General features: G+C 63.4%; 59 protein-coding genes (2 of these 59 only partly in view). 24 read left to right on the top strand and 35 right to left on the bottom strand.

What is annotated here, in order from left to right; all coding sequences use genetic code 11:
• Positions 1 to 910 carry the 5' portion of an NADH:flavin oxidoreductase gene (locus LDB29_RS06330; protein ID WP_076605696.1) on the bottom strand. 239 nt of this gene lie to the left of the window's left edge, so 910 of the gene's 1,149 nt are visible here — the first part of the coding sequence; its start codon is at positions 908 to 910; its stop codon lies beyond the left edge, outside the window.
• Positions 911 to 1,023: 113 nt separating this feature from the next.
• Entirely contained in the window at positions 1,024 to 1,230 is a 207-nt protein-coding gene (locus LDB29_RS06325) for a ferredoxin (RefSeq protein ID WP_044662237.1), read from the bottom strand.
• A gap of 98 nt (positions 1,231 to 1,328) precedes the next feature.
• Between LDB29_RS06325 and LDB29_RS06320 the strand changes: the two genes are divergently transcribed.
• The 9 genes from LDB29_RS06320 to LDB29_RS06280 all read left to right on the top strand — a co-directional run bounded on the left by LDB29_RS06320 (position 1,329) and on the right by LDB29_RS06280 (position 9,376).
• Entirely contained in the window at positions 1,329 to 2,714 is a 1,386-nt protein-coding gene (locus tag LDB29_RS06320) for an aromatic ring-hydroxylating dioxygenase subunit alpha (RefSeq protein ID WP_044662236.1), read from the top strand.
• A 28-nt stretch (positions 2,715 to 2,742) separates the two neighbouring features.
• Positions 2,743 to 3,318 (top strand): 3-phenylpropionate/cinnamic acid dioxygenase subunit beta, encoded by a 576-nt coding sequence (locus LDB29_RS06315; RefSeq protein WP_044662235.1) that lies wholly within the window; start codon positions 2,743 to 2,745, stop codon positions 3,316 to 3,318.
• A 14-nt stretch (positions 3,319 to 3,332) separates the two neighbouring features.
• Positions 3,333 to 4,502: an NAD(P)/FAD-dependent oxidoreductase gene (locus tag LDB29_RS06310; RefSeq protein ID WP_044662234.1), complete on the top strand. Its 1,170-nt coding sequence runs from the start codon at positions 3,333 to 3,335 to the stop codon at positions 4,500 to 4,502.
• On the top strand, positions 4,499 to 5,311 hold the full coding sequence (locus LDB29_RS06305; protein ID WP_044662233.1) for an SDR family NAD(P)-dependent oxidoreductase: 813 nt from the start codon (positions 4,499 to 4,501) through the stop codon (positions 5,309 to 5,311). The genes LDB29_RS06310 and LDB29_RS06305 overlap by 4 nt, the downstream gene beginning before the upstream one ends.
• On the top strand, positions 5,308 to 5,940 hold the full coding sequence (locus LDB29_RS06300) for a TetR/AcrR family transcriptional regulator (RefSeq protein ID WP_044662232.1): 633 nt from the start codon (positions 5,308 to 5,310) through the stop codon (positions 5,938 to 5,940). Before LDB29_RS06305 ends, LDB29_RS06300 begins: the two co-directional genes overlap by 4 nt.
• Before the next feature lie 4 nt (positions 5,941 to 5,944).
• Positions 5,945 to 7,171 carry an acyl-CoA dehydrogenase family protein gene (locus LDB29_RS06295; protein ID WP_235600739.1) on the top strand — a complete coding sequence of 409 codons (1,227 nt, stop codon included), beginning with the start codon at positions 5,945 to 5,947 and terminating at the stop codon, positions 7,169 to 7,171.
• Between the two features lie 88 nt (positions 7,172 to 7,259).
• Entirely contained in the window at positions 7,260 to 8,180 is a 921-nt protein-coding gene (locus LDB29_RS06290) for a zinc-binding alcohol dehydrogenase family protein (RefSeq protein WP_044662230.1), read from the top strand.
• A gap of 4 nt (positions 8,181 to 8,184) precedes the next feature.
• Complete coding sequence (locus LDB29_RS06285) at positions 8,185 to 8,766, top strand: gamma carbonic anhydrase family protein (RefSeq protein WP_044662229.1); 582 nt, start codon at positions 8,185 to 8,187, stop codon at positions 8,764 to 8,766.
• 10 nt (positions 8,767 to 8,776) lie between these two features.
• Positions 8,777 to 9,376: a malonic semialdehyde reductase gene (locus LDB29_RS06280; protein ID WP_044662228.1), complete on the top strand. Its 600-nt coding sequence runs from the start codon at positions 8,777 to 8,779 to the stop codon at positions 9,374 to 9,376.
• A gap of 43 nt (positions 9,377 to 9,419) precedes the next feature.
• Here the strand turns inward: LDB29_RS06280 and LDB29_RS06275 are convergent, their stop codons facing one another.
• The 3 genes from LDB29_RS06275 to LDB29_RS06265 form a co-directional block, all read right to left on the bottom strand.
• A complete protein-coding gene (locus LDB29_RS06275; protein WP_044662227.1) occupies positions 9,420 to 10,643 on the bottom strand; it encodes a cytochrome P450 in 1,224 nt (407 codons plus the stop codon).
• Positions 10,644 to 10,723: 80 nt separating this feature from the next.
• Positions 10,724 to 11,887: an acyl-CoA dehydrogenase family protein gene (locus LDB29_RS06270; RefSeq protein ID WP_044662226.1), complete on the bottom strand. Its 1,164-nt coding sequence runs from the start codon at positions 11,885 to 11,887 to the stop codon at positions 10,724 to 10,726.
• Between the two features lie 2 nt (positions 11,888 to 11,889).
• Positions 11,890 to 12,609: a GntR family transcriptional regulator gene (locus LDB29_RS06265; protein ID WP_235600738.1), complete on the bottom strand. Its 720-nt coding sequence runs from the start codon at positions 12,607 to 12,609 to the stop codon at positions 11,890 to 11,892.
• Between the two features lie 106 nt (positions 12,610 to 12,715).
• On the opposite strand from LDB29_RS06265, the gene LDB29_RS06260 reads away from it, so the two are divergent.
• The gene (locus tag LDB29_RS06260; protein WP_235600737.1) at positions 12,716 to 13,162 is read left to right on the top strand and encodes a hypothetical protein; all 447 of its coding nucleotides are present in this window, start codon (positions 12,716 to 12,718) and stop codon (positions 13,160 to 13,162) included.
• A gap of 54 nt (positions 13,163 to 13,216) precedes the next feature.
• Here LDB29_RS06260 and LDB29_RS06255 read toward each other — a convergent pair whose 3' ends face one another.
• From LDB29_RS06255 to LDB29_RS06245, 3 genes are read right to left on the bottom strand one after another with little or no spacing between them, the layout of a single operon-like run.
• Positions 13,217 to 13,924: a TetR/AcrR family transcriptional regulator gene (locus tag LDB29_RS06255; protein ID WP_044662224.1), complete on the bottom strand. Its 708-nt coding sequence runs from the start codon at positions 13,922 to 13,924 to the stop codon at positions 13,217 to 13,219.
• Between the two features lie 7 nt (positions 13,925 to 13,931).
• Complete coding sequence (locus LDB29_RS06250; RefSeq protein WP_009823784.1) at positions 13,932 to 14,297, bottom strand: hypothetical protein; 366 nt, start codon at positions 14,295 to 14,297, stop codon at positions 13,932 to 13,934.
• Between the two features lie 17 nt (positions 14,298 to 14,314).
• Positions 14,315 to 15,565 (bottom strand): acyl-CoA dehydrogenase family protein, encoded by a 1,251-nt coding sequence (locus LDB29_RS06245; protein ID WP_235600736.1) that lies wholly within the window; start codon positions 15,563 to 15,565, stop codon positions 14,315 to 14,317.
• Between the two features lie 223 nt (positions 15,566 to 15,788).
• Between LDB29_RS06245 and LDB29_RS06240 the strand changes: the two genes are divergently transcribed.
• The 5 genes from LDB29_RS06240 to LDB29_RS06220 all read left to right on the top strand — a co-directional run bounded on the left by LDB29_RS06240 (position 15,789) and on the right by LDB29_RS06220 (position 21,773).
• Positions 15,789 to 16,625 (top strand): SDR family oxidoreductase, encoded by an 837-nt coding sequence (locus LDB29_RS06240; protein WP_044662222.1) that lies wholly within the window; start codon positions 15,789 to 15,791, stop codon positions 16,623 to 16,625.
• Between the two features lie 26 nt (positions 16,626 to 16,651).
• On the top strand, positions 16,652 to 18,229 hold the full coding sequence (locus LDB29_RS06235) for an NAD(P)/FAD-dependent oxidoreductase (RefSeq protein ID WP_044662221.1): 1,578 nt from the start codon (positions 16,652 to 16,654) through the stop codon (positions 18,227 to 18,229).
• A gap of 3 nt (positions 18,230 to 18,232) precedes the next feature.
• On the top strand, positions 18,233 to 19,327 hold the full coding sequence (locus LDB29_RS06230) for a phosphotransferase (protein WP_044662220.1): 1,095 nt from the start codon (positions 18,233 to 18,235) through the stop codon (positions 19,325 to 19,327).
• Between the two features lie 15 nt (positions 19,328 to 19,342).
• Positions 19,343 to 20,485, top strand: a complete 1,143-nt coding sequence (locus tag LDB29_RS06225; protein WP_044662219.1) for an epoxide hydrolase family protein — start codon at positions 19,343 to 19,345, stop codon at positions 20,483 to 20,485.
• A 139-nt stretch (positions 20,486 to 20,624) separates the two neighbouring features.
• Positions 20,625 to 21,773 carry a phosphotransferase gene (locus tag LDB29_RS06220; RefSeq protein ID WP_044662218.1) on the top strand — a complete coding sequence of 383 codons (1,149 nt, stop codon included), beginning with the start codon at positions 20,625 to 20,627 and terminating at the stop codon, positions 21,771 to 21,773.
• Between the two features lie 67 nt (positions 21,774 to 21,840).
• Here LDB29_RS06220 and LDB29_RS06215 read toward each other — a convergent pair whose 3' ends face one another.
• Positions 21,841 to 23,055 carry an aromatic ring-hydroxylating dioxygenase subunit alpha gene (locus LDB29_RS06215; RefSeq protein WP_044662217.1) on the bottom strand — a complete coding sequence of 405 codons (1,215 nt, stop codon included), beginning with the start codon at positions 23,053 to 23,055 and terminating at the stop codon, positions 21,841 to 21,843.
• A 139-nt stretch (positions 23,056 to 23,194) separates the two neighbouring features.
• On the opposite strand from LDB29_RS06215, the gene LDB29_RS06210 reads away from it, so the two are divergent.
• Positions 23,195 to 24,289, top strand: coding sequence for a phosphotransferase (locus LDB29_RS06210; protein WP_044662216.1), 1,095 nt, complete (start codon positions 23,195 to 23,197; stop codon positions 24,287 to 24,289).
• 15 nt (positions 24,290 to 24,304) lie between these two features.
• Here LDB29_RS06210 and LDB29_RS06205 read toward each other — a convergent pair whose 3' ends face one another.
• The 3 genes from LDB29_RS06205 to LDB29_RS06195 are packed head-to-tail and all read right to left on the bottom strand — an operon-like array spanning position 24,305 to position 26,400.
• A complete protein-coding gene (locus LDB29_RS06205; RefSeq protein WP_044662215.1) occupies positions 24,305 to 25,132 on the bottom strand; it encodes an SDR family NAD(P)-dependent oxidoreductase in 828 nt (275 codons plus the stop codon).
• A gap of 58 nt (positions 25,133 to 25,190) precedes the next feature.
• Positions 25,191 to 25,571, bottom strand: a complete 381-nt coding sequence (locus LDB29_RS06200; protein WP_044662214.1) for a VOC family protein — start codon at positions 25,569 to 25,571, stop codon at positions 25,191 to 25,193.
• Positions 25,572 to 25,587: 16 nt separating this feature from the next.
• On the bottom strand, positions 25,588 to 26,400 hold the full coding sequence (locus LDB29_RS06195; RefSeq protein ID WP_235600735.1) for an SDR family NAD(P)-dependent oxidoreductase: 813 nt from the start codon (positions 26,398 to 26,400) through the stop codon (positions 25,588 to 25,590).
• Positions 26,401 to 26,559: 159 nt separating this feature from the next.
• Between LDB29_RS06195 and LDB29_RS06190 the strand changes: the two genes are divergently transcribed.
• Positions 26,560 to 27,192, top strand: coding sequence for a glutathione S-transferase family protein (locus tag LDB29_RS06190; RefSeq protein WP_044662212.1), 633 nt, complete (start codon positions 26,560 to 26,562; stop codon positions 27,190 to 27,192).
• 4 nt (positions 27,193 to 27,196) lie between these two features.
• Here the strand turns inward: LDB29_RS06190 and LDB29_RS06185 are convergent, their stop codons facing one another.
• From LDB29_RS06185 to LDB29_RS06170, 4 genes are all read right to left on the bottom strand, one after another.
• Positions 27,197 to 27,979, bottom strand: coding sequence for a hypothetical protein (locus LDB29_RS06185; RefSeq protein WP_044662211.1), 783 nt, complete (start codon positions 27,977 to 27,979; stop codon positions 27,197 to 27,199).
• Between the two features lie 34 nt (positions 27,980 to 28,013).
• A complete protein-coding gene (locus LDB29_RS06180; RefSeq protein ID WP_044662210.1) occupies positions 28,014 to 28,856 on the bottom strand; it encodes a dehydrogenase/reductase SDR family member 1 in 843 nt (280 codons plus the stop codon).
• A gap of 80 nt (positions 28,857 to 28,936) precedes the next feature.
• Complete coding sequence (locus LDB29_RS06175) at positions 28,937 to 30,310, bottom strand: phosphotransferase (protein ID WP_044662209.1); 1,374 nt, start codon at positions 30,308 to 30,310, stop codon at positions 28,937 to 28,939.
• Entirely contained in the window at positions 30,307 to 30,699 is a 393-nt protein-coding gene (locus tag LDB29_RS06170) for a nuclear transport factor 2 family protein (protein ID WP_044662208.1), read from the bottom strand. The genes LDB29_RS06175 and LDB29_RS06170 overlap by 4 nt, the downstream gene beginning before the upstream one ends.
• Positions 30,700 to 30,864: 165 nt before the next feature.
• Between LDB29_RS06170 and LDB29_RS06165 the strand changes: the two genes are divergently transcribed.
• Genes LDB29_RS06165 through LDB29_RS06155 form a run of 3 tightly spaced genes read left to right on the top strand, consistent with a single transcriptional unit; the run spans position 30,865 to position 32,417 of the window.
• Positions 30,865 to 31,566, top strand: coding sequence for a hypothetical protein (locus tag LDB29_RS06165; protein ID WP_044662207.1), 702 nt, complete (start codon positions 30,865 to 30,867; stop codon positions 31,564 to 31,566).
• Positions 31,566 to 32,147 (top strand): cytochrome c oxidase subunit 3, encoded by a 582-nt coding sequence (locus LDB29_RS06160; RefSeq protein WP_044662206.1) that lies wholly within the window; start codon positions 31,566 to 31,568, stop codon positions 32,145 to 32,147. The genes LDB29_RS06165 and LDB29_RS06160 overlap by 1 nt, the downstream gene beginning before the upstream one ends.
• Before the next feature lie 12 nt (positions 32,148 to 32,159).
• On the top strand, positions 32,160 to 32,417 hold the full coding sequence (locus LDB29_RS06155; protein ID WP_017183047.1) for a cytochrome C oxidase subunit IV family protein: 258 nt from the start codon (positions 32,160 to 32,162) through the stop codon (positions 32,415 to 32,417).
• Between the two features lie 5 nt (positions 32,418 to 32,422).
• Here the strand turns inward: LDB29_RS06155 and LDB29_RS06150 are convergent, their stop codons facing one another.
• Genes LDB29_RS06150 through LDB29_RS06130 form a run of 5 tightly spaced genes read right to left on the bottom strand, consistent with a single transcriptional unit; the run spans position 32,423 to position 36,223 of the window.
• Entirely contained in the window at positions 32,423 to 32,860 is a 438-nt protein-coding gene (locus tag LDB29_RS06150) for a nuclear transport factor 2 family protein (protein ID WP_044662205.1), read from the bottom strand.
• A gap of 43 nt (positions 32,861 to 32,903) precedes the next feature.
• Positions 32,904 to 33,710 (bottom strand): SDR family NAD(P)-dependent oxidoreductase, encoded by an 807-nt coding sequence (locus LDB29_RS06145; RefSeq protein ID WP_044662204.1) that lies wholly within the window; start codon positions 33,708 to 33,710, stop codon positions 32,904 to 32,906.
• Positions 33,711 to 33,762: 52 nt separating this feature from the next.
• Entirely contained in the window at positions 33,763 to 34,821 is a 1,059-nt protein-coding gene (locus tag LDB29_RS06140) for a hypothetical protein (RefSeq protein ID WP_044662203.1), read from the bottom strand.
• Entirely contained in the window at positions 34,814 to 35,836 is a 1,023-nt protein-coding gene (locus LDB29_RS06135; RefSeq protein ID WP_044662202.1) for an LLM class flavin-dependent oxidoreductase, read from the bottom strand. Before LDB29_RS06135 ends, LDB29_RS06140 begins: the two co-directional genes overlap by 8 nt.
• A 12-nt stretch (positions 35,837 to 35,848) precedes the next feature.
• Positions 35,849 to 36,223, bottom strand: coding sequence for a limonene-1,2-epoxide hydrolase family protein (locus LDB29_RS06130; RefSeq protein WP_044662201.1), 375 nt, complete (start codon positions 36,221 to 36,223; stop codon positions 35,849 to 35,851).
• Positions 36,224 to 36,442: 219 nt separating this feature from the next.
• On the opposite strand from LDB29_RS06130, the gene LDB29_RS06125 reads away from it, so the two are divergent.
• Genes LDB29_RS06125 through LDB29_RS06115 form a run of 3 tightly spaced genes read left to right on the top strand, consistent with a single transcriptional unit; the run spans position 36,443 to position 40,324 of the window.
• Positions 36,443 to 37,819 (top strand): hypothetical protein, encoded by a 1,377-nt coding sequence (locus LDB29_RS06125; protein ID WP_044662200.1) that lies wholly within the window; start codon positions 36,443 to 36,445, stop codon positions 37,817 to 37,819.
• A 16-nt stretch (positions 37,820 to 37,835) separates the two neighbouring features.
• Entirely contained in the window at positions 37,836 to 39,248 is a 1,413-nt protein-coding gene (locus LDB29_RS06120) for an acyl-CoA reductase (protein ID WP_044662199.1), read from the top strand.
• Positions 39,245 to 40,324, top strand: a complete 1,080-nt coding sequence (locus LDB29_RS06115) for an aldo/keto reductase (RefSeq protein WP_044662198.1) — start codon at positions 39,245 to 39,247, stop codon at positions 40,322 to 40,324. Before LDB29_RS06120 ends, LDB29_RS06115 begins: the two co-directional genes overlap by 4 nt.
• Here LDB29_RS06115 and LDB29_RS06110 read toward each other — a convergent pair whose 3' ends face one another.
• The 12 genes from LDB29_RS06110 to LDB29_RS06055 all read right to left on the bottom strand — a co-directional run bounded on the left by LDB29_RS06110 (position 40,325) and on the right by LDB29_RS06055 (position 54,200).
• Positions 40,325 to 42,037, bottom strand: coding sequence for an amidohydrolase family protein (locus LDB29_RS06110; protein ID WP_044663144.1), 1,713 nt, complete (start codon positions 42,035 to 42,037; stop codon positions 40,325 to 40,327). It lies immediately after the preceding gene.
• A 14-nt stretch (positions 42,038 to 42,051) separates the two neighbouring features.
• Entirely contained in the window at positions 42,052 to 43,509 is a 1,458-nt protein-coding gene (locus LDB29_RS06105) for an acyl-CoA reductase (RefSeq protein ID WP_044662197.1), read from the bottom strand.
• A gap of 8 nt (positions 43,510 to 43,517) precedes the next feature.
• A complete protein-coding gene (locus tag LDB29_RS06100) occupies positions 43,518 to 44,933 on the bottom strand; it encodes a hypothetical protein (RefSeq protein ID WP_044662196.1) in 1,416 nt (471 codons plus the stop codon).
• A gap of 321 nt (positions 44,934 to 45,254) precedes the next feature.
• Positions 45,255 to 46,022, bottom strand: a complete 768-nt coding sequence (gene istB / locus LDB29_RS06095; RefSeq protein ID WP_257556579.1) for an IS21-like element helper ATPase IstB — start codon at positions 46,020 to 46,022, stop codon at positions 45,255 to 45,257.
• Positions 46,019 to 47,515: an IS21 family transposase gene (gene istA / locus LDB29_RS06090; RefSeq protein ID WP_082430708.1), complete on the bottom strand. Its 1,497-nt coding sequence runs from the start codon at positions 47,513 to 47,515 to the stop codon at positions 46,019 to 46,021. Before istA ends, istB begins: the two co-directional genes overlap by 4 nt.
• 55 nt (positions 47,516 to 47,570) lie before the next feature.
• Positions 47,571 to 48,284, bottom strand: coding sequence for an SDR family NAD(P)-dependent oxidoreductase (locus tag LDB29_RS06085; RefSeq protein ID WP_257556577.1), 714 nt, complete (start codon positions 48,282 to 48,284; stop codon positions 47,571 to 47,573).
• A 112-nt stretch (positions 48,285 to 48,396) separates the two neighbouring features.
• Positions 48,397 to 49,575 carry a hypothetical protein gene (locus LDB29_RS06080; protein WP_235600732.1) on the bottom strand — a complete coding sequence of 393 codons (1,179 nt, stop codon included), beginning with the start codon at positions 49,573 to 49,575 and terminating at the stop codon, positions 48,397 to 48,399.
• Entirely contained in the window at positions 49,562 to 50,707 is a 1,146-nt protein-coding gene (locus LDB29_RS06075) for a sulfotransferase (protein ID WP_235600731.1), read from the bottom strand. Before LDB29_RS06075 ends, LDB29_RS06080 begins: the two co-directional genes overlap by 14 nt.
• A gap of 136 nt (positions 50,708 to 50,843) precedes the next feature.
• Complete coding sequence (locus LDB29_RS06070; RefSeq protein WP_235600730.1) at positions 50,844 to 51,737, bottom strand: AraC family transcriptional regulator; 894 nt, start codon at positions 51,735 to 51,737, stop codon at positions 50,844 to 50,846.
• Positions 51,738 to 51,858: 121 nt separating this feature from the next.
• Entirely contained in the window at positions 51,859 to 53,433 is a 1,575-nt protein-coding gene (locus LDB29_RS06065; protein WP_373886338.1) for an IS66 family transposase, read from the bottom strand.
• 39 nt (positions 53,434 to 53,472) lie between these two features.
• On the bottom strand, positions 53,473 to 53,820 hold the full coding sequence (tnpB, locus tag LDB29_RS06060; RefSeq protein WP_011950829.1) for an IS66 family insertion sequence element accessory protein TnpB: 348 nt from the start codon (positions 53,818 to 53,820) through the stop codon (positions 53,473 to 53,475).
• A complete protein-coding gene (locus tag LDB29_RS06055; RefSeq protein ID WP_041380262.1) occupies positions 53,817 to 54,200 on the bottom strand; it encodes a transposase in 384 nt (127 codons plus the stop codon). The genes tnpB and LDB29_RS06055 overlap by 4 nt, the downstream gene beginning before the upstream one ends.
• A gap of 756 nt (positions 54,201 to 54,956) precedes the next feature.
• Between LDB29_RS06055 and LDB29_RS06050 the strand changes: the two genes are divergently transcribed.
• Positions 54,957 to 55,130, top strand: coding sequence for a hypothetical protein (locus LDB29_RS06050; protein WP_171010022.1), 174 nt, complete (start codon positions 54,957 to 54,959; stop codon positions 55,128 to 55,130).
• A 130-nt stretch (positions 55,131 to 55,260) separates the two neighbouring features.
• Here the strand turns inward: LDB29_RS06050 and LDB29_RS06045 are convergent, their stop codons facing one another.
• Both LDB29_RS06045 and mobF read right to left on the bottom strand, forming a co-directional pair.
• Positions 55,261 to 55,797 (bottom strand): lytic transglycosylase domain-containing protein, encoded by a 537-nt coding sequence (locus tag LDB29_RS06045; RefSeq protein WP_373886320.1) that lies wholly within the window; start codon positions 55,795 to 55,797, stop codon positions 55,261 to 55,263.
• On the bottom strand, positions 55,781 to 55,804 hold the 3' end of the coding sequence (mobF, locus tag LDB29_RS06040; RefSeq protein ID WP_044662185.1) for a MobF family relaxase. 2,922 nt of this gene lie beyond the right edge of the window; the window shows 24 of its 2,946 coding nt (coding positions 2,923-2,946); its start codon lies beyond the right edge, outside the window — the gene reads right to left on this strand; it ends in the stop codon at positions 55,781 to 55,783. Before mobF ends, LDB29_RS06045 begins: the two co-directional genes overlap by 17 nt.

Here is a 55,804-nt window from a genome sequence, read left to right as displayed (position 1 = left end):
CAGTCAGCTTCCTGATCCAGCCCGCCAGCCCCATGTCGGAACCTTCGAAGGCCGGCGCCGTGAAAATGCGGGTGCTGGCGTCGAATATATCCACCCCCGCCTCAACGAGCGGAGCGAGCATCGCTTCCAGTTCCGCCGGCGTCTCCGCATTGCGCGCGTCATAATCCTGCAGCTTCCACTGGGAGAAGCGGAAGATGACCGGAAAGTCGGGGGCGGTCACGGCCCGGATCGCCCGCATCAGTTCGACCGCGAAGCGCGCGCGCTCAGCGATCCCGCCGCCCCAGCGGTCGTCCCGCACATTGGTATGGCGCCACAGGAAACTGTCGATCAGATAGCCATGCGCGCCATGCAGGGCCACGCCATCAAAGCCCACCGCCTTCGCATTGGCCGCGCTGCGGGCGAAGGCGGCAATCAGGTCGCCGATCTCGCTGTCGGTCAGCGGGGCGGTGGGCGTGCGCACCTGTTCCAGATAGTCGGGAGAGACCATCGCCTTGTCGGTCGGCCCCCAAATGCCCGAGGGTCGCGCCGAGGGCGCATCGGGATGATAGCCCGTGCCCGGCACGCGTATGACGCCCTGATGCCACAGCTGAGGGATGATGAGGCCGCCCGCCGCATGCACGCCGTCCACGATGGTGCGCCAGCGCGCGAGCGCTTCGTCGCCATGCAGGACGGGCGAAGCGCCACCCCCCATGGTTTCACGTCCCACGGCGGCGGGATGGTCCACGCCCACCCCTTCGGTAATGATCAGGCCCACATCGGCTTCGGCCCGTCGTCGATAATAGCCCGCCACACCGTCCGAGGGGATGCCGCCCGGCGAGAAATTGCGCGTCATCGGCGCCATCACGAACCGGTTGCGCAGGTGCAGCGAGCCCATTGTGAACGGTGTGTATAAAATCTCGGCCTGCCCCATCAAAGCGATCCTCTCCTCTGCCTGTCAAAAGACCGTGCATCAGGGGACGGGCGCCGAAAACCTATCCTGTGACAGGACATCCGCACCCAGGACCCGCGCATGCTCGGGTCGACTCAGGCGGCTCCGACGGCAAGGGCGGACTGCGGACAGGCCTCGGCGCCTTCCCGGGCCTGCTCCTCCAGTCCTTCGGGAACGATTTCGTCGTCGACATACACGATGCCATTGGCGTCAAGCTTGTACACTTGGGGGCAAATTTCGGCGCACACGCCATAACCGCAGCATGCCGCCTTATCGATCACCACTTTCAGTTTCTGGCTCATCCAGCCTCTCCTTCTTCTTGGCTCACATTACACCTTGAACAGATTTAGTTCAATATGTATAACACGACTCAATCAAGGAAATTCTCCAGGAGAGCAAGATGCTGCACAATGCCGGGCTGACGCTGAGCGACGGAACGACGCTTGACGATCTCATCAACCGCGACATGAACGAGGTGTCGCTGCGCGTGATGAATGACAAGGAGCTGTATGAGCTGGAGATGGAGCGGGTGTTCGCCCGCACCTGGCTGCTCCTTGGCCATGAATCGGAAATTCCCAAGGCCGGCGACTATGTCATGCGCGACATGGCCGAAGACAATGTGATCGTCTCGCGCGACCGCAGCGGCGAAATCCACGTCATGCTGAACGTCTGCCCCCATCGCGGCATGAAGGTCTGCACGGCCGAAGCGGGCAATGCCCACGCTCATCGCTGCATCTACCATGGCTGGGCCTTCCGCTCGGACGGCAGCTTCATCGGCGCCCCAATCGAAAAGGAGCAGATGCACGGCAACAAGCGCTCCAAGGATGAACTGGGACTCAAAAAGGCCCGGGTCCATCTCTATGGCGGCCTGATCTTCGCCACCTGGAACAAGGATCTGTCGTTCGAGGATTATCTGGGCGATGCCAAATTCTACCTCGATCAGCTTTTCTGCCGGACAGACAATGGTCTTGAGATGCTTGGCCCGCCGCAGCGTTTCGTGCTGCCGTGCAACTGGAAGATTCCCGGCGAACAGTCCGGATCGGACGGCTTCCATACCCTGACCCTGCATCGTTCGCTGATGGAAGGCGGCATCATGGGCGGCACGGCCGAGTCGATCTACGACACCGCGCCGGGCATGTATGGCGTCGACCTTTCGGTGCCGCAGGGTCACACGCTGCGTTGCCTGGAGGCGGCGCAGACCTTCAAGATGTTCGCCGACGTCAGCTTCGAAGGAAAAACGACGGAGGAACGGCTCCATCTGCTGCCGCCACCGGGCATCACCAAGGAATTGATCCCGCAGCTGTTCAAGAATCTGTCGGAGGACCAGGTCAAGCAGTTGGCCAACATCCCGCCCCAGGTCGGCGGCATGTTCCCGAACATTCTGATAGCCTTCATCTTCGCCCCCCGCACGGATGGCGGCGCGTCGGGCGCTCTGTCGTTGCACACCTATGTGCCCAAGGGGCCGGACAAGGTGGAGTTCGTGAACTTCATCTTCGCGGAAAAGGATGCGCCGGAAGATGTGAAGCGCGACATGCTCCAGAACGCCATCTGGTCGACCGGCACGTCGGGCACGATCGAGCAGGACGACGCCGACACCTGGCCGCAGATCATGCGCAACTCGCGTGGTCATATGAGCAAGACCGTCACGCTCAAATATCAGGCGCTGCACGGCCATGAGCGTCCCGAAGGATGGGTCGGCGGGGGCGATCTCTATCCCGGCTTCACCAAGGACGACACGCAATGGGCCTGGTGGATGGCCTATTACAATCTGATGGCCGAAGCCTGAGCCGTCGCGACGAGAGAGGACAGATATCATGGTGAACTACGCGACCGCCGCCATCGACAAGACCAGCGTGCTGCGCGGTCTTGTCTCCACCAAGCGGGTGCCGCTCGGGTCGGAAGTCTATAACCGCCTGCTCGAAACCCTCTATGACGAAGCCGCCGCGCTCGACGAACGCCGGTTCGACGACTGGGTGGCCTATCTGGAACAGGATCTGAGCTACACCGCTCCCCTTCGCCTCACCCGCAACGGCCCGAACAAGGACCGCGACGTGGTGCGCACGATGAAGCATTTCGACGAGAATTACGGTTCGATCCTGATGCGGACCGGTCGCCTGGCGAAGAGCGCCTGGGCCGAAGATCCACCATCCCGCACGCGCCGCTTCGTCACCAATGTCCGCATCGCCGAGAGCGAAACGGCTGGCGAATACGAGGTGGTGAGCTACCTCTATGTCGAGCGCAGCCGCCTGGACAATCCGGAGAACGAGACGATCAGCGCCGAACGCCGCGACATCTGGCGGCTGGTTGACGGCGCGTACAAGCTGGCCAGCCGTGAAATCATCGTCGACCAGTCGACGCTGGGCATGTCCAACTTCGCCATCTTCCTCTGACCGGAGCGGCTTAGGTGACGGGAACCCCGCATATCGTGGTCGTCGGCAGCGGCCTTGCCGGCTATGGCGTTCTGCGTGAGCTTCGCAAGCTTGCGCCGGACGCCCGGCTGACGCTGGTCACGCAGGATGACGGGCATTTCTACTCCAAGCCCGCTTTGTCGACCGCACTCGCCAAGGGCAAGGTGGCCGATACGCTGATCACCACGCCGGCGGAAAAGATGGTCGCGCAGTTGAAGCTCGACCTTCGGGCCGGCCGTATCGTCGAAGCGATCGACCGGCAGGACAAGGCCGTTCTGACGACCGGCGGGCCGATCTTCTACGATCGGCTGGTGCTGGCGTTGGGCGCCGATCCGGTTCGCCCGCCGATCGATGGGGACGCCGCGCACCGCGCGCTCGCGGTCAACAATCTCGACAATTATCGCGAGTTCCGGGAAAAATTGCCGGACGGCGCCCGCGTGCTGGTCATGGGCGGAGGCCTTGTCGGCACCGAATTCGCCAACGATCTGTCGGCCAGCGGATATCGGCCGGTGGTCGTCGACATGCTTGGCCACCCCCTCGCCCAACTCGTGCCGCCGGGCGTCGGCCAGATGATCCGGGACGCGCTGGCCGAAAAGGGCGTGGAATGGCATCTGGGCCGCAAGGTGTTGGCCATCCACAAGGGCGACAGCGGCATCCGGGCCGAACTGGACGACGGCCTGGTGATCGAGGCGGCGGCTGTTCTGTCCGCCGTCGGGTTGCGCCCGCATATCGCGCTTGCGCAGGAGGCCGGGCTGGAGGTCGCGCGCGGCATCAAGGTCGATCAGACCGGCCGCACCAGCGATCCCGCCATTTATGCCATCGGCGATTGCGCCGAATATCCGCAGGGATTGGCGGCCTATGTCACCCCGATCATGGCGGCGGCCCGCGCCATCGCGCCCGGTGCGTTGGGCACGCCGACGGACATCCGCTTCCCGCCGCTGTCGGTCCAGGTCAAGACGACCGCCTATCCTGTCGTCCTGCTGCCCGCGCCTGTCGGCGTGGACGGGCAATGGCAGGAAGTCGCCAATGACGAGCGCGGGCTGAAATATCATTATCACGACGCGGACGGAGCGATCCGCGGCTATGTTTTCACGAAAGACTATTGCCAGGACCGCATGGACATGGACCGTGCCCTGAGCGAGCAGATGACAGGAGTGGCAGCGTGACGGGACTGGTGAAGGACAAGGTCGCGATCGTCACCGGCGGCGCGAAGGGGCTGGGTTACGGGATTTCCCGCTGCCTTGCACAGGCGGGCGCGCATCTCCTGATCACCGGCCGGGATGGCGCCGCCGCTGAAACGGTCGCCGCGGACATCACGCAAAGCTTCGGCGTCCGCGCCGTCGGCATGTCCGCCGACATGGGCGTCAAGACCGAAGTAGAGGCGATGATCGAGCGCGCCGTCAGCGAATTTGGCGGGCTGGACATATTGGTCAACAACGCGTCGCAGCTTTCGCCCAACGTCCTCCTCGAACAGAAGACGGATGAGATGCTCCAGCGGACGCTGGAGATCGGCACCTGGGGCAGCTGGTGGGCCATGCGCGCCGCCTTCCCGCATATGAAGGCGCGCGGTGGAGGTTCAATCATCAACTTCTATTCGATCGACGCTCAGACCGGCGCCTGGCTCCACGCCGACTATAATATGAACAAGGGTGCGATCCTGGGGCTTACCCGGACCGCCGCGGTCGAATGGGGACGCTTCAACATCCGCACCAACGCCATCGCGCCGACCGGTATGGGGCAGGTGTTTGCAGACCTCGCGGAAAACGTCCCCGGCTTCCTTGAGATGGCGACAGCCAGCAACCCGCTCAAACGCGCGGGCGATCCCGAAAAGGACATCGGCCCGGTCGTCCTGTTCCTAGCGTCCGAGATGTCGCGCTTCGTCAATGGCGAGCTGATCAATGTGGATGGCGGTCAGCATCTACCAGGCTATGTCAGCGTTCCGCACAACCTCGCCGAGATGGAAGCCCAGACATGAAATTGATGCCGCACACCGACTGGAGTGAAATCGTCGCGACGGATCAGTCCGGCAGCGTCCAGAAGATCATGGACGGCACGTTGCGCGCGATCAACTCCATCGGCGCGCGGCGCCTGTCGATGAGCGACATCAGCGAAAGCAGCGGCGTTTCGCGCGGCACGCTCTACCGTTATTTCGCGTCCAAGGAAGAAGTGCTGGCGGCCTTCAGCGAATATGTTTGCAGCAGCTTCGAAAAAGGCATTGTCGAATCGGGCGAAGGCATTGCCGAACCAATCGAACGCTTCCGCGCGGTGATGCGCTTTTACAGCCGCTTCACGATCGAGCGTTCGCCCGAAGGCATTTTCGAGGTCGAACCGGCCTTCCATCTCAATTTCCTGCGCAATCATTTCGGCCGGCACAAGGCCGCCGTCCAGCGTGCGCTAGAGCCCGTCTTCGACCATTTCGAAAGCCTGATCGGCCAACGGATCAACCGGGACGCCTTCTGCGACACCATGGTCCGCCTGCAACTGAGCACGCTCATCATTCCCGCCACCCCGGATTGGCTGGCCATCTGGAACAGCGCCCCCGATCGATTGTGCGACTGGGCATTGCAGATCGCCGCACACCATAGCGAACATAAGAAAGGATGAACTGATGGCTACTGCCCCCAAGGTGGATAATGAAATCCAGTGCGGCTTCGCCGAAAAGGCCGTCGCCGACGCGATGGTGGAAAAGGCGCGCAGCTTTCGCGCCTTCCTGCAGGCCGAAGCGCCCGAGGGCGAAAAGCGGCGCAGCCCTACGCCCGCCGTCGACAAGATGCTGAAGGAAGAGGGATTCCTGCGCATGCTGCTGCCGCAACGGCTGGGCGGCATGGGCCTTTCCCCTACGGATTTCTGCCGGGTGCAGATGGAGGTCGCCAAGGGCGATCCCGCGATCAGCTGGGTGATCCAGATCATCAACGGCACAAGCTGGATCACCAGCCTTGCGCCCGATGGCGTGCAGGAGGCTGTGTTCGGCGACGGTCCCCAGGCGGTCTGTGGCGCCTACAACCCGCCCGGCAAGGCCCGCAAGGTCGACGGCGGCTGGATCATCAATGGCACATGGCCCTATATGTCAGGGTCGCGGCAGTCGAACTGGGCGCAGCAGGGCGTCGTGCTTGAGGGCTATGACGGCCCGGTCGTCCCTGGCATCAGCATGTGCTATCTGCCAATGGACAGCATGACCATCCAGGACACCTGGTTCGTTTCCGGCATGCAGGGCACCGGGTCCGACACGGCGGTCGCCAAGGATGTCTTCATTCCCGAAGCCCAGATGGTGCTGATGGATGAACGCGCCGGCCAGATCGACCGGACCAAGCGCCATTTCGGCGCGCCCTCCGATCTGCTGCCCGCCGTCCCGGTCGTCCGCACCACGGGCATCGCGCAACTGATCGGCGCGGTCGAAGCCATGTTGGAGATCGTCACCGCAGAGTCGCCCAAGAAGCCGGTGCTGACGACGATAATCGGCCCCCGCACCAAGTCAGGCGCCTATATGCGCGATCTGGGCGAAGCGGCGGCGATGATCGATACCGCCAAGCTGATCCTGTTCGACCTGACCGCCAAACTGGATCGCGTCGGTCTGGGCGAAGAATTCACCCTTGCGGAAAAGGCGAAGCAGCGCGCAGGCGGCGCGCAGATGATCGAACTGGTTCATGGCGCCAGCGAGTCGCTGATGTTCCAGGCCGGTTCTTCGGGCTTCGCACTGGATAAGCCGATCAACCGCTACTGGCGGGACATTTCGATGGCGCTGCGGCACATCCAGAATATCCCGACCATCGGCTATGAGATCTATGGCCGGAATCTGACCGGCGCCGATCCGATCTCGCCGCCCGGCGCCTATTGAGGTCGAAAGAAGGGTCGCCCCTTTCCCAGCGGGCGACCCTCTCTTTTCCGCCGCCCGGCCGCATTCATCACGACAATAGGGGAATGCCATGCGGGCCGCCCTGATCGACAGCGATGGCGGCTTCGCGCTGGCCGATCATCCCGAACCGACCGCGCAGCCCGGCTATCGCGTCATCGACGTTGCCGCCGCCGGAATTGGGCCCACCGACCTCATGCGCGCGAAGGGCTTTTTCGGTCCCGTCGACGCGCCCTATGTGCCTGGCGGCGAGGGTATCGGGCATCTGGATGATGGAAGCCGCGTCTACTTCGGCCATAGCAGGCCGCCCTTCGGCGCGATCGCGGAACGCACGCTGGTGGCCGAGGAGGAAATCTGGCCTGCTCCGGACGGCCTTTCCGACGACCAGCTGATCGCCCTCGCCATCTCCGGCACCGGCGCGCTGATCCCTCTGGAAGAGGCGCGGATCGCGAAGGGCGAGTCCGTCCTCATTCTCGGCGCGACCGGCCCGGTCGGGCAGATCGGCGCGCAGGTCGCCCGGCTGCTGGGCGCGGGCCGCGTCGTGGCGGCGGCGCGCAGCCGCGAACGGCTGGAGGCCATGCAGGCCGCCGGTCATGCCGATGCGATCGCCCTGTTGGGCGAGGGCGATGACGAGGCGGCGCTGAAAGCGGTCTCGGAACGCGGCTATGACGTCGTGCTCGACATCATCTATGGTCCACCCGCGCAAGCGGCGATGCGCGCCACGCGGCCCGGCGCGCGCATGATGAGCATCGGCGTGCAAGCCGGACCGACGGTCACGCTGTCCCTGCGCGATCTCGTCTTCCGCAGCCATATCGGCGTCGGCACCGGGCAACGCCCCGCCAGCGAGCGCCGCGCCGCCTATGACCGGCTGATCGCCATGGCGATGACGCGGGGCCTGACGGTCGACACAACACGCTATGCCTTTGCCGATGCCGCCGACGCCTGGGCGGCGCAGGCCGGCAGTCCCCATGGCAAGATCGTCATCACCCGCTGATCCCATGGACGCACCTGCCTTTATCGACCCTACCGTCCGCATTTTCGGCGATGTGCGGCTGAGCGACGATTGCAGCCTCTGGCCCTATGCCGTCGTCCGGTCCGAACGGGCGCATGTCTCGATCGGGCGCTGCGCCAGCATACAGGATCATGCGATGGTCCATATCGGCTGGGACGATCCCACGATCATCGGCGATTATTGCACCATCGGCCATCGCGCGGTGGTCCATGGCTGCACCATAGAGCCTGCCTGCCTGATCGGTATCGGCGCGACCATCATGGAGCGCTGCGTCATAGGGCGCGGCTCGATCGTCGCCGGACACAGTTTCCTGCCGCCCGACAGCGTGATTCCACCCCATTCGCTTGTTATCGGCACGCCCGGCCGTGTCGTCCGCCGCATCGACAAGCTGCGCGCGAACATCGTCGACGCGCTGCTCTATCGGGACAATGGACGCGCTTATGCCACAGGCGCCCATCGCATCTGGGAGCATGCCGACATGGCGAAGCTGGGTGACGAAGCCGATGCTATTCTTGCACGCGAAGCTGCAGGCTGGGATGACAGCGGCATAGGCGAGGCCACAGGATAAGAGAGCGACCATGCCGGACACGACCGATATTGCTAGAGACGCCATGCTGGACCTGCTGTTCCGCGACGCTCGCACCCATAATCAATGGAGCGCCCGGCCGCTTTCGGACGAGACCGTCCGACGCCTGTACGATCTCGCCAAATGGGGGCCTACGACGGCAAACAGCAATCCGGGCCGCTTCGTCTTCGTCCGCTCGGAGGCCGCGAAGGCGCGCCTCAAACCCCATCTGAGCGCGGGCAATGTGGACAAGGTGATGCAGGCGCCCTGCACCGTGATCATCGCGGGCGACACGCGGTTCTACGAATTTTACGGCAAGCTTTTCCCAACGCGCGACATGCGCAGCACGTTCGAGGGCAAGAACGCGCTGATCACGGACACTCTGGCGCGTTCTTCGACACTGCAAGGCGCCTATCTGATCATGGCGGCGCGGGTGCTGGGCCTGGATTGCGGCCCCATGTCGGGCTTCGATCAGGCCGGCACCGATGCGGAATTTTTCCCGGACGGCCGGTGGAAGAGCAATTTCCTGTGCAATATCGGCTATGGTGACCCGGCCGGGCTCTTTCCCCGCAACCCTCGGCTCGATTTCGAAGAGGCCTGTCTCGACCTCTGATGCCGAGGGAGGCGGCCGCCACAAAGCGATCGCCTCCCGCCGTTCAGCTTGCGGGCGTCCATACCAGCGGCAGCGCGACCGGCTGGATCATCCCCAGATGGCATTCCACCTGATGGCCGGGCGCGATGCGGAAGTCGGGAATGCGGGCGAGAAACTCCTCCATCGCGATCCGCAGCTCGCGCCGCGCCAGATGCATGCCGACGCAGGTATGGATGCCGAAGCCGAAACCGACATGCCGTGGCCGCCGGTCGAGCCGAACCTCGGCAGGCGCGTCGAACTCGGCCGGATCACGGCCGGCGAGCGTGGTCGACATCGCCACCTTGTCGCCGGGCATGAAGCGGATGCCGGCCACTTCGGTTTCCTTCTTGCAGGTTCTGAAGGTGGTCACCGCGCCATAAGCCCGCATCAGCTCATCTATGGCGTGCGGGATTTCCGACGGATTCGCGCGCAGAAAGGCCTGATCCTGCGGATGGCTGCCCAAATGCCGGAAATGCAGGCCCATATTGGTCGAAACCGTGTCCAGACCGCCGATGAACAGGTTGAACATGAAGCCCAACAGTTCGTCGTCGGTCAGCGCCCGGCCATTGATCTGTCCCTTTACGCCGAAACTGATGAGGTCATCGCGTGGATTGGCCCGCCTGTCCTCGATCTCTCCGCCCAGATAGGCAAGCACGCTACGCGTCGCCTCCGCGATCTTGGACAGATCATGATTGTGGAGCAGGTTCATTTCCCACTCCATGAACTCGCTCATCCGATCGTGCGGCAGGCCCATCAGTTCCATGAACACCTTGATGGGGAATTCAAAGGCAAAATCGCCCATGAACTCGCACTGGCCGCGCGGGGCGAAGGCGTCGATATATTCCACCGCATAGAGCCGGATCTTGTCTTCCAGCGCCGCCATCGCCTTGGGTGTGAAGGCCGGGTTGACCATCTGGCGAAAAGGCCCGTGGGCAGGCGGATCGAGTTCCGCTGGCGAGTTGATCCAGTTCCCCCCCACCAGCTTGGAGAAAGGCGAAAAGTCGGTCGAGGAGAAATGATCGGTGTCGAGATATATCTCGCGCAGATGCGCCATGCGGCGCGGCACCCAGGCGGGCGTGCCCCCCGGATAGGCGTGGGTGGCGTAGATGATGTCAGGCCCCTCATGCACCTGCATCGCCAGATCGTCGAACGGATCCTCTGTCGTCGTCATGCCGAAGATGAAGGGGAAATCCCGGCTCACCAGTTCGGGCGGCACATGATCGGGGATCGGTTGCTCGGGAAACATCATCGCACTGGCTCTCCTTGTCGTCTTTGCCGGAAATTTCGGGCGGACATTGGGCCGCCGCCCAGGCGCCAGGCACCTGTCCTTCAGAAGGATCGCGGCAGCCCCAGGCTTTCCGCGATGCCGTTGCGCACCATTTCGTTGGTGATGGGACCGATGCGCCACAGGCGGCTGTCACGCCAGTAACGCTGCATGTCGGTTTCCGCCGAATAGCCCATGCCCCCCAATATCTGGATGCCCATGTCCGCCGCGGCATTGGCGTTTTCGGACGCCATGAGCTTGAGCATATTGGCCTCGACGCCGACATTCTCGCCCCGGCTCTGCTTGTGCGCGCAATAATGCAGCATCAGTTCGGTCGTCTTCTGCATGGTCGCCATGTCGGCGACATAATGTTGCAGGCTCTGGAAGCGGCCGATGATCCCGCCAAAGGCCCTGCGTTGTTTCATATAGTCCAGCGCGTCTTCCAGCACGCCATCGATGACGCCCAGGCAGAAGGCGCCGACCATGATGCGCTCGTTGTTGAGCGTGGGCAGCAGCATGTACCAGGCCTTGTCGGGTTCACCCAGAACATGCTCGTCCGCGACGAGCGCATTCTCGAAATGAACGGAACAGCTGCCCATCGACCGCATACCCAGCTTGGCCAGTGGCGTGATCGTCACGCCCGGCGTCTTCGTCGGCACCCAGAAGAGGGTCAGGCCCTGATGCTTCTTCTCGACGCCCCTGTCGCTTCGCGCGATCACCAGCAGATAATTGGCGACATGGGCAGAGGAGGACCAGATCTTCTCGCCATTGAGCCTCCACCCGCCATCGACCCGGTCGGCCGTGGTGGCCATCGCGCCGAGCAGGTCCGTGCCGCCGCCCGGCTCGGTGAAGGCGATCGCAGCCTTCAGCTGGCCCGTCGCGATCAGCGGGAGATATTTCGCTTTTTGTTCGGCCGACCCGTAAAGCCCGATGGATTTGGACCCTGCAAAGCTGGTGATGCCCCATATCCATGCCAGGCCGCCCAGCGACCGGGCCAGTTCCCGCGCCAGCAGCATCTGCATGACGACGTCGCCGCCCTGCCCGTCATAATCCTCCGCTATGCCGACGCCGTGGAAACCCGCTTCGGTGAACTTGTCCCACAGCGCGAAGGGATAATGATGCTCGTCCTTTTCCAGCGCGCGCGCCCAGTCCTTGGGCACTTCGCTGTTCACCCAGCGGCGCACCATGTCGCGGAAAGAGCGATATTCTTCGGGCAGTTCGAAATCCATTGTCAGTCCTTTTGGTGTTGGTCCAGACCGCCGCCCGCCATGGCCTCGGCATCGCACAGGGCGATCAGGCGCGCCGCCATCCGGTCGAGGCAGGCCAGCACGCCGTCCTGATCGCCCGCCAGAAAGGCCTGCAGTATCGCCTCATGCTCGCGGAGGCCGCTTTCGCGGAGGGTCGTGATGCCATGCAGAAAAATGAAGCGAGCGATCAGCCCGCGCCGGTCCAGCGTCGACCGCAACAATTCACGGCTCTCCGAGGCCTTGATGAAGATCGTGTGGAAATCGAGCCCGGCCATGATCGCGGCCATATATTCGCCGCTCGGCAATGCCGCGCTATAGCGCGCGATCGCTCGTTTCAGCGTCCGGATCTCCGCAGCGCCGATGCGGGGCATGCCCCAGGCATAACCCAGCCGCCACAGTTCGGCCTGCACGCGGATCAGGTCACGGGTCACGTCAGGGTCGATCGGCGTCGCCCGCTTCAACCGGTGGGTTTCGACTTCGACCAGCCCTTCGGACGCCAGTGTGCCCAGCGCTTCCCTGACCGGCGTCGCGCTGACATTCAGGTCCTGCGCCAGCGCCGTTTCCCGCAGCAGCGCGCCGGGCGGAATGACACCCGCCACGATCCTCGATCGCAACACCGCCGCCACGGCCTGGCGCCGCGTCGCCGGGGATTGCAAAATCTCGGGCGAGTCAAGCCGTTCAAGGGCGGATGTCCAATAGACCATGGATGTATCCTGCGATTCCATATTCTATAGAATGCAGCACCGTGAAACGGTCCGTTCCTCTCCAAGGATAGGGTGTCGGGACAGCGAACCGCTATAGGGCCGCTGCATGAAATGCCCGAAATGCAAAACGCCGCAGAACGGTTATGGCGGGTGGTGCCGCGCTTGCGGCCATGCTGGCGGCAATGTTCGCCGGGCGCTGCTGTGGACGTTGATACCCACATTGATGATCGCGGTCCTGTTGCTCGCCCGGATCGGCTATGCCGAAGTCACGCGGCAGGGCAGCAGCCGCAACAGCTACAGTAACGCCATCGAAACCCAGAATGCGAGCGGCCGCAGCGCTGCCTTTGCCAAGCTCATGCATGATGCAGGGCAGACATGCTCGCGCACGTCCAAATCCCTGTTCAGGGGAGATATCGGCACTAACGCGGCCTGGGCGCTGCGCTGCGAGGATAGCGGCGACTGGCTGGTTCTGATCGCGTCCAACGGCGCGACGCGCATCGCGAGCTGTGGTCCGCTGAACAAGGCCGGGACGCCCTGCTGGACCCAGCTCTAGCGCCTCGGCCTTTTCTGGAGTCGACGCTCTCCGATTGCAGTCCGGGTAGGCCGGTCAGCCGAACCCCTCCCCGCTCCGCCACCAGCCAAGGCCGCGCGCGGCCTGCATCATCATATCCCATGCCTGCGCGCTGGCCGTTGCGATGGCGGCGGGGTCTGCTCCCAGACCGGCGAACGTGCGCTCGATCATCTCGTCGACATAGGCGCGTGGCTCGACCGACCGGAGCATCAGGCGCCGCCGCGCCTCGATCGTCATGCCGACGATCAGATCCACTGCCACCTCGATCGACCGGAACTGCATCTGCCCGCCATCCAGCGCGGCCTTCAGCGCATCGCGCACCAGCAGGTCGAACATGCTCGCCCGCGCGAAATAATCGACATAGTCGACGCGGCAGGTAAAGCCGCCCCAGCGCGGATCATGCCAGGCCCGCGCCATCGCCATCGCCGCGCCGCCGACCGCCCGGACCAGCGGGTCCGCCACATCGTCGAACAGCCTGCGAAAATCGGCGATCAGGTCCGCGGTCATCCGCTCGCCCAATTCATTCACCGCAGCGTCGAGGGACTCGAAATATTTGTAGAAGCTGCCGCGCGATACGCCCGCCGCGCAAATCACGTCATCGATCACCAGACTGCCGCTGCCCTGCCCCGGCTGATACAGGTCGAGCACGGCGTCCAGCAGCCGCTCGCGCATCCGGGCGCGCCTGATCGCAGCCGCCGCCGTGCGCGGATCGACATCAGCGGGAGCAGGCGCGGCGTCGGACATCGCCTCCCTATTGCATCGGGTGGAAATAGCGCGCAAGCAGGCTGCCATCCTCGCCGAATATATAATGTTCGATGCTGTGCACGCAGACAGGATGCCCGTCATATTCACCTTCGTTGCGGACATAGATGACGGCTTCGTTGCCGCTCACCTTCACATCCTCGACGAACAGTTTCCATCCGACATATTGCGCGCACAGGGCCTCCAGCTTGTCCCAGCCCTCCTGCACCGGGCCGGTGGCCGGGTCCTGCACCTTGAATCCGCCCGGCGCGATTGCGCGGAAGGCCGCCATGAAATCGTCGATACGGCCCTCGCTGAACATCTCGGCCTGGGTCTTCAGGAATGTCGCGATTTCCTGTGCGGTCGGTTGTGTCATGATATGTCCTTCTCCTGTCATTTCGGTTCCCCCCAGACCGGGGCCGGCGTGATGTCGGGCAGCAGGGCGATATTGGATCGCAGGCCGGTAATCGCCCGGCCATATAGCTCGATGGAAAGCTGTCCGTTCAACGCATTGTGACGGGTGCCGACGCTCAGGTCGCGCCAGATCCGCTGCAAGGGGCTGGAAAGGGCGAAGGCGCCCGGCCCGGCGATATCCATCAACCGGTTGCCCGCCGCGCGCAACAATTCCATCGCATAGCCGCAATCGGCCTGTATCTGAGCCTTGTCGAAGCCGGTGAGCACGCGGCATTGCGCGGTTTCGTCCAACATCCCGGCGGCACGGCGCACATGCAACCAGGCCGAATCGATCTCCATCGCCGCGCGGCCGGTCATGCCGACCAGAGCCTCCGAACCGCTCTGCCCGGCATAGGTCCAGCCCACTATCTGTCGCCTGGGCATCGCCTGCACCACGCCTTCGAGCAATGCCGTCGCCGCGCCCAGCATCGGCGCGAGCACGCCCAGCGGAAATAGCGGCTCCATCGGCCATCGGTCGCGCGGTTCCAACCCCTCCATCGCCAGGATCGCCTCGGCCGGCGGCGTACGCGACGACCAGAGGATCAGGTCGTCCGGCACGAACAGATCCCGCGCGACGATCATGTTGCTGCCGGAACCGGCCATGCCCGCGACATGCCAATTGTCCTCGATCGAACAAGCAGGGTCGCGCAGATCCAGAAATGCCAGAGCCGGTTCAACACCCCCATCCGTTTCGATCATGACGCCGTTCAGCGCCCAATCGGCGTGCAGGCACCCCGATCCATAACCCCAGCGCCCCGACACGCGATAGCCGCCCGACACCGCAACCGCTTTGCCCGAAGGCGCGGAGGCACTGCAAAACAGTTCCTCGCCGGTCTGGAACAGCCGCTCCGTCATGGCCGGCGGCAGCGCGAACGCCGTTCCGGTAATTCCTGACAGCAGACCATAGGCCCAGGCAGTGCCGACGCAGCCCTTGGCCAGTTCGGCAACTGTCTCGATATGGGTGGTCAGCCTGTGGCCTGGCCCACCGGCGCGTTCGGGCGCCGTGATATGGAACAGGCCGGATGCGCGCAACGCCCCCATCACCGCCGGAACGATCCGCCGCTCGCGTTCGCACGCGGCGGCATGGTTCTCCAGCAAGGGCCGCAGCGACGCGGCGATGCCTACTGGGTCGGCCACGAAGGCCACGGGCCGCTTGTGCGCCGGACGTTCTTCTACCGTTTCAGATCGCATCCGAATCATCGCTCCTCGCCGTTTCCGAATATAATGACGTTATTGTCATTATACGGCAAGCACGTCCGGGCGGTCCTATCCGTCCCACCGTCCTGCGAACCGTTGAATTTTCGTTTCGACGCGCCCTGCCTCCCGATAGGCTGTAGGCGGACGCTCCTCTTCTAGGGTCCGCGCAATCGCCGACAGCGCCGATAAGGCCGGCTCCAAGAGAGGACTTGCACCGATGCGTAAAATCGACCTTCCGCCCTTCGATCGCGCAGCTTTCGCCGACAAATATGGTCCCTGGGCCATCATCGCTGGCGCCTCCGAAGGCACCGGCGCCTGCTATGCGGAACAACTGGCCGCCATGGGCATCCATCTGGTGCTGGTCTCCCGGCGGCAGGAAGCGCTCGATGCACTGGGTCAGCGGTTGGCAACCGAACATGGCATCGAATATCGTGCCATCACCGCCGACCTCACCGAACAGAGCGCGGGAAGCCGACTGGTAGAGGCGACCGCCGATCTGGACATCGGCCTCTATATTTCCAATGCCGGCGCGGACGGCGCGGGCAACAGTTTCTTCGGCGAACCGGTCGATCGTTCGCTTCGGCTGCTCACCATGAACGCGGCCAATGTGCTGGAAGCGGTGCATGGCTTTGGCAATCGCTTCCTGAAGCGCGGCAAGGGTGGGGTCGTCGTCATGTCGTCCGGCGCGGGCCTTGGCGGGCAGCCCTGGCTGGTCATGTATTCCGCGACCAAGGCGTTCGAACTCAACTTCGTCGAATCGCTCTGGGCCGAGCTGGAAGGACAGAATGTCGATATCGTCGGTATCGCGGCCCCCATCATGGATACCCCGACCCTGCGCCGCGCGACCGAGGGGCTGGGAATGGATTATTCCATGGCCTATGATCCGGCCGATGTCTGCGCGCTCGCCCTTGCCAGCCTGGGCAAGGAACCGTTGGTGATCGTTCCCGATGGTCCGGACGAGGAGAAAATCCCGCAGATCCAGGCCGACCGCAAGACCCGCCTCGTAGCGCTGGCCGAATGGGGCAAGGCCTATACCGCCGCGGCGAACGGCTGACCGGGCACAAAAAAGGGGAAGAGGTAATGACGGATCAGGTCGACGTCGTCGTCATCGGCGCAGGACATAATGGCATGGCCGCCGCCGGATATCTGGCAAAGGCCGGCAAGAAGGTCGTCGTGGTCGAGCGTCTGGCCAAGGTCGGCGGCATGACCAGTTCGGGCTATATGATCCCCGAAGCCCCCGACCATCTGGTGACGCCCTGCGCTGTCGAACTGCTGTTCGCCCGTAAATCCGGCATTATCGAGGATTTCGACCTGCCCAAATATGGCCTGCGCACGGTCGATCCCGATCCGACCTACGCCTATCTCCATCCCGACGGCAGCTCGATCGCGCTCTTCTACGACTATCACCGCACGGCGGAGGATATTGCCCGCATCAACCGCAATGACGGCAAGGCCTATCTGGAGTTCATGAAGACGCTGAACGTCATGATGGACATCGGCTTTCCGCTGATGATGGCGGAGCCGGGGCGGCCGGACGTGAAGAACCTGTCGAAGATGATCGGCAGCGCGGTCCGCAATGTCCGCCTGAAGGACGAGCTGATCGCCATGTCGAAGGCGACGGCGGACCAGATCGCCTGCGAACGGTTCGAGCATCCGGCGACGATCGCCCTGCTGCTGGGCATCGCGGCGGGGGCCGGCCCGGTCGATGACGACGGCAATGCCGCCGCCTATATGATCTTCGCCGTCACCCACAAATATGGCACCGGCAAGCCGATCGGCAGCCTGCAATCCTTCGCCGACGCGCTCGCGCGCAGCATCGAGGCGTCGGGCGCGACGATCGAGCTCAATGCGCCGGTCGCCGAGATCATCGTCGATGATGGTGCGGCAAAGGGCGTACGGCTGGAGGACGGCCGCGTCATCCGCGCGAAGATGGTCATCGCGACCTGCGACCCCCGCACGGCCATGCGCCTCACGACGCCCGGCGGCGTTCCGCGGACGCTGACCCAGCGGATCGAACATGCCCCGGCGAACCGCTCGAACGCGGCGCCCTTCCTTGCCAATATCGCCATGTCGGGGCCGCTCCGCCTGAAGAAGCATCAGGATTTGCGGCATGACGACGCCGATCTCGACAAGGCGGTCGGTCTGATCGGCACGCCGGAGGAAGTGCGCGAGTCCTTCGCCATGGCGCGACGCGGCGACATCCCCGATCGGCACGCCATGTCGCTGAGCCCATTGTCCAATTCCGACCCGACGCAGGCGCCTCCCGGCGGCTCGCTCGCCTATGTCTATCTGCCGGGCGTCGCCGTGGACGCGCGGGAGGGCTGGTCGCCCGCGCTCAAGGACCGGACCATGACATCTGTCATCAGTCATCTGGGTGAATTTTACGACGGCCTGGACACGGAAGTCGGCCGCTTCGTCGAAACCGCTCGGGAGCGCGAGAAGCGGCTCAATGTCACCAATGGCTGCGTGACCCATATCGATTTCGGCGCGCTGCGTTCGGGCGTCCATCGCCCGGCCACCGGTTTCGGCGGCCCCAAGCCGCCCTTCCCTGGCTTCCTGATCGGCGGCGCCGGCGCGCATCCGGGCGGGGGCGTGTCCGGCATTGCCGGGCGGATCGCCGCCAACCGCGCGCTGCGCGAACTCAAGAAGATCAAATAAGCGATGTCGAGCAAACCTAATCCTGTCGCAATCCCCGCCCATCTGGACGATGTGACGGCGCAATGGCTGACGCAGATCATGCAACCGCGCTATCCCGGCATCGTGGTCGAGGCGATGGAGGAGGTGTTCCTCCGCAACAGCCATACCACCAAATATCAGGTGAAGCTGACCCTCAACGATGTCGGCAAGGCGGCCGGCATCCCCGACAATGTCTGCCTCAAGGCCAATTGGGCGCAATTCGACAGCCAGGGCATCTGCCGCCTCGAAGCGCGTTTCTATGAGGATTTCCGCCGCCACGTCGCATTCCCCGCCCCGCGCTCCTATTTCGAGGCATGGGATCCGCGCCCCGACAGCGGTCAGGGACTGGTCGTGATGGAGGATCTATCCATCGAGGGCGGTCATTTCGGGATCAGCACCGACCATATGGGCGTGGAGGAAGCGGCGCGCGGCGTCGCCAGCCTGGCGCGCATTCATGGCGCCTTCTGGGACAGTCCGGTCCTTCACGCGGCCGACTGGCTGCCCGTCTCCATGGCGACGCCGGTGGACACGCAGCAGCTGACCATGATGTACGGCTTTGCCGAGCAGAACCATGCCAAGCCGGACTATCAGGCATTCCTGCCGGGCTGGATCAAGGGCGATCTCTCGCGCCTGCATGGCGTCTACAACGCCCTGATCGATTTCGCGCAGAACAAGGAACGGGGTCCATGGTGTCTGGTCCATGGCGACAGCCATCAGGGCAACAGCTATGTCCGCCCCGATGGCGAACGCGTCTGGCTCGACTGGCAGCTCGTCCGCAAGGGACGGCCGATCCGGGACTTCACCTATTTCGTTCTGGGCGCCCTCACGATCGAGGAACGGCGCTCCCATGACCGGGAACTGCTGCGCCACTATCGGAACTGCCTGGTCGAAACGGGGGCGCTGGGCGTGCCGGATGACGACACGCTGTGGGAATATTATCGCCGCTGGCCGCCCTATGCGATGCAGGCGTGGATCGCGAACATGGACGAGTGGGGCCAGAAGGGCATGCACATCGTCGAGCGCATCTTCGTGGCGGGCGAGGATTTGGGCACGGTCGCCGCGCTCGGCGTGCAATTTTGACGTAAGGATGATCGGATGACCGACGCCGTCACGGCCTTCCGCGCCGATGTTCCGCAGGCGGCACTGGACGATCTGCGCCTCAGGTTGCGCCGTACGCGCTGGCCCGAGGCGGAGACGGTCAGCGACTGGAGTCAGGGCGTCCCGCTGGCGGCGCTGCGCGATCTGTGCGCCTATTGGGCGGACGGCTATGACTGGCGGCGGTGCGAAGGGGCGCTCAATGCCCTGCCCCAGTTCACCACCGCGATCGATGGTCTGTCGATCCATTTCATCCATGTTCGCAGTCCCCGGCCCGACGCGCTGCCGCTGATCCTGACCCATGGCTGGCCGGGATCGGTGCTGGAGTTTCTGAAGGTGCTCGGACCGCTAACCGATCCCGCCGCCCATGGCGCGCCGGACGCGCCAGCCTTCCATGTCGTCATCCCCTCGCTGCCAGGCTACGGCTTTTCGGACAAGCCGACGGCCGCAGGCTGGGGCGTCGAGAGGATCGCGCAAAGCTGGATCCAGCTCATGCGCCGCCTCGGTTATGACCGCTTCGCCGCGCAGGGCGGCGACTGGGGGGCGGCGGTCACGACCGCCATCGCCATGGCCGCGCCGCCCGAATGTATCGGCGTCCATTTCAACATGCCGCTGGTATTCCCGGAGGAAAGCGACTTTGCCGACCTGACCCCGGCCGAGGCCAGAACGGTCGAGCGGATGCAATATTATCAGGAGCATGATTCCGGCTACGCCAAGCTACAGGGCACCCGACCGCAGACGATCGGCTATGGGCTGGCGGACTCGCCCGTAGCGCAAGCCGCCTGGATCTACGAGAAGTTCCAGGCGTGGACCGACAATCAGGGCGTGCCGGAGAATGCGCTGACACGGGACGAAATGCTGGACGTGATCAGCCTCTACTGGCTCACCAATAGCGGCGCGTCATCCGCGCGGCTCTATTGGGAAAGCGCCAATGCGTTTCAGGCGCGTCAATTGGACCTGCCGGTCGGCGTCAGCATCTTCGCGCAGGAGATTTTCCGTCCATCACGGCGCTGGGCCGAACGCAGCTACCCGCGCCTCATGCACTGGAATGAGCTGGATGCCGGCGGCCATTTCGCGGCCTTCGAGCGGCCAGCGCTGTTCGTCGCGGAATTGCGGGCCTGCTTCGGCGCGATGCAAGGGTAGCGCCTGCCGCAATCCCCCTACCGCCCGGCAGGCTCGATTCGTCCTCCGTCGATCAAAATTGCCTCCGCATCAGGATCGTGCCGGATGACTGCACCGATGCAGAGCGGCGGCGCAGTCCAAAAAAGAGAGAGGATAATGCATGAGCGAGCCTGCCGTCGCCCCCCTTGCCGTCATCGATCGGCATCTTGTCCCCCGCCCCTATCCCGCCCGCACCGCGCCCCTGCCCCACGGTCGCTTCACGCCCGACGCCGCATGGCTGGGATCGTTGCTGGCCAACAAATATCCGGGCGTCGTCGCGCAATCGATGGAGGTCGTGCAGCTGTTCGACAGCCACACGACCAAATTGCGCATCGTGGTGGACTGGAACGAGGCCGGGCGGGCCGCCGGCTTGCCGCGCAATCTGTGCATCAAATCCAACTGGTCGGGCATGTTCGACGATGTCGACATCCATGCGCTCGAAGCGCGCTTCTATCATTTCCTGACGGACAAACTCACAGCCAATACGGCCACATGCTATTATGCCGACTGGGACGATGACGGCTCGGCGCGCGGCGTCATCGTGCTGGAAGACCTTATCGACCGGGGCGGCACGTTCGGCCACTCGACCCAGCATGCCGGTGTCGACGGGGTCGCGACCGCGCTGGCGGATTTGGCAAAGCTGCATGCGGGCCTGTGGGAAAGCCCGTTGATCACGCCCGAAGCGGCACCCTGGCTGCCGACATCCATGGCGGTGCCGGTCGATTATGACCAGGTCCGCATCATGTGGCACTGGATCGAAGAAAATTTGAAAGACCCCAATTTCCGCGCCATCGCACCCAGACATTATCTGGACGACGCGCGCAGGGTCGAGCGCGCCTATGACCGGCTGGTCGCCTTCGAGCGCGCCTTCGACGCGCCCTATTGCATCATCCTGGGCGACTGCCATCAGGGCAACACTTACATCCTGCCCAATGGCGAGCGCATGTGGGTCGACTGGCAACTGGGCCGGCGCGGGCGGCCATGGCGCGACCTTACCTATTTCACCATCGGATCGCTGACGATCGAGGAGCGTCGCCAAAATCATCGCGACCTGATCGCCCATTACCGCGACTGCCTGATCCGGGAAGGCGCGACCAATGTCATCGACCTCGACACCATCTGGAAGGAACAGGTGCCGCGCTGGGTGATGTACGGCATCCAGGCTTGGGTGGCGAACATGGACTATTGGGGCCAGAACGGCCTGCCGATGAACGAGCGGTTCTTCGCTGCGGGCGAAGATCTGGGCAGCTGGAAATTGTTGGGCGAATGACGATCATGCCCCTGCCGCGCTCGAACCGCGGCAGGGGCATCGATTTAACGGCGGCGTTTAGGCGCGGTCAGGCGCTGCGCGGCGCTATGAAGGACGCAATGCGCGGCTGAACGCGCAAGTCCGCCGGCACATGGTCCGGCCCGATGCGCCGATCGATTTCCTCCTCGAACCAGTAAAGCGCGCGCTCCTGATAGCCGGCCCAGATCGAAGGGATCGTCCCGTTGCGCAGCGATTGCTGGATATTTTCGAACAGGCACAGATCCTCGGACAGGATATGTTCGGTCGCCGCGCGCATCCCCTGCCAGTAGAGCTTGTCCTCTTCGCTGTCGGTCGACCATCCCATCTGGCGCACTTCCATGACAGACCGGTCGGACCCCATCGGCCAGAAGCATTGCAGGTTGAATCCCACCGGATCGAGCGAGAAAAATGTGTTGGGAAAGGTCGGCAGCGCAACCGTATTTTCCAGAAATACCGGCGCGATGTCGTCCGGTTTGACCGGCGGGGTCTTGAACAGCGACTCCCCGCCCTTCTTCCGCGTTCCGAACCGCATATGACCGCCTTCATAAAGCGCGATCACGAAACTGCGCGAATCCAGATGCGGCGCCAGCGTCGTGGGATGGACCGTGTTGACATGATAGATCTCAAGGAAATTATGATAGGCGATTTTCCAGTTGCACGCCATTTCGACGAAGAAATGATCCTTCACCACCATGCGCTCCAGCGGATATCCTTCCGTCAGCGCCACGAATTCCCCCAGGAAATTCTGCAACGGCTCAGCGTCGTCATCGAAATTGATGAAGATGAAGCCGCGATAGGTATCGCACTTCACTTCGATCAGACCGTTTTCCGCCTTGTCGAGACAAGCGAAATCATGCTGGCTGGGAACCGATTTGAGGGTGCCTTCAAGGTCGTAGCCCCAGGCGTGATAGGGGCAGATGAAGCGCATGGCGCGCCCCTGTGGCTCAAGCAGAAGCGGGGAACCGCGGTGCCGGCAGGCATTGTGAAAGGCCCGGATTCGACCGTCCTTGCCGTGGGAGAGAATGACCGAGCGGTCCAGATGCTGGAACAGGCGGTAGGAACCGGGCGCGGGGAGGTCGGACGCAATGCCGGCCAGCAGCCAGGTGCGATTCCAAAGCCTGTCCTTTTCCAGCGCTTCGAAACGCGGGTCGGTGTAGCGGCCGGCTGGAATCGGAGGAAGGGCCGGAAAATCGCTGGGATGCTCGGATCGCTTCAACTGCTCCTCCATTGTCCGGTTGAGCAATTCCAACGCAGCTTCACGCATAGCTCTCTCCTGTAAAAGCCCGCAGGCTCCGTTTCAATCAGACTGGCCACATCACGGTTCAAGGAACCTGCAATTGGATAGGGTCATCACTGTCATAGTCCAGGCAAGCTGATAGCCCTCTGTTCCGATGAGTATGCTTATGGCCTTGAAACATCCCACATCCACGGACGGAATCACCGTCGATTATATCAACCAGCTACTGGCCACGGCGGGCACGGGCGCAACCGTCACCGACATGCGCATCATCGACGCCAAAACCTATGGCGAGCAGATGGTGTCGACGGCGGGGCGCGTGGCGATCGAGGTCGATTATAGCGATGACACGGCCCCTGACCTGCCCAACCGCCTGGTGCTCAAGCTGACCCGGGCGGTCGATGAGATCATGGCCCCCTTCTACGCCAATGAAGTGGCCTTCTACCGGGGCATTCGGCCGGAACTCGCGATCGAAGCGCCGCGCTGTTTCGGTGGCGACTTCAATGCCTCCACCACGCATTTCGGGCTGTTGCTCGAAGATCTGGCCGTGCGCGGCGCGACCTTCCCCAATACGACCATGCGGACCGGCCCGGACGATGTGCGGGCCTTGCTGGATCAGCTGGCCCGGCTGCACGCGCGCTTCTGGGAATCGCCCCGCTTCGGCGCGGATCTTGCCTGGGTCGAAACCCATGTCGAAGGCGCGGTTGCAACGATGATGAACGAACTCGCGCCCGCCTATATTGCGCATGAGGTCGAGACCGAAAATTTCAAACGGGAAATGGTGCAGCGGCTCCGCACCACGCCGGACAAACTGCTTGCGGGGGTGCAAGCGGTTCAGCGACATCAGTCAACCCTGCCCCAGACGCTCTTGCATGGCGACACGCATCTCGGCAACAGCTACCGCCTGCCCGACGGAACGGCAGGCCTGCTCGACTGGCAGCTCATGGTGCGCGGCTACGCGATGCACGACATCAACTATATCGTGACCACCGGCCTTTCCATTGCGGACCGGCGGGCGCATGAGCGCGATCTTCTGGGCTATTATCTGGATCGCCTGGGGCAGGAAGGCGTCGCACGCCCTCCTGCCTTCGACGATGCCTGGGCCGAATATCGGCGAACCCTGATATGGGGCGTCTATATCGGCTGGCTGACGACCCCTGTCGTCAATTATGGCTGGGAGATCAACGTCATGAACCATCTGCGGCTGACCACCGCCTATGAGGATCTCGAAACCGCAAAACTTGTCGACGCGCTGTTTTGACGGCGCGCTGACGGACTACAACTGATTGCTCCCCGATGCGGCGAACAGCCGCTGGAAATCGACCATCGTGGGCTGGTGGGCGGTAAAGCCGCCGTCCACCGGGATCATCGCGCCGTTGATGAAGCGAGACTCGTCCGACGCCAGGAAGGCGACGACATGGGCGATGTCGCGCGGGCTGCCCAACTCCGGGTTGAGATGATGGTCGAGCAGCACATCCTTGACCGCTTGCGGCGTCGTTTCGACGGCCGTCTCGCTGAGGACGAAGCCGATGGCGATCACATTGGAGCGGATGCCCTGCTTGCCATATTGGGTCGCGAGGAAGCGGCTGAGGTTGATGAGCGCCGCCTTGGACGCGCCATAGGCCGTCAGCGTCATTTCCCCCAGCAGGCCGAAACCGGACGCGGAATGGATGAGCGACCCGCCGCCCCCGACGATCATAACCGGCAGCGCATGTTTGCACAGCAGCATCGGCCCTCGCGCATTGACGGCAAAGGCCTTGTCCCAAGCGCCGGTGTCGAGATGGACGACATCGCGATCGAGCCCGCGCTGCTCGGTCGTCTGATAGGCGGCATTATTGTGGAGGATGTCGATCCGCCCGTGCCGGCCGGCGATCCGCGCAACCGCAGCGGAAACGCTGTCCTCGTCGGTCAGGTCGAACGTCTCCGCTTCGGCACGGAGATTCTTGCCGCGCAGCGAATCCGCCGCCGCCTCCACCCGATCCGCCAATATGTCGGAAAGGATCACGGTCGCCCCCCTCTCGGCCAGCACGGTCGCCACCTCCAGGCCGATGCCCTGCGCCGCGCCCGTCACGATCGCTACGCGACCATCCAATGATCCCACCATTTCGCTTCCTTCTATCCACGTGACAAACGCTGAGCGCCAACCAGCGATACCTAACCGCCTAGGGCGGATCGAAACAATAGGCGCAGATCTTGTTGCCGTCGGGGTCCAGCAGATAGGCGCCATAGGCGTGGGGCACGGCGCCGCGGGGCCCCGGCGGCCCGGCATCCTCGCCGCCCGCAGCCAGACCAGCGCGATGAAAATCATCGACCGCGCGGCGATCCGGCGCCTTCAATCCCAAGGTCGCACCATTGCCGCATGTCGCCGGGCCCTGAAGCGGGCGCAGGATCAGCAATTCGGGCACCCGTCGTCCATAGCCGACGCCCTGATCCAGAAACGGACCGAGATTGACGATCCCCAGCGGCGCAAGCACCGCATCGTAGAAACGGGCGGATCTTTCCAGGTCGTTGCTGCCAAGGCAGACATGCGTGAAGATGCCCATCGCGCCCTCTATCCGCTCACTGTGCCCGGCTCATGCCTTCCAGCATATCGGCGACATAGGGCGTGTGATGAACGATCCCGCCATCCACGCCGATCACCTGCCCGGTTATGAAGGCCGCGCCATCCGACGCCAGAAACAGCACCGCACCGGCAATATCCTCCGGCACGCTCTCGCGCGGGAGCAGGACATGCCGCTGGATCATGGCGATCTGATCAGGGGTCATCATCTCCCGGGCCAGCGGGGAGAGCACGAGGCCCGGCGCGACCGCGTTGACCCGGATGTTGAACCGGCCGAACTGCACCGCCGCATTGCGGGTCAGCGCGTTCACGGCCGCCTTGGACGCGGAATAGGACGGATTGTTGATGTCGCCAGTCAGCGCCACCCCGGTCGAGGTGTTGATGATTGAGCCGCCGCCGCCCGCAATCATGTGCGGCGCGACCGCCTTGATCATCAGCATCGTGCCCCGCGCATTGACATGAAAGGCGCGATCCCAGGTCGCGGCGTCGAGATCGAGAAGCGAGCCATCGGCGGCCATCTGCTCCAGCCGCGTGTCGGCCGCATTGTTGTGGAGGATGTCGATGCGCTGATGCTGCCGCATCACATCTGCGACCAGCGCCGTGATGCTGTCCTCCTGCGCGAGGTCGAGCGCCATCCCCTGCGCCCGCCCGCCCGACGCCTGAATAGACCGGGCGACGGCTTCTGCCCGTTCAGCCGCAATATCCGCCAGGATTACCGTCGCACCGGCCTTTGCCAGGGCCCGTGCGCAGGCCTCCCCGATATTGGCCCCCGATCCGGTGACGATAGCGACCCGTCCCGATAAATCCGTCATGGGCATCTTCTCTCCTGTCCGTCATGGGCGCCGCACCATCGGGCTTCCGCCGCAGCGGGACGCTGCCACGGCAGGCGCCCGGCGATACCTAGACAAAGATAGGTTTGGCGGAATTGATAAGCCGCGCATCTATGACGCTCCTCAAGCGGAGAGCCCTTCATGAGCGTCACCATCTTTCAACTCGACCGGTCCCGCTCTGAACGGGCGGTCTGGCTGATGGAGGAAGTGGAGTGTCCCTACGACATTCGCTTCTTTGCGCGGCTGGAAACGCTCGCGGCGGAGCCGGCCTACAAGGCTTTGCATCCGCTGGGTTCTTCGCCAGTGATCGAGGCCGACGGACAACGCATCGCCGAAAGCGGGGCGGTCATGGACTATCTCGCCACGACGCAGGGGAACGGTGCGCTCCGCGCCAATCCCGGCGACCCGGACTATGCTGACTATCTTTTCTGGTTCCATTTCGCCGAATCCTCCCTGATGCCCGCGCTGGTGACGGAGATCATGGCCGAACGGGCAGGCATCGCGCAGGATCATCCCTCCCGCGTCGCAGGTCGGGCTCATTCAGCGCGCCTGCTGAAACTTGTCGACGACCGGCTGACGCATGCCCCCTATATGGCGGGCGACCGGTTCACGGCGGCCGACATCATGATGACCTTTCCCTTCACCACCACGCGATTGTTCATGTCCGTCGACGTGGAAGGACATAAGAACATCGCCGCCTATGTCGGGCGGATGACGGCGCGTCCGGCCTATTGCCGGATGCGCGACATTGTCGACCATCCCCCGATCGCCTGACGGATCAGCGCATAGCCAGCTTTTCCGCGCCGCCCGTGCGTACCCGATCTCCCATATGCGCGCGGGCGCGCTCCTCCTCCGCCAGGCCGACGGCGGTCGGATGCTGAACATCGTCCTTGGTGAGGCGGGGTGTCGCGCGATCCCATTGAGTGATGCGTATCCCATCAGGCTGGAGCAGGCCGCTGGTCGCCAGCAGGGTGTCGGCGCCTCGCCACGCTTCCAGGGCCGCCGCCGGATCGTTGATCCTGTAGATCGCGACATAGCGATGGTCGGGCGTCATCGGGATCATCTGGCCAAAGGTGCGAAAGGTCAGGAAAGCAGCCGATTTGACGCCGGGTCGAACGGCCGCTTCACGAAAATAGCTTTCCGCATAGAATCGTCTGAAATGGTCGCCGCCGTCCGCAGGCGGGTTCAGTTCCTCCAGGATGACGCCGCCGGAATGCCCGACGTCCGGATCATTGTCCTGAAAGAGCAGCGGATAATAATGAAAGTCATAGAGCAGGCTGTCATCGATGGCGTCCGATACCTGCATCCGCGACGTCAGCGCATTGTCCAGATGCTCGCGACTGAAGCGCACCGGATCGAATACGTCGTAGAGGGCGAGATATTGCCAGTCGAAGCCTTCGGGCGGACAGGGTTGCTCCCCGGCAAGCCGGAAACGCTGCGCGGTGACCGATCCCCGGAAACGCAGCGCATCGCGAATATGGATGTTGCTGTACCAATCCTCCATATCGGCCTCCCGGCCCGGAACGGCTTTGGTCAGCACGATCAGCACGGCATCGATCATCGCTTTTGCCTTCCCTCTCCTGATTTCTGTTCTCTCAGCCCTGCCGGACGGGCGGCGCGAAAGGCGTCGGCGCCCCCATCGTCGCCCGATAGGACAGGGGCTGCTTCCCGTCCGTATCCCTGATGCCGTACCGCTCCCCCAGTTCCGCGCCGATCAGCGCCTGGCCCGAAAGGGCGGCAAGGTCCGGGTCCTGCGCCAAGCGATCGAGGACAAGGCCTGAAAATTCCGGCGTTTCCCAGTGGGGCATGGCGGCGCGCAGGTCTTCGGGGATCATGTCGGACGGCATGGCCTTCACGGCGTCGGTCAGGATGAAGCCCGGCCAGAGAGACACGACGGATACACCGTGCGGCGCAAGATCGACAGCCATGTCGGCGGTCATCTTGTCCGTCCCCGCCTTGGCCGCGCCATAAGCCGGCCCGTGGAAATAGGATACCGCGCCATAGAAGGAAATGCTGGCGATCAGACCCCTGCCCGCCGTCACCATCAACGGCGCCGCATGATAGGCCGCGACATAGCTGGAGCGCAGGCCGATGGTGATCATGTCCGCCAACCTGAGCGGCTTTTCCCAGAAGCCGCCCGGCGCGACTAGGTCGAGCCCGTAAACGGCGGCGGCATTGTTGACGAGCAGGTCCAGCCTGCCATCCGTCCGCTCGGCCAGTTGCGCGAACGCTCTTTCGACCGCATCATCATCCCGGTGATCGCATAACAGCGGGATGCCCTTGCCGCCCGACTGTTCGATTTCTTCCACGACCGCGGCAAGCTGCGCCTGATCGCGTCCCGTGATCGCCACCACATGACCGCGTGAAGCCAGGCCCCGCGCCATGCCGCGCCCCAGCCCGCGCGTCGCGCCTGTCACCAGTACTATCTTTTCGCTCATATCCTGCTCCTATCCTTAATATTGACATCGCCACGAGGGACAGGGCCTGACCTGTCCAACGGCAGAGGGGCGACTGCCCTTCAGTCGAAGCGCGTCGCCGGTAGGACGACATGGCGGGCGGCCTCGCCCAGCGCGGTCGGTCCGAACAGTTGCAGCCGCCGACCCTCGATGGTCGCGAGCAGAGCGATGAGCGCGGCGTCCTCCTCCGGTCCCGCTTCGAGGATATACGCTTCCAGCGCCTCGGCGGCGTCGGCCCAGCGGTCGAAGCGGCGGCCGAGCAGGGCGGACACATCGGCGAGGTTGCGCGCCACCATGTCCGCCCCATGATCATCGGCGCGCCGTACCCATTCTATCAGTTCGGCGACCTGCGCCTTGTGCGTTTCCGCCGCCTCTCCCGTCACCGGCAACGCCCCGAGCGTATCGACCAGTTTGGCCAGAAGCGGCGCATTGTCGCCCGTGCGCTGTTCCAGCGGCGACAGTTCGGGCAGCGCATCGCCGGTCAGGTGCGACAGCGCCAGCAAGATGGAGCGGCGCAGCGCGAGATCGAACATGAGATAGACCGAATGCGGATCGCCGGGGCATGGCTTGCCGACCGTCCCTGTGAACTGCATCGTGCCGAGCAGTGAGAATTGCAGGACATGGAAAACCACCGCGTCATGATCGACCGGTTCGCCCGTCGCTTCCTCATAATAGCGCACCAGCTCCGGTAGCGGCGCACCCAGCGGCTCATAGCTGTTGCGCATCCCCATGGTGGCGATGTCGACCAGTGGATCGCCGATCATCGAAAATTCGAAATCATAGAGCTTGGTCATCGCCCCCTGATCGACCAGATATTGGCCCGAATCGAACTGGATGAAGCTGGCGCGATCGCGGTGCCGCGGTACATTGCGGCGCAGCCAGCCGATGACGAATTCCAGCAACGGCTCGGGCCGGCTCTTCGTCCGCCGATAATGCGGCATATAGGCGTCGAGGCCGACCAGCGCGATCGCCTCGGCGCCCTCGGGCCGGTGCACGCCGACGGCCATGAAGGGTTCGACCGGCAACCGATGCATCGCGGCGACTGCCTCCATATAGACGCGGCCGATGGCGCTTTTCGTCGCGGCATTGAGCGCCGAGAAATCGCGCGTCCCTTCGATCGCCTCCATCACGATGCAGGGCGGATCGGAGAGATAGCCGTAAATCTCCGGCACCGGCAGCCCCTGGCCGTGCAGCACGGCGATAACGTCCGCCTCGCGCTTGAGGTCGGGGAAGATCGATACGTCGCCGCCCCGGTCGCCGCGCAGGTGCAGGCGGCGGACCGTCCCTTCCCTTTCTATATCGACGAACCAGGACGGGCGCCAGCGGACGAGGCGTTCAAGCCCGACGACCTTGCCGCCGGTCAGTTGCTCGACAAAGGCGGTGATTCGGCCGACCCCGGCATCGTCATAATTGTTGAGCGGCGCGGCATTCGTCACTGCGCGCCCTCCCCCGCCGAAAAGGCTTCGGCCACGGCGCGGGTGTCCATATATTCCTTGCCGGATACGATCTGCCCGTCCCGGATGATCAGCAGATTATGATAGTCGTTGCGATAGACCCGGTCCGGAAAGACCATCTCGCCCCGGACTTCCACAGCCACCCGATCCCCTTCGGCGGTGATCGCGATCACCTCGGCCGTGCGCTTCTGCGCGCTCAGCAGTCCGCCCTTCACGCTGGCGATGAAGTCGGCCCGGCTCATGTCGCCATGACCCAATATCCACCACTGGCAATCGGGATGCTGAAGCGCTTCGATCGTCTCGACATCGCCCTCTTCCACGGCCCGCATATAGCGGCGGGCCACTGCCTTGTTCGCCTCGATATCGCTCATCACCCTCTCCGATGCTTCTATGCCGCCGAATTCGCCGACGGTCGTGGCGGACTATTGCCCTTGTGCAGGCGCAACCGCCGTCAGGAACCCTATCCATGGGCGGGTGGCCCTCGCGCGATCGCTCCACAATCTTCGCTCGTACAAGAAAGTGGAGGGGGAGAGCGCATGACGACCAAGAGCATGATGATGAAGCTATGCACCTATATGGGCGCAATAGCCGGGACGATGATGTTCGTTGGCATATGGCCGGTCGCGCACATGTTCCCGCCGCTCGACCCGTCCATGCCCGCAGCAGAGGTCGCAGCCTATTATCGCAGCCACCAGACCGGCATATTGGCGGGCGCCATCCTGATCGCCTCTTCTTCCGTGCTGTTTTTCCCCTTCCTCGCCGCGATCGCCACCTTCATGAAGAAGATCGAAGGGCCGATTGCGCCCTTGACCTGGGCTTTCGTGATGGTCGTGGCCTTCGGCTTCGTCACCCTATTCTTCGCCGGGTTGATCTTCACGGCGGCCGCCTATCGGCTCGACCGGCCGGACGCCGTCGTCAGCACGCTGAGCGATATCGCCTTTCTGCTGTTCGTCATGCCGGCCGTACCTGCCTTCGTACAGAATCTGCTGACCGGCTTCGTCATTCTGGGCGATCGCCGCGCGCAACCCATCCTGCCGCGCTGGCTGGGCTATATGAACCTCTGGACCGGCGTGCTGCTGCTGCCCGGACTGGCGATCGGCCTGTTCAAGACCGGACCTTTCGCCTGGAACGGCGCCCTGGCTTTCTGGCTGCCCGCCGTCGTATTCGGCATCTGGTTCAACCTGATGATTGTCGCCATGCTCGGCGCGATCAAGCGCGACGCGCTGGGTGGCGAATAATGGCGGCGTCGCAAGCGGTTGCCTCGTCTCCGCGCGGCCATGTGCCGGGCGAGGAAGGCGTATGGGTGTTCATCGGCGGCGACCTCATCGTCTTTGCCGTCTTCTTCGTCACCTATGCGCTCGCCCGGCAGCAGGAACTGCCGCTGTTCGAAAGCGCGCAGGCGCTGCTCGACCGGCGCCTTGGCCTGCTCAACACGCTGCTGCTGCTGACCAGCAGCCTGTTCGTCGCGCAGGCCGTCGCGGCGGTCCGCCGGGGCGACGACAGGGCGCGCCGGTTGCTGCTGGGGGCGATCCTTCTCGGCAGCGGCTTCGTCATCGTCAAGGCGTTCGAATATTCGGCCAAGATCGCGCAGGGCTTCACGCTCAACAGCAACAGTTTTTCGATCTATTATTATATGTTTACCGGCATCCATCTGGTGCATGTGCTGATCGGGCTGGGCGTGCTGTGCTTCACCTTGTCGCGCTTCGACCGGGCCGGCCAGATGCAGGGGGGCGTCGCCCTGATCGAGGGGAGCGGCGCCTTCTGGCATCTGGTGGACCTGCTCTGGATCATCCTCTTCGCCCTCCTCTACCTGCTCTAGGAAAGCTGTTTCATGGCCATGATCTGGCGTAGCCGCATCACATGGGTCTGGGCGATGCTGATCGCCGCAACCTTTCTGTCATTCGAAACGATGGCATTGGGCAATGCCTTTCTGCTTCGCTCCGTGATCCTCGTCATCGCCTTCACGAAAGTTCTGCTCGTCGGCCGCGAGTTCATGGAGTTGCGGCACGCGCCGCGCTGGCTGCTCTGGGGATTCCAGAGCTGGGCGATCCTGACCTGCCTGGTCCTTATCGCCCTGTTCCGCACCTGACGCGATCAGACCGGCACTTCCGTCCCGCCTGCCGCGGCCTCGTCAATGCCCATCTTGCGCGTGAGGTCAGCCATATCGAGATATTCGCGCCAACGCGAAATCAGCCCGGCGTCGTCAAACTCATAGATGGCGACCATTTGGTGCGGACAGGGCCGTCCCATGATGATGGCGGTATCCGACCGCTCCTGCATCACCATCCGGTCGTTGGAGAGGATGTTCACTTCATTGCACTTGTTGTTCGTGGCGAAGGCCATTTGCCGCTCGATCTCAGCGCGCAATGCCGTCTTGCCCTTCACGACAGGACCGCCGGGAACCCAGAGCTGCCATTCGGCGTCCTCCGCCATCATCGACAGGATCTTTTCGACATCGGGCCTGCTGGCATCGCGGCCGTCGCCCCAGGCATCGCAAAATTCCCGCACCTTCCGTTCCAGTTCCACGCTCATCATCCTCTCCTTTTTCTGATTTCATCCTGCCTGATTTTGCCGTTCATCCGGGGGACAAGGCCCGCGTGACGCTGATGAACGGCACGGTGCAGCTCTGACCGCCATCGACCGGATACAACATGCCGTTGACATAGCGGGATTCGTCGGACGCGAGGAACAGCGCCATGGCGGCAATATCCTCGGGTTCGCCGATGAAGGGCGTGTTGAGCACCTCCAGAAACAGCCGGTCCATCTCGGGCGTGGACCATTGCAGCTTGGCCGGCGTCTGCGTCGGACCGGGTAGGATCGCATTGCTGCGGATGCCCCGTTTGCCATAGGTGGCGGCGATCGCCTGCACGAACCAGTTGAGCGCAGCTTTGGACGATCCATAGCTATAGGCTGTGATATCCCCGCCCATGGAACTGCCCGATGAGGTGGAGATGATCGACCCTGCGCCGCGCTCCAGCATGTGCGGAATGGCGAGCTTGCTCGCCAGAACGGCGCCCAATACATTCACTCTCAGATTGGCGAGGAAGATGTCGGGATCGAAGGCCAGGAAATCCATGTCGCGCATGGCGTGGTCCTGATTGACGTATAGCGCATTGTTGAACAGCACGTCGATGCGGCCGAAATCCGCGACGGTCTGGCCGATCATATGTTCCAGATCGGCCTGCTCGCCAACATCGACGGTCATCGCGCGCGCCGACCCGCCGGCGTCGACGACGGCCTGCGCGGTCATCTCGGCAGCTTCGGCGCGAATATCCGCTACGATCACCGTCGCGCCTTCCCGCGCGAACATCAGCGCGCTGGCGCGTCCGATGCCGCTCCCGCTGCCGGTGATGATGCAAATCTTGTTGGCAAGGCGGGTCATTCTGCTTCCTCTCGCTTTTTAATTCATAACCGGCGGCGGCTGCACGTTGGTATCAGCGCAGATCATACTTCCTGATGGACAGGATCAGTAGGTAGGCACGGCTGCGCTGGGGATCGGCCTCGACACGGGCCGCGACCCGCTGCACCAGACTGGCCATCAGTGCGTCCCGATCACGGGACGCATCGACCCGCGCCAGGAAGTTGGGGCCGTTGGCCGCACCCATCATGGCTGCCCACAGCCGCCCCAGTTCGGCCGCATCGCCGGATCGCTGATAAGCATCCCAATAGGGATCAGGGGACGGGATCGCGGCGAGATGCTCCAGTTCCAGTTCGGGCACCAAGCCGGCATCGAAAGGCGCTTGTATCTGATCGGGCGAACGCCCCGCGGAGGGCGCCGTCATCCTTAGCGTCTCATCGGCGCTGAGCAGTCCTTCACCCTCCATGTCGACGATCGATTGCCAGAAATTTCCGGCCATCCATTCGAAGCCGTGGCTGTCGGGCCCCCTGCCCATGAACTGACAGATCAGGCGTCCTCCCGGCCGCAATTCGACAGCGCGCGCCTTCAGGAAGGCCAGCCAATCCTCCGCCAGCACCGCCTCGACGGCAGCACGCGCCTGCGCGGACCGACTGAAAATCGCCCAGCCATGATCCGCGACGTCGACCGGATTGCGGCTCATCCAGTGCAGCGCGTTGGAGGACCAGCCCAGATCGACGCTGCCGGGCGGCAATATCGCATCGAAATAGGATCGGCCGATCGCGGATGGAAAGACGCCCTGTCGGCCGTTCAGATAGCTGGCCGGATCCCGGTCCAACAGGCCGAACAGCGAGGTGAAATCGTTCGATGGCAGATCCGTATGCACGACCTGCACAGGCCTCCGCGCGTCGTGCGCGCGAACCAGATCGATAGCTGTCGCCATCGGCGCCATCGAATTGCGTCCTTGCGACGCGCCATAATCGACAATGGTGACGGGACCGACAGAACCGTCCGCAATGGCCCGCGCCGCCGCCTCCAGCAGGGCAAGCGCGGATTGCAGATTGGCCTGTTGCAGACCCGAATGGCGGTTGTAGAGCCCGTCCCCCGCCATGGCCGCGACAGCGGCGGGATCAGCCATAAAATGCCTCCGCGATGCGCTGCGTGTAGATCGCGCTTTTTTCGGGCGACAGGCCATAATGGGGGATCACCGGCGTAATCGCGTCGGCCAGGGCGGCGCGCCGCGCGACCCGGCTGCGCACCTCATCAACCGTTCCAACCACGGCGATGCTTTCCACCATTTCGTCGGAGCAGGCCGCCGCCATACCCGCCATGTCGCCCTGCGCGAAGGCGGCCTGGATCGCCGATGCCTCGCGGCCGAAACCGATTTCCTCGAAATAGCGCAGATATTGGGGTGACTGGCTGTAATAGGCCACGGTCCCTCGGCAATCCTCAATCGCCTCGCGCCTGTCGTCGGAAATCGCCGTGAATATCGAAATATTGAGCGAGAAGCCCTTGCGCGCCCGCCCGGCCCGATCCAGCCCGGCCTTGATCTGGGCTGCCACTTCCCGCTCGATCCAGGCATCGTTCCACAGCGGGTGCCCGAGCAGCCCGTCGGCAATTTCCGCCGCCTGCGCGCAGGCCTTCTGAAACACCGCCGGCAGGACGATGGGAATGTCGCTGCGCACCGGCTTGTGCAGCAGGCGGAAGTGCGAAAGGTCGAGACGATGATAGTCGCCCGCCAGTTCGGTGAGTTCGCCCGTATGCCCGCGTGCGACGATGGCGCGGATCATGCCCACGATCTCGCGCATATGGGCGAGCGGCTTGCCATAGGCGCTGCCGAACGATCCCTCGATCTGGCTCTGCGCGCTGGATCCCAGCCCCAGCACCACCCGGCCGTTGCTAATGAGGTCCAGGTCGATGGCGCTGCAAGCGGTTTCCAGCGGACTGCGCACGAACGCCAGCGCGATGCCGGTCCCCAGCTTGATGCGCTGCGTGGCCGGCGCGACGGCGGCCAGCGTCGTAAAGGGCGCGCCGAAAATCTGGGGCGCCCACACCCCTTCCACGCCCGCCGCTTCGTAGCTCTGCGCCAGCGCCGACAGATCGGCGCCCGGCATCGGGACGATCTGCGCCCAGACAGCCTTGCGATCGGTCATCCCCATCCCCCTCTAAAAGCCGCTTGTGTCGAAATAGTCGCGCCAGGCGACGATATGGGGGCCGTCCATTTCCAGCGCGCCCATCAGCCGCAGCGAAAGCATTTCCTGCCCGTCCGGTCCGTAGAAAATATCGCTGCGCTCGGTCAGGACCACATTGCCGGCGGCCGCCGCATGATGGACGACGACCGCGCAGCGTTCGAAAGGAATCCGGCCCAGAAAGCCCTCGACGAACTGCCGCGCCTGATCGATCCCGACAGTCGTCGCCACGCCGACATTTTCCCAACGGGTATCCGCCGTAAACCGGCGCTCCATGGCGGACAGCATGTCGTCGCGCGAGCCGCTGCTTTCCCGAAAAAACGCCAATGCTTCGTCCAGTGGACCGGGCATGTCACCCCCTGCTCCTGTGTTGCGCCGGCATCATGGCGCGGGGCGGCCGCCTTCTACCCTGCCGAAAGATAGCCATTGGATTTTGATGGAGGGATCGGCACGCCATCGGGCGGAAAGGTCATGCTGAGAATAGTATGTCCTCCCCATAACAGCGAATCGAGCGGCCAAATATCGGGCGTTGCCTATACTCCGCGGCAAAGCTGAGAGGAGTTTTCATTGATGAGCGCCGTCGACGAACTGATCACCCTTGCCCGATCACCGGATCCGTTCCGGAATGCCCCGGACAATCTGGCCGAACTGCAACTGGAAGCGGCGCGGGAGCGCTTTGCGGAGCGCCGCCAGCAGATCAGGGTGCTCGACAAGCGGGCGAAGGAAGCCGGTATCGACAGCATCGACAGCCTGGCCGATCTCGTCCCGCTCCTGTTCGCCCACACCAATTATAAGAGCTATCCTGAAGCGTTCGTCGACAATGGCCAGTGGAAGCATATGAACATATGGCTCGGTACGCTGAGCAGCCATGCCACCGACAATATCGACGTTGCGGATGTGCGCGACATCGACGAATGGCTGGATCGCGCCAGGGCGGCGGGCCACCATGTCTTCGCGTCGAGCGGGACGTTGGGCAAATCCTCTTTCCTCAACCAGTCGACGCAGGACCGCGACCTGTCACTCGCCGCTTGTCTGGCAGCGGCCGACCTGTCGACACCGGCCTATGTCCCCGATCATGGCCGCTCGGTCTTCACCATGATGCCGCCGCGCGGCACCCACAAGATGATCGACTTCTGCAACGTCCATTTCCCGCGCTGGGCAGCGCCCGGCGAATTTCATCGCCTGAGCGACTATCCGATGCGCGCCTTCGACGCCATGCGTCCCGCGCAGCTGCGCCGCCTGCTGGCGGCCGGCAAGGTCGGTCCCGGTGAGATCGCCGCCTACGAGGCGGAGGTCGAGGCCCGCCAGCAGGCGCGGGCGGGCGAGTTCGACGCATGGATGGACCTGCTTGTCAGCCGCCGGGATCGCCCGCTCTATATCGGCGTCATGTATGGCGTCGCCTGGCAGATCGTGCAGGCCCTGCGCGCGCGCGGGATCAAGGATGGCGATTTCCATCCCGACACGCTGATGAGCTTTGGCGGAGGCACCAAGGGGGCAGCGGTCCCAGCCGACTATAAGGAACAGATTATGGGCTTTTTCGGCGTCACGCCGGACCGCATCACCAGTTCCTATGCCATGGTCGAAATGAGCGGCTTCTGCGCCAAGATCCAGCCGACCGAATCCTATGCGGTGCCGCCATGGATCATCCCCCTCATCCTCGACAAGCCTGGCGAAACGCTGCTGGGCACGACCAAGGATACGGGCCGGGTGGAAGGCCGCATGGCATTCTTCGACATATTGGCGGACGGCCGGTGGGGCGGCATCATCTCCGGCGACAAGGTGCAGGTGGAATTCGGCTCCGGCCTGGAAGGCGTGAAGACGCCGGTCGTCCATGCCATCGCACGCTACGCCGATCTGGAGGAGGGCGAGGACAAGCTCAGCTGCGCCGGATCGATCGATTCCTACGTGCGCGGATCGATCACCGCGCCCCAGCCGGTCGCGGCCTGAACGACAGGAGGCAGACATGCTGCATGAAATTATCGCTGATAATGATCGGCTGCTCGTTCCCCATGTGATAAAGGGCGTGGTTCAACTCGACGCCGCCGTGGAGCATCGTTCGCGGGCCAGCGGCTCGACGGTCATGACCCCGTCGATCGATCTGGACTCGCTGATCTGGCCACGCAGCCAGCCCGGTCCTGCCTTCGACACGCCGCTTGCGGAGATCGTGGATTTCCTCGTCGAGGTCGGCAAGGCGCTCGATTTTGACCGGAATATCCATCTTCAGGAGGCCGCGGCCTATAATCTGCGCTGTAACAGCCTGGGGGCGCGCATCCTTGAGAATTGCTACCGCGACATCGCCTGGTTCTTCACCCGCGACGCGGTCGAGGCGGAGGCCGAACAGTCGCTGGGATCGCTTGACCTGCTGGATGGATGGGCGCGACGCGACATTCAGGGCACGGCCTTCGACATCCGCGCCTTCCCGCCGCGCATGGTGCATGTTCTCGCCGGCAACGCCCCGATCGTGCCGCCGGTCACGATCGTCCGAGGGGCGATCAGCAAGGGCGTCCACCTGCTGAAAATGCCGTCCAACGACATGTTTACGGCGACCGCCCTGCTGCGGACGATGGCGGATGTCGGCCCCAACCATCCGGTGACGCGGTCCTTTTCCGCCGCTTACTGGCGCGGCGGCGATGCCAGCATCGAAAATCACATCCTGCGCTCGCAATATTTCGACAAGCTCGCCGTCTGGGGCGGCGAGGCGGCGGTGCGCCATGCCATGCAATATGCCGCGCCGGGCTTCGAGATCATGTCCTTCGATCCAAAGGTGTCCATCTCGCTGATCGGTCGCGAAGCCTTTGAGGGCGTCCCCCTCGAGACCATCGGCGAGAGAAGCGCGGCCGACATCATCGCCTTCAACCAGGATGCGTGCAGCTGCGCACGCTTCCAGTTCATCGAGGGATCGGACGATCAGGTCGACCGCTATTGCGAAGCGCTGGTGGAGGCGATGGGCCGGGACATCCGCTACGGCGCGGGGCCCGACGGCCCGCTGCCACCCGCCATGCTGATTGAGGAACTGGACATGCTGGGCAATCTGGAACCCATCTACCGCCTGTTCGGACGTCCCGACGGCCGGGGCATGGTCATCCGCTCCAGCGAACCGGTGTCGTTCAATCCGGGCGGCAAGCTCGTCAATGTCGTCACCGTCGATCGGCTTGCGGACGCGATCCAGTATGTCACCGTCGCGACCCAGTCGGTCGGCGTCTATCCCCCCTCCCGCATTGCCGAGGTGCGCGATGGGCTTTCTTCGGCGGGCGCCCAGCGCATCGTCGGTCTCGGCAACATCAACACCGGAAAATTCGGCGGCCTGCCGCACGATGGGGGATGGCCAGTGCACAAGATGATGCACTGGGTCGTCACCGAAGCAGCGAAAGATTGAACCAGATCATGACACAGACGACTATTCAGGCGCTGTCGCTCGACAGCTATCGCCTGCTCGGCCGCTCGGGCCTACGCGTTTCTCCGCTGGCGCTGGGAACCATGACCTTTGGCGAGGAATGGGGCGCGGGCGAGCAGGAATCCCGCCGGATCTTCGACAGCTATGTCGATCAGGGCGGCAACTTCATCGACACGGCTGGCTATTATGCCGATGGCGCGTCGGAGATATTGACGGGCAAGTTCGCGGAGGCGAAGCGCGAACGGCTGGTTCTTTCCACCAAATATTCGCTGACCCGCTCAGTCGGCGATCCCAATGCCGCTGGCAACAGCCGCCGCAACATGGTGCAGACGGTGGAAACGAGCCTCAAGCGACTGAAGACGGACCGGATCGACCTGTTCTTCCTCCATGTCTGGGACGATATGACGCCTGCGGACGAGATTTTGCGCGCGTTCGACGACTTGGTGAGGCAGGGCAAAATCCTCTATCTTGGCCTGTCGGACACCCCTGCCTGGCAAATGGCCCGGTTGCAGACCATGGCAGAATTGCGTGGCTGGAGCCAGTTGGTGGCTTTGCAATCCGAATATAATCTGGTGGAGCGCACGGCCGAGCGTGACCTTATCCCCGCCGCCAAGGCGCTGGGTATCGGCGTCATGCCCTGGTCGCCGCTGGCGAGCGGCATGTTGTCGGGCAAATATGCGACGGGCGGCAGCGCGCATGCGGGCGAAACGGGCGGCCGTGGCTTCCTGCTCGAAGCAGGGGGCCGCGTCGATGCGCGCGTGGTGGCCATCGCGGATGCGGTGAAGGCCGTCGCCGACGAGATGGGCGTCACTTCGGCGCAAGTGGCGATCGCCTGGACCCTGGCCAATCCGGCGGTCATATCGCCGCTGCTGGGCGCACGGACGATGCGGCAATATACAGATAATGTCGCCGCGCTTGGCGTCACGCTGGAGCCAGCGCAACTGGAACGGCTGGATGCGGTGAGCCGCACGCCGCTCGGCTTTCCGCATGATTTCCTTGCCTCACCCTTCATTCGCCATGGACTGACGGGCGGCACGAATATCCGGCCGCGCGCCTGATCAGGCGGCGCGGATCAGCCTTCCGGGACGCGCGCCGGTGTCGGCGCCGTCCCTCCGGGTTATCACGCCGCTGACCATCGTGGCGCGATAGCCGGTGGCGAGCTGCGCCAGGCGACGCCCGCCGCCGGGCAGGTCATGCACGACATGGGGGGCATGCAGGCGCAGCGCACCATGATCGATCAGGTTGATGTCGGCCTTCAGCCCCGGTTTCAGCCGCCCCCGGTCCCGCAGCCCCAGAAAATCAGCATTGTCCGCGCTCAGAGCCTTGACCGCCGCCGGGATCGTTAGTTGCTCGCCAGCCCGATCGCGGGTCCAGTAGGCCAGCATCGTCGTCGGATAGCTGGCATCGCAGATGATGCCATAATGCGCGCCACCGTCGCCCAGTCCCACGATGCTGTAGGGATCGCGCATCATGGCCAGGGCAGGGTTTAGCGACTTTTCCGCATAGTTGGAAAAGGGCATCAGGATCAGCGCCTGCCCATCCTGCTCCAGCATCAGATCATAGACTAGTTCGACCGGGCTGACGCCCCGCTGTCCGGCCAGCGCGGCGATGCTCTGGTCTGGTGACGGTTCATAATCGGGCTCGGCTCCGAGCCGATAGATATTGTCCCAGGTCCGCAACAAGCGATGCAGCGGCGTCGGCGTCTCGTCCGGCTCCTCCGCGATCAGTCGCTCGCGAAAGGCGGGATCGCGCATGATGGCGACCTTTTCCGCCAACGGCCGGTCCGCGATCGCGCGATAGCTCGCACAATGGCTGAACGCGTTGGCCGATGTCGACAGGCCGCACATTGCGCCCATCGGCCGGGGGAACACCTGCGCCAGCACTGGCGCCGCACCGCTGCGATTATGTTCGGCGAGCGCATCCATGGTGCGCCGCCAACCCTGCGGATCGGTCGACCATTGGGCGAGCGAATAGGTCAGCGGGCGCCCCGACGCGCTGGTCATGCGCTTCATGAGGTCGAGATCGCTGGCCCAGTCGGCGGTATCGAGATTGGGGATCATCTGCAGCACGCCGCGCCCCGCATCACCCACCGATCGGGCGATCGCCACCAGTTCGTCGCTGTCCGCTTGAAAGGACGGGATGAACGCGCCGTCACCGCGCCGGTGTACCAGCGAACGGGATGTGGCGAAACCAAGCGCGCCGGCCGCCATTCCCTCCGCCACCAGTTGCGCCATCCGCGCGACATCCGCTGCGGTCGCCGGCTCACGGTCCAGTCCGCGCTGGCCCATCGCATAGACCCGCAGGGGCGAATGGGGAATATAGGCGCCGACATCGGCGTCCCATGCGCGCGCTTCCAGTGATTTCAGATAGTCTGGGAAGCTCTCCCAGTTCCAGGGCAGGCCCTTGGCCATCACTGCTTCGGGAATGTCCTCCACCCCCTCCATGACATTGACCAGCGCCTCGCGATCCTCCGGCCGGCACGGCGCGAAGCCGACACCGCAATTGCCGATAACGACGGTGGTGACACCATGGTCGGTGGACGGCACCAGACTGTCCGACCATGTGACCTGTCCGTCATAATGGGTATGAACATCGACGAAGCCGGGCGTGACGAGGAGGTCGCGGGCGTCGATCTCCTCTCGCCCCTGCCCGACGTCAGCGCCGATCTTCGCGATACCTCCATCAACGATGGCGATGTCCGCCTCGAACGGATCGCCGCCCTGCCCGTCGACGATCGTACCGCCCCGGATCACCAGATCAGCTTCTATCATGTCCATGGCTCTCCTCAGCCTGCCAGCGCAGCCAGCATCTCGCCCGATGCCTGTTCTTCCGTGACCCACTTCACCATGCGGCGGACCGGCTCGATCGCGTCCTGCCTTTCCATATTATGCTGCATCGTCGCAGCCCCGCCCAGCGATACGATCCGCTGCGCGCCCTGAAAGGCGAGGCGGTCGCGCAGCTCGTCCTTGAGACTTTCGGGAAAGATGCCGATCGTCTGGGTATAGGCGTTGACCGCGCTGACGGCCGTTTCCCGGCTGTCGATGGGCACGATATTGCCCACCCGGCAGGCGAGCGTGCGCGAAAAATCGACCGGATATTCTTCCTGGCTCACGATCACCGCGCCTTCGTTGGTGCGGCCGCCGAAGATGCGATAATCCTCGTCGTTGAGGCGGATGCCGTCGATCTCGGCCTTGAGCGCACCGTCAAACGCCTTGTGCGGCGTGCTCAGATGATCGGGCAGGCGCTGGAGAGCGTCGAAGGTCATCTGCCCCAGCCGATTGGCACGCTCCAGCCCGGCTTCGTCCGTGCCGCATTCGACATAGATGACGCGTGCGGACACGCAGCCTTCCTGATTTTGCGCGCCGATATCGAGCGCCAGACGGCGCGCCACCTGCTCCAGCGTCTCCTCGTCGGCGAAGGCTTCGCGACCGATGATCGTCCCCGACAGCTTGGGGTCCTGGGTGATGAGGTCGATGCCCGGTTGCAGATAGCGCGTGATATGCTTGACCGAATCGAACCCGCCCCAGGCAACGATCTTCTCGACGCCGCGCGGATCGTAGATTGCCGACTCCACCTGATCGTCGCCGCCTTTCCAATAGGCGACGGAGACATGTTTCGACAGCGGATGGTCGGGGTCCATCTCGACCATGGTGCGCACCAGCGCGGCGGCCGTCAGCGGATCGTTGGACGGCAGCTTGATGATCGCGTCGGACCGGGTCAGCGCATTGCGGATCACCGTCAGGATTGACACGATCGGCGCATTGCCGGCAATGACGTGCACGGTCCGCGCACCGAAGGCGCGCGTGCGGGCGGTCAGACCCGGAAATCTGCCAGCCCCCTGATCCACCCAGCCTTCCAGATAGTCGACGCCGCAGGAGCGTTCCATCATCCGCCGCATTTCGGTCCGATCGAAAGCCGCGCCGATATGTTGGAAATGGACACGCAATATGCTCTCCGACAGACCGGAGGTCAGGCAGGACAGGCGAAACGCCTCCTGCAAATGCCGGTTCTGACCGAAATCGAGCCGCTGTCCCAAAGCAACGAGGAAATCGAGTATCTCCTCGAAGCTCAGTGCATAGAGATCGGCCATGGCTGAAGGCGTGCGCAACGGCAATCGCGCGACATGCTTGGCGATGTCGGGCGCCGAAAAGCTGACACCGCCCCGGCGGCCGCCATAGTCGATGTCGGCATCGTCGATAATCTGGCCCCGGATGATCAGGGGCACGCGGAATGGATCAGTCATGGCTCTACTCACATCGACAGTTCGGCAAGAAATTCGAGAGCGCGGTCGTGCGCTTCGGGAGCACCAGCGCAGACGATGCGGTCATCGCCGCCTTCCTTCTCGCTGTAGCGGCGTACCGGCGGAATGACGTGTGGCCCGGTGCGGCCGCAGGCGCAGGGCTTTTCCCAGCCCGCCAGCGTGATCTCATCCCCCGTCACCAGCCCGGCCCAATAGGTGTTTGGCATCAGGTCGAACGAGGCGAAGCGGCCGGTCAGGCCGTCCTTGCGCGGCAAGGGCTTGCCGGTCGCTGGGTCGAGCAGGAACGGGATCTGGATCGGCGGGATGTGATAATGGCCATGCTCGCACATCATCGACAGACCCATCTGTTCGGATGTGGCGTACATTTCATAGATGGTATCGAAACCCAGAAATTCGATCACGCGCTCGCGCCAGTCGTCGGGCAGTTCCTTGCCCTTCTTGCCGCCGCCGGTCAGCAACACGCTGCCCTTGCCGAAGACGTTCTTGAGACCGCGTTTCAGCCCCTCCTCCGCCCAGTCGTAGAGGATGGCCCACATCGCCGTCACATAGACGTCGCGTCCACCGAAGCGCCGCTGCGCCTCGCTGAAGAAATGCTTGAGGTCGTCGGGCCGGCGGCGCTCCAGTTCCAGCAGCGCCTCCCGCCGTTCCAGCAGGACCGGCGGAATGTCGATCATGCCGGCCTCGCCCCGCGCCTCCGCCGCGCGCAGGCGGCCGCCCAGCGAGGCGATGTCTGCACTGAACCGGGCGTCGGGATAGAGGAACAGGGTATTTTCCTCACCCTTGGCATAGAGATCGACCTGGATGCCGTTGCCGCGCTGCATCGCGGCAGCGCCGTAGCGATAGCCCGGAATGATGATCGGCATCCCGTCCTTCACGATGTCCGGACCCCGGTCCGGCCACCAGTCGCGGATGATGACCCCCGAATGGACGATGGTTTCACGCCACTGTTTCTTGGTGCGAGGGACGAAGCTCAGCTTGCCGGTGGTGCCGGACGTATGCTGTACGGTCAAGTCGGTTTGCGCGTCGAGCAGGTCGATCCAGTCGTCGATCGTCTCGATACCGCTGGCATCGACGTGGGAAATGTCGCTGGTCGTCAGGCCCGCGAGCCATTTGGTCAGCTTGTCGAAACGGCTCCGTTCCAGATAGCTGATCGGATAGGATTTGTAGACGGTGTGCGGAAACAGAAGCGGCGCCAGATCGTCGATCGTTTCGATCGCGTCGATGCCCTGCTCACGCGCTAGCTTGTCCAGCACTGACAGGCCGGGCCGCAATTCGGCAAAGCGCTTGCGAGCGCCGTCCAGATGCAGCCGGTCGATCTCCTCGCGACTGAGCGTGAAGGCTTGCGCATAGGGCGCATCGTGAAAACTGGTGGGATCGGCGATCAGTCGATCGAGATAGCTGCTCATAAGAAAATCCGTCCTTCTTGATGGGACGGATTGTGGCGGGGGCGAGGCGTTCGCCGCAATGCCGATGCCTACAGCCGGAACGCCCAAACATCGTCAGGCGGACATGAAGCGCGATGCTTCACATCATATCGGATCGGCGATCCAACGCAGAACTGGTTCAGCGCAATGCGCCACGCTCTTCGCGAAATTCGCGGGTGTCAACGGCGGAGTAAAAGTCGGCCATTGGGCGGCGCAAAATCAGGCCGGGTGATCCGTGTGCTGGCGAGCGCCGCGAGGGCGTAGCCCGAGTGGGGGTCGCCAACACACGGATGGTCTTTTCTGTCAGGGGTTGGAGCGTGCCTTGCGCGCCTGGCTTTGGGCCAGACGATAGCTCTCTCCGTTCATCTCGAGTATGGAGACGTGGTGGGTAAGCCGGTCGAGGAGCGCGCCTGTCAGGCGCTCGGAGCCGAACGTTTCGGTCCACTCGTCGAACGGCAAGTTGCTGGTGATCAGCGTCGAGCCGCGCTCGTAACGCTGCGAGATCAGCTCGAACAGCAGTTCCGCGCCGGTTTTCGAGAGCGGCACGAACCCCAGTTCATCGATGATGAGGAGCTTGTATCCGGCCATTTGCTTGTGGAGGCGCAGAAGGCGGCGTTCGTCGCGTGCCTCCATCATCGCGCTGACCAGCGCGGACGCGGTGGTGAAGCCGACCGTCAGGCCCTTCTGGCAGGCGGCAAGGCCGAGGCCGATCGCCACATGGGTCTTGCCGGTTCCCGAGGGACCAAGGGCTATGACGTTCTCGCGGCGGTTGATCCAGTCGCAGCGTGCCAGTTCCAGCACCTGCATCTTGTTGAGCTTGGGGATCGCGGCAAAGTCGAAGCTGTCGAGGCTCTTGGCGGCCGGGAACTTCGCAGCCTTGATCCGGCGCTCGACCATCCGGCGTTCCCGGTCGATCAGCTCCAGTTCGACAAGCCGGGCAAGGTAGCGGACGTGATCTGCGCCCTCGGCCGCGCCTCGCCGGGCCAGCTTGTCATGCTCGCGCAGGAAGGTTGGTAGCTTGAGCGTCTTGAGGTGGCTGGCCAGTAACAGCTCGGGGGACGGACTGCTCATGCCGCATCCTTCGCATCGCCCGAGAGCAACTGCATGTAGGAGCGCGCCGATGTCGTCTCCACCCTGGCTCTGGGCAGATAGGGATAGATCGCCATGTCCAATCGGGGTGGTCGGCGCTCCACCCGGCACAGCAGGAGATGCTTCACGGCATCAAAGCCGATCGCCCCGATATCGAGAGCCTGCTTTACGGCCGCATGCAGATCGGCAAGCGTGAAGCTCTCCAGCAGACGCAGCACCTGCACATACTCGCGCCGACCATGCTTGCCCATACGAGCTTCCATGAGGCGGCGCAGCGTTGCAAACGCTTCGGGCAGGTGCCAGCCTTGCAGGGGCGCTGCCTGATCGAGCGCATTGATCTTCTGTTCGATCAGGGGAAGGTAATGGATGGGATCGAAGATCACGTCCTCGCGCTCGTAGCTGCGCACATGACGGGCAATGACCTCGCCCCGGCAGCCGATCACCACCTCGCCGACATAGCCCCGGATCCATACCTCCTGATGGCCGAAGCGCACCGGCACCGAGTAATCATTGGTCCGGTAACGCACCAGCGCCTGCGACGAGACCTGGCCGCTGGTCTGGTCACAAGCCTCGAACGGGGCAGCCGGCAGTTCCTGCATCGCCGCCAGATCGCGCTTCAGCCTCTCGCCGATCGTCTCGCTCTCGCCCCGCAGCCGGTCGTTCTGACGCTTGCGGCATTGCTCCTCGAGCCACAGGTTGAACGCCTCCCACGTCGCGAACCGGGGGATCGGCACCATGAAGTTGCGGCGAGCATAACCGACCAGCCCTTCAACACTGCCTTTGTCGTTCCCCCTGCCGGGACGGCCGTAACGATCGCGGATCAGGTAATGCGACAGGAAGCCGCTGAACAGCCGGGCGCGCTGCCTCGTGCCGTCGGGCAGGATCTTCGAGACCAGGCAGCGGTCGTTATCGTAGACGATCGACAGCGGCACCGCGCCGAAAAACGCGAAGGCGTGCACGTGGCCGTCCATCCATGCCTCGGCAACGGCAGCGGGATAGGCGCGCACGTAGCAGGCGTCGCTGTGCGGTAGATCGAGCACGAAGAAATGCGCCTTCTGCACAACACCGCCGATCTCGACCATGGCCTCACCAAAATCTGCCTGGGCATGGCCGGGCGCATGCGCCAGCGGCACGAACATCTCCCGGCTGCGCTGCTCGCGCTGTCGGATGTAATCCTTGATGATCGTGTAGCCGCCGGTGAAACCGTGCTCTTCGCGAAGGCGGTCAAATACCCGCTTCGCCGTATGACGCTGCTTGCGCGGAACCTGACGGTCACCATCAAGCCATGCATCGATGATCGGAACGAACGCTTCCAGCTTGGGCCGCCGCACCGCCGCCGTCCGGCGGTAACCGGGGGGCTCCGAATACGACAGCATCTTGCGGACCGTGTCGCGCGATACGTTGAAATGCTTCGCCGCCTCACGCTGGCTCATGCCGCCCGCGCAAGCAAGACGCACCTTCAGGTAAAGATCCACGGTATATATCTCCACGCCCTCCCTGCTCGCGCAAAGAAGGCAAAGTGGACGACTTTTACGCCGCCCGCAGCAGCACTTCGCCGCCGCCACCGTGGTCTAATTTTGCACCGCCGTTCTCAGGCAGACAGGGCGGCCGCATGCCGGTGTAGCGCGCGAGGAGCCGGGGATCGGCGAAATCGGGGAAGGACATGCCCTGTGTCATTTCCGTCCGCATCGGGCCGGGCGAGAGGATGTTGATCCGCACGGGACTGTCCATCATCTCCATCGCGAGCGACAACGTCAAACCGACCAGTCCGAATTTGGAGGCGGTATATGGCGCCAGATAGGCCTGCCCCATGAAACCGGCGGTGGAGGCCACGCAGATGATATTCCCGCTGCTCTCGATCAGGTGCGGCATGGCCGCCTGCATGAGAAAGAAGGGGCCGGACAGGTTGGAGGCAATGGTCCGGTGCCATTCCTCCTCCTTGATGTCCGCCAATCGGTGAAACATGACATCGGCGGCGATATTGCACAGCACGTCCAGCCGGCCGAATGCCGTCATCGCCCCTTCGATAACCTCCCTACAGCCACGCGGCTCGCCAAGATCGCAAGCCAGCTCGACACACCGGCCACCCGCGTCGCGGATCAACCGCCCGGTCTCTTCCAGCTTGGCTCGGCTGCGCCCGACAAGGCACAGTGCCGCGCCTTCCCGCGCGAAGGCGAGGCTCGCCGCGCGGCCCAGGCCCGACCCGGCGCCGGTGACCAGTACGACCTTGCCTGCAAAGTCCATCCGCATATCCTCTTCCAAAACGGGCCGTCGGCGGGGTTAGAATGCCACGCTGATGCCTGCCATAAGGGTGATTACGGCGTGGCCAACCTTTCCCCGGATGGGGTTGATCCCCTCACCAGCGCCGTCGCCATTGCGCGCCGCGCCGACGGTTACGGATCATCTCATCCCGCTGCTCCGGCGTGACCAGCAGCGTGTCGGCGGGAAGATGCGAACGGAGTTCCGCAGCCGGCACGATCCTGAGCGTCGGCTCCGGCCCGGAACTCGCGCCGGTCCAGCGCAGCATCAGCGATCCTTCGTTGCGTCCGGCCGGATCAAGCCAGTTGGGCACGCCCGGATCGTCCAGTGCGATGACGGCGCGGAAGCGGCCGTCGCCGTCCAGACGCGCCTGCGCCGCGTTGAGGCTGCTCTGATGGTTCATCCAGTCGATCGTGTTCCACAGCGGATCGTTGAGCTGGACGTTCCAGTAACGCACCTGATCGGGCACCGCCGTGTCGATGATCATCGCCTCCCCCGGCTTCAGCCGGAAGATGCCCTGATAATAATGCTGCCCGGCCACGCCGCCGCGACCGGCCCAGTCATCATATTCCAGCCTGTTGACGAAGCCCTGCGCCCGCTGCCGCTGGCCATAACCCAAGGCAAATGCGGCATAGCGTTCGACGAACGCTGACAGGCGATCGAGCCGATGGACGATCTCGGCTGCGGGCACCAGACCGCCGCCCACGCGCCGGTCGACCCGCTCGATCGCGATGCGTAGATCGCGCCCCACGCCCCAGTCATAATAGGCATGGCGCAGGCCGATCGTGAGCGCGCGCGGGTCTAGCGGAAACCAGTCACCCGCATGATCCTCCGGCCGCTCCCCGCCCAACAGGATGTCGAACGCGCCGTCCGGTCCCAATGTGCAGGCATCCAGATCGATCACGCCCACCGAAGGCCCGAGATCCTCCATCGGTCCCAGACCGCCCGCGACCAGATCAAGGAACACGAAAACCCCGTCCCCCCGCGTGCCCGACAGCCTGTAGATGCCGCTGCCGTCGATCCGCGCCGCGCCATAGATGAAATCGGGATTGACCCCGACGGTGTTGAGGACGCTGCTGACCGACGGCACGAAATCGGGATGATCGGGGTCGGCGAAGGCCGTCTGATAACCGGTGGCGAGGATAGCGAACAACAGGCGGTGCGCCTCGGCCCGGGCCTGTGGATCATCGGGATCGGCCAGCCTGTCCAGCATGCCTTCCGCCCCCGCCATCCGCTCCAGCCAGGCGCGCCACTGGGACGTTTCAGAGATAGGCATGGTAGGTCTCGATATATTCGGCGAACCTGTCGCTCACCTGTTCGGCTGTCAGGCCATAATCGGCCAGCGTGTAGCTGCGCGACCCATGCTTGCCCGCCGGATTCTCCCGCAGCCAGTCCAGAATGCCCTTTTCCGACTCCGGCGTGAAATCCCAGCCGAAATGATCATAGGCGGCCCGGATCGTCGAGACCGGGTCCGCGACCAGATCCTTGTAACGCATATCGTAAATCGGCAGGTCCGGATGCGCCTTGCGATAATCCATGCAGCACTTCACCCCATCCCACCAGAGTTGCAGGAACTCGGCGCCCAGCGCATGCAGATCGAGCTGGTCGTAGGACGGCCCACGAATGACGCTGATCAGTTGGGAGATGGAGGCGATGACGGTGGTCGGGTCGCGATGGGGCTGAATGAAGATCGCATCGGGATAGACGCTACGCAGCGCGGGGAGCTTATACATATGCTCCTGAATCTTGAGCACCCAATGCCTGCCGGGATGCCGCCAACCCAGATGCTGAAGCCACATCTTGTGGACCTCGTAGCGAAAGGTCGCGTCGATGCCCTTGAACCAGTCGTAGAAGCGCGGGAGATGCTGGAACATGCACGGATTGCTGCTCTGAAAGGAGGTCGTCATGAACGATCCGCATTCCTGCGGGATTTTGGCGCCGAGCGGATGGGCTTTGAGCAATTCGTCGGCATCACCGCCCAGTTGCGCGCGCAAATGTTCGTCGAACCGGGAGATGCGCGGGTCCGTGTCGGCGGTTGCCGCTTCGGGAGGGGGCGATGGTTCGGCCACTTCCCACATCAGCGGCGTGCGGATCTGCGGGTCGCCTTCCATCAGGGCGTGCAGGAAACTGGTGCCGCACCGGGGGAGGCCGAGGATGAAAAGCGGCTGCCTGATTTCGACATCGGCAATGTCAGGATAGCGGGCTCGGTCGTCGGCGATAGCCTTCAGCCGGGACAAGTCATCGGCAATGATATGCAGCGCACGCGCATGGCCATTGGCGTTAAGTGCCCGGTCTTCCGCCATCGAGGCAAGCAGTTGTTCCAGCCCCGGCCGCACATTATCGCGTAAATAATGGGGCAGCGGATACTGCGCCAACAGTGCGTCCGCGTCCGGAAATCCAAATGTCATTGCCATCCTCTCTCAAACCGGTCTGACGACCATTTTGGGCAGGATGACTGGTCCGGATACCGATGAAAAGCCCAGGTGCCATCGATGTCGCCTATCGGAAACAGATGTCGAAAATTGCGGCTACATCAGTGGGCGTTCAGTGGATCAAAAGCCGGTCACGGAACTGCCGCGGCGAACACCCTTCTATCTGGCGGAACGCCACACTGAAGCTTGCCGTATTGGCAAAACCACAGCGATAGGCGATCTCCTTGACCAGAAGCGATCGGTCCATCAGCAGGTCCTTCGCCAGAGCGAGCATATGACGGCGACAAAAGGCTGCGGGACTTTCGCCCGTCGCGGTGCGGAACAGGCGTTCGTAATGGCGGACGCTGATGCCACGTTCCGCCGCCAACTGCCCGATCTCGACCCTGCCGGGCTGCTCCCGGATATGTGCAACAAGGCCAGCCAGATAGCGCTGGTCGAACGTCCGGCGACTGTTGAACTCCGGTTGGGTTTCTGGACCGAATTGCTGCACCATTTCAGCTGCGAGGCCGACACTGATCGAATCCAGAATGAGTTGCGAACACAGCCCCGGCGCCACCAGTTCCTGCTGGGCCCTTAGAAGCAGTGCCCTGACATGGGGATTGCGCATGTCTATGGTGTCGCGCAATTGTTGATTGGAAAGTTCCATGGGCAATCCAGTGATCGCGGGAATATCTATTCTGCAAAATAGCGATCTTTGCTCGCGTTCCTGCCAATGCATTTGGAACGGACACGCGGCCGGATAAAAGCGTACCTCGCCCTGCTCGCAAAAGTCGCGAGCAGATGCGAGATATCTGCCCATAGACGGGAAGCGGGTCAATTCGAAATAGCTGCAGGGCGGCGTGAAGACGATCTCGTTTCGTTCTCGCCAGAAAAACCGCCGGACTTCAAAGCGCGCACCAACTGTAGCCCTCGCCGCTTCGAGAGACGTTTCGAATTCCTGCGGGAATATGAAGTCCAGGCTTGTACCCTCAGGATGACGGTCAGAATCATAAGGTCTTGTAAGCATATCAGCTGTTGCTCCCCCTCACTTTCTCCCAGCCGATCGCGAGAATAATATATCGATCATATCGAGAGAAGCTAATTTATTAGTGTCCGATTCAGAGTAAGCGTGGGCTGGAGGCCGCAGATCAGGCGGCTTCGGCGATCGGTTGCTGATCTGGTCGCCAATTCCAGGGCATGAGTTCATCCCAGCGAGCGGCAGGCCAGTTGCCGGCGATCTTGGCGATAACGTCGGCAATATAGGCCTGTGGTTCGAGGCCGTTGAGCTTTGCGGTCTCGATAACGGAGTAGATGGCCGCCGCCCGATCGCCGCCTGCCTTTGATCCGGCGAACAGCCAGTTTTTACGGCCCAAGGCCACGCATCGCATGGCACGCTCCGCAATGTTGTTATCGATCTCCAGACGCCCATCATCGAGGAAGCGCGTGAGCGCCACCCAGCGCTTGCGACCATAGGCGATCGCTTTCGCCATCTCGGACTTGGGCGAGAGGCGGCGCAGGGCATCGTCAAGTGCTTGCCGCAGCTCATCGATCAACGGCTGAGTGCGGTCGTGCCGGCTTCGTCGGCGGATCTCGGGTTGCTGGCCTTGAACCTCTGCCTCGATCTCATAGAGTTGGCCGATGCGTTCTAGCAGGTCGGTGGTGAGCGGCGTCGGCTTGGTGGCGTGGATGTCGAATATCTTCCGCCGGAAATGCGCCCAGCAAGCAACCTCGGTGACGCGGTTCGTGTCGTAGAGCTTGTCATAACCGGCGTAACCATCAGCCTGCAGGTAGCCGGCGAAGTTGGCCAGCTGACGCTGGGGATGCGCACCGGTGCGATCGGTGGTGAACTCATACCAGACGAGCGAGGGGGTCGTAGCGCCCGAGCCACGATCATCGACGGCGTAAGCCCAAAGCCTGCCGGTGGCCGTCTTGCCCCGGCCCGGATCAAGCATGGGAACAGGCGTATCGTCGGTATGGATCTTTGAGGCGGTGAGGCCCACCTCGCGAATGCGACTGACGATCGGGTCGAGCAGCACGGATGCCTGTCCTACCCAGCCCGCCAGTGTCGATCGGTCGATCTCGACCCCCTGCGCAGCCATGATCTCGGCCTGGCGGTAAAGCGGCAGATGATGGTCGAACTTGGAGACGACAACGTGGGCCAGCGTGCCGAAGGTCGCCTTGCCGCGCGCTATCGCCTTTACCGGCACGGGCGCCTGGACGATCTTCTCGCAGGACCGGCAGCTATACTTGGGCCGGATGGTCCGAACGACACGCCATTGCACTGGCACGGCATCGAGCATCTCGTCGCTATCCTGCCCCAGAGGCCGCAGCGCTCCGCCGCAATCTGGACAGGTGCAACTGCCCCGTTCGGGCTCGATCCGCTGTTCCTCCCGCGGCAGATGAGCAGGCAGCGCACGAACAGGCGACGGCCGATCAACCTCTGCCGGATCGGCCCGGCGGGCGGCGGCGACGATGGCCTCGCCTTCGAGCTCTTCGAGCGCAAGCTCAAGCTGTGCGATCTGAGTGTCGAGCTTCTCGGACGACTTGCCGAACTGCATCCGCTTGAGGCGCGCGATCTGCACGCGCAGCGTGTCGATCAGGATGTCGCGGGCAGAAATATCGGCGTGGGCGGCCGCCAAAGCAGCTTCGAGCTCGGCGATCCGAGCGTCTTTATCAGCGGTGGAAAGGCCTGCGTCCGACACCGCGACCCTATAGCGGAACAGACGCCGCAATGCCAGAAAAAGCGCCGGAAAATGGGCGTTTTAGCCCGCAAGTGACGGGGTGAAAGTGCGTTCCGGCCGCCGCCAGTCGATGCCTTCCAGAAGCATGGAAAGCTGGGCCGCCGTCATCACCACCGAACCGGTCTTGGTCGATGGCCAAATGAACCGGCCTCGGTCCATCCGCTTGGAGAAAAGGCACATGCCCTGACCGTCATACCAGAGCAGCTTTACCAGATCACCGCGCTTCCCTCGAAAGGCGAACAGCGCACCGGAATGCGGGCTCTGCTCCAGAACTTGCTGCGTCATCACAGCCAAGCCGTCAAAACCCTTACGCATATCTGTTGCGCCGCAGGCCAGGAATATCCGCGTTGAGGGCGGCAGCGGGATCATTGCGTCAGGACGCCGATCACCCGCGACAGGGCATCGGCATCGACGGTGGCGTCCACGTTCACCCTGATGCCAGACGGCAGCTCGATGCCGATCACTCCCTCGCTGCGTGCTGCGACCGTTGGCCCAGGCAAGGCCAGCTGATCGCTGATCTGCACCTCCGCAAAGGCAGGCTTGATCGACTTGCGCACCCCGGCGAGCTCACCGGACATCGCCTGTCGCCGCCATGTGTAGATCGAGCCGCTGCCGACGTCATGGCGTTCACAGGCCGCGCGCACGCAGCCCTCCGGGCCGAATGCATCCTGCAGCACGGCCAGCTTCTGCTCTACCGTCCACCGCCGCCGGCCTGACACCCGGCTAACGATCTCTATCCGACTACTCATACGACCGCTCGTATGAGTAGTCGCTGCGCTGCTCGCTGAATCTTCAATCTCGTCCGACACCGGCCACCCCGCTTAAAGAGCGGCAATCATCCCGGCTAATGGGCGCTGCGCAAGGCGGTCGCCAGACCCCGCTTACGATTCAGAAGTTCTTCAACTCGAGCAATATCTTGCGGTTCGGCGCGTGATCATCGGATTGAAGCGATGAAGGGCCAGCGGTGGGTGAGGTGACGGACCTTTCCCAGTCGTTTAACCAAACCGGCGTCAAGAATAATTTTGGTTGCGTTTTTGCGATCTACGAGTGCGACATCGTAGGGTTGGTGCGTCAGTGATCGATTAGCTGCTTCATGACTATTGGCTCACTGAAACGAAATCGACATCTGCGTCATGCTGGTCACGGCAAGAGGACTGAGCGAAAGCTAAGTCAACAATTCTTGGCGCAAGCCTTGAAATGTTAGTTTCCAGGGATAGTCGGCTGCCTAACGCGCAAAAAAACTGAGTGAATACCGAGTGAATAGCAAAAAGGGGCCCAGTGAAACGAGACCTCCTGCTCATGGATGTCCAGCGGCACACACTGAGTCAAAAGCTCGGCCGCTGCCAGCGGCCGATCCATACGAAAAGGTGTGCAGATCGGTGAAATGACTGTGCCTGTACGACCCACGCCTTTCCAAAAGCGCCAAAGCACCCCAGCAGCCCCCTCAGAACTAGCAAGCTTTGCTCCATTGCACAGCCGTCGCTCCACCGTCATAGGTTTCGCGGATGGACGAAAAAATGAACGCTACGATCTTAAGAGTTATCGAGCGCACGCCGCAATGGCTGCGTCACGATCTGGGATCCAGGGATGCAGCCGCTCGCGGTCGCGCCGAGGAAACATTGGCGGCGATGATCAGCGACGCGCTTGCCAACGGAACCGCCGCGAATCAGGAGGAATAAGCGGGACACCTCCTTGTCTCATGGGGGCCGCGGACCGTTGAGATTACCGCGCCTGCCTCTCCGCCAACGCACGGTTTCACATTGCGACATTCAGCCTCCGTTCCCAAGGAGGCTCTCCCCAGGAGGCAAATCAGGGAACTGGCCGCGCCAGCGTGACGGCCCGCCTCCCGAACACATTGGTCCCAAACCGCCTTTGCAGATGAACCGCAACCAACGCTGCATACCTGCGTTGGCGAATGCCGTTTGGGCTGTGATAGATGCCCACCGCCTTCCAATAATTGCCGCTCATCTTGAGTGCGTCGAGAAAGATCCAGCGCGCCACCTCGGCGTTGAAACAGGGATCGAATCGCAGCCAGCGCCGGACTTCCCCCTCGCGTCGAGCTATGAGCGCGGCGATCCTCGGCACCCACCAACTGTTGATCTGGAGAGGCCCCAGGTCATGGCTTCCATCCCTGTTCAGAATTTCCGAGCCGATCCAACCGGCTTCCTGATCGCGCAATCCCCAGAGCGTCTTTTCAAGCCATAGCTGCCCACGCGCCGCTTGTCGGATGCAGCGCGCGACCTCGGGTTCTGGTGGCCGTGCCGCTGACGCCGCTTCGCACCATGACAACAGCATCAGGAGAAGCGGGATCAAACAGGCGCAGCGCCGATCAGCGATCCAGGCCACGGCCACC

It is taken from the genome of Sphingobium sp. CFD-2 (assembly GCF_024611135.1).
GTDB lineage: Bacteria > Pseudomonadota > Alphaproteobacteria > Sphingomonadales > Sphingomonadaceae > Sphingobium > Sphingobium fuliginis.
Note: the sequence above shows the minus strand (reverse complement) of the source record. Positions and strands in the feature narration are given on the sequence as shown.

Coding starts and splice junctions, on each gene's coding strand:
- LDB29_RS06085 (WP_257556577.1), bottom strand. CDS start 48,284: ATGGACTTTGCAGGCAAGGTCGTACTGGTCACCGGCGCCGGGTCGGGC.
- LDB29_RS06270 (WP_044662226.1), bottom strand. CDS start 11,887: ATGGATTTCGAACTGCCCGAAGAATATCGCTCTTTCCGCGACATGGTG.
- LDB29_RS06110 (WP_044663144.1), bottom strand. CDS start 42,037: ATGATAGAAGCTGATCTGGTGATCCGGGGCGGTACGATCGTCGACGGG.
- LDB29_RS06300 (WP_044662232.1), top strand. CDS start 5,308: ATGAAATTGATGCCGCACACCGACTGGAGTGAAATCGTCGCGACGGAT.
- LDB29_RS06055 (WP_041380262.1), bottom strand. CDS start 54,200: ATGAGTAGTCGGATAGAGATCGTTAGCCGGGTGTCAGGCCGGCGGCGG.
- LDB29_RS06050 (WP_171010022.1), top strand. CDS start 54,957: ATGGACGAAAAAATGAACGCTACGATCTTAAGAGTTATCGAGCGCACG.
- LDB29_RS06280 (WP_044662228.1), top strand. CDS start 8,777: ATGCCGGACACGACCGATATTGCTAGAGACGCCATGCTGGACCTGCTG.
- LDB29_RS06100 (WP_044662196.1), bottom strand. CDS start 44,933: ATGAGCAGCTATCTCGATCGACTGATCGCCGATCCCACCAGTTTTCAC.
- LDB29_RS06180 (WP_044662210.1), bottom strand. CDS start 28,856: ATGAGCGAAAAGATAGTACTGGTGACAGGCGCGACGCGCGGGCTGGGG.
- LDB29_RS06160 (WP_044662206.1), top strand. CDS start 31,566: ATGGCGGCGTCGCAAGCGGTTGCCTCGTCTCCGCGCGGCCATGTGCCG.
- LDB29_RS06315 (WP_044662235.1), top strand. CDS start 2,743: ATGGTGAACTACGCGACCGCCGCCATCGACAAGACCAGCGTGCTGCGC.
- LDB29_RS06170 (WP_044662208.1), bottom strand. CDS start 30,699: ATGAGCGATATCGAGGCGAACAAGGCAGTGGCCCGCCGCTATATGCGG.
- LDB29_RS06070 (WP_235600730.1), bottom strand. CDS start 51,737: ATGCTTACAAGACCTTATGATTCTGACCGTCATCCTGAGGGTACAAGC.
- LDB29_RS06205 (WP_044662215.1), bottom strand. CDS start 25,132: ATGGTGGGATCATTGGATGGTCGCGTAGCGATCGTGACGGGCGCGGCG.
- LDB29_RS06220 (WP_044662218.1), top strand. CDS start 20,625: ATGAGCGAGCCTGCCGTCGCCCCCCTTGCCGTCATCGATCGGCATCTT.
- LDB29_RS06195 (WP_235600735.1), bottom strand. CDS start 26,400: ATGACGGATTTATCGGGACGGGTCGCTATCGTCACCGGATCGGGGGCC.
- LDB29_RS06145 (WP_044662204.1), bottom strand. CDS start 33,710: ATGACCCGCCTTGCCAACAAGATTTGCATCATCACCGGCAGCGGGAGC.
- LDB29_RS06320 (WP_044662236.1), top strand. CDS start 1,329: ATGCTGCACAATGCCGGGCTGACGCTGAGCGACGGAACGACGCTTGAC.
- LDB29_RS06125 (WP_044662200.1), top strand. CDS start 36,443: ATGAGCGCCGTCGACGAACTGATCACCCTTGCCCGATCACCGGATCCG.
- LDB29_RS06230 (WP_044662220.1), top strand. CDS start 18,233: ATGTCGAGCAAACCTAATCCTGTCGCAATCCCCGCCCATCTGGACGAT.
- LDB29_RS06260 (WP_235600737.1), top strand. CDS start 12,716: ATGAAATGCCCGAAATGCAAAACGCCGCAGAACGGTTATGGCGGGTGG.
- LDB29_RS06150 (WP_044662205.1), bottom strand. CDS start 32,860: ATGAGCGTGGAACTGGAACGGAAGGTGCGGGAATTTTGCGATGCCTGG.
- LDB29_RS06245 (WP_235600736.1), bottom strand. CDS start 15,565: ATGCGATCTGAAACGGTAGAAGAACGTCCGGCGCACAAGCGGCCCGTG.
- LDB29_RS06290 (WP_044662230.1), top strand. CDS start 7,260: ATGCGGGCCGCCCTGATCGACAGCGATGGCGGCTTCGCGCTGGCCGAT.
- LDB29_RS06215 (WP_044662217.1), bottom strand. CDS start 23,055: ATGCGTGAAGCTGCGTTGGAATTGCTCAACCGGACAATGGAGGAGCAG.
- LDB29_RS06185 (WP_044662211.1), bottom strand. CDS start 27,979: ATGATCGATGCCGTGCTGATCGTGCTGACCAAAGCCGTTCCGGGCCGG.
- LDB29_RS06255 (WP_044662224.1), bottom strand. CDS start 13,924: ATGTCCGACGCCGCGCCTGCTCCCGCTGATGTCGATCCGCGCACGGCG.
- LDB29_RS06155 (WP_017183047.1), top strand. CDS start 32,160: ATGGCCATGATCTGGCGTAGCCGCATCACATGGGTCTGGGCGATGCTG.
- LDB29_RS06165 (WP_044662207.1), top strand. CDS start 30,865: ATGACGACCAAGAGCATGATGATGAAGCTATGCACCTATATGGGCGCA.
- LDB29_RS06210 (WP_044662216.1), top strand. CDS start 23,195: ATGGCCTTGAAACATCCCACATCCACGGACGGAATCACCGTCGATTAT.
- LDB29_RS06080 (WP_235600732.1), bottom strand. CDS start 49,575: ATGCCTATCTCTGAAACGTCCCAGTGGCGCGCCTGGCTGGAGCGGATG.
- tnpB (WP_011950829.1), bottom strand. CDS start 53,820: ATGATCCCGCTGCCGCCCTCAACGCGGATATTCCTGGCCTGCGGCGCA.
- LDB29_RS06240 (WP_044662222.1), top strand. CDS start 15,789: ATGCGTAAAATCGACCTTCCGCCCTTCGATCGCGCAGCTTTCGCCGAC.
- LDB29_RS06190 (WP_044662212.1), top strand. CDS start 26,560: ATGAGCGTCACCATCTTTCAACTCGACCGGTCCCGCTCTGAACGGGCG.
- LDB29_RS06120 (WP_044662199.1), top strand. CDS start 37,836: ATGCTGCATGAAATTATCGCTGATAATGATCGGCTGCTCGTTCCCCAT.
- LDB29_RS06250 (WP_009823784.1), bottom strand. CDS start 14,297: ATGACACAACCGACCGCACAGGAAATCGCGACATTCCTGAAGACCCAG.
- LDB29_RS06135 (WP_044662202.1), bottom strand. CDS start 35,836: ATGACCGATCGCAAGGCTGTCTGGGCGCAGATCGTCCCGATGCCGGGC.
- istB (WP_257556579.1), bottom strand. CDS start 46,022: ATGAGCAGTCCGTCCCCCGAGCTGTTACTGGCCAGCCACCTCAAGACG.
- LDB29_RS06265 (WP_235600738.1), bottom strand. CDS start 12,609: ATGGTCTATTGGACATCCGCCCTTGAACGGCTTGACTCGCCCGAGATT.
- LDB29_RS06235 (WP_044662221.1), top strand. CDS start 16,652: ATGACGGATCAGGTCGACGTCGTCGTCATCGGCGCAGGACATAATGGC.
- LDB29_RS06105 (WP_044662197.1), bottom strand. CDS start 43,509: ATGACTGATCCATTCCGCGTGCCCCTGATCATCCGGGGCCAGATTATC.
- LDB29_RS06285 (WP_044662229.1), top strand. CDS start 8,185: ATGGACGCACCTGCCTTTATCGACCCTACCGTCCGCATTTTCGGCGAT.
- LDB29_RS06140 (WP_044662203.1), bottom strand. CDS start 34,821: ATGGCTGATCCCGCCGCTGTCGCGGCCATGGCGGGGGACGGGCTCTAC.
- LDB29_RS06325 (WP_044662237.1), bottom strand. CDS start 1,230: ATGAGCCAGAAACTGAAAGTGGTGATCGATAAGGCGGCATGCTGCGGT.
- LDB29_RS06075 (WP_235600731.1), bottom strand. CDS start 50,707: ATGACATTTGGATTTCCGGACGCGGACGCACTGTTGGCGCAGTATCCG.
- LDB29_RS06130 (WP_044662201.1), bottom strand. CDS start 36,223: ATGCCCGGTCCACTGGACGAAGCATTGGCGTTTTTTCGGGAAAGCAGC.
- LDB29_RS06225 (WP_044662219.1), top strand. CDS start 19,343: ATGACCGACGCCGTCACGGCCTTCCGCGCCGATGTTCCGCAGGCGGCA.
- LDB29_RS06295 (WP_235600739.1), top strand. CDS start 5,945: ATGGCTACTGCCCCCAAGGTGGATAATGAAATCCAGTGCGGCTTCGCC.
- LDB29_RS06275 (WP_044662227.1), bottom strand. CDS start 10,643: ATGATGTTTCCCGAGCAACCGATCCCCGATCATGTGCCGCCCGAACTG.
- LDB29_RS06200 (WP_044662214.1), bottom strand. CDS start 25,571: ATGGGCATCTTCACGCATGTCTGCCTTGGCAGCAACGACCTGGAAAGA.